This is a genomic window from Pseudomonas nicosulfuronedens (assembly GCF_005877905.1).
GTDB lineage: Bacteria > Pseudomonadota > Gammaproteobacteria > Pseudomonadales > Pseudomonadaceae > Pseudomonas > Pseudomonas nicosulfuronedens.
Genome location: NZ_SWDV01000018.1, coordinates 114666 through 165070, shown reverse-complemented (window position 1 = coordinate 165070; position 50405 = coordinate 114666). Strand labels below are relative to the sequence as shown.

Annotated in this window: 48 protein-coding genes (1 of these 48 only partly in view); 26 read left to right on the top strand and 22 right to left on the bottom strand. The window is 64.7% G+C overall.

The window, feature by feature from the left end:
* Both FAS41_RS16210 and hpaC read right to left on the bottom strand, forming a co-directional pair.
* A partial coding sequence (locus tag FAS41_RS16210) for a dioxygenase (RefSeq protein ID WP_281286812.1) occupies positions 1 to 335 on the bottom strand: 335 nt, incomplete at its 3' end.
* Between the two features lie 37 nt (positions 336 to 372).
* Positions 373 to 894, bottom strand: a complete 522-nt coding sequence (gene hpaC, locus FAS41_RS16205) for a 4-hydroxyphenylacetate 3-monooxygenase, reductase component (RefSeq protein WP_138523986.1) — start codon at positions 892 to 894, stop codon at positions 373 to 375.
* Positions 895 to 1161: 267 nt separating this feature from the next.
* On the opposite strand from hpaC, the gene FAS41_RS16200 reads away from it, so the two are divergent.
* Positions 1162 to 1788, top strand: coding sequence for a response regulator transcription factor (locus FAS41_RS16200; RefSeq protein WP_138523984.1), 627 nt, complete (start codon positions 1162 to 1164; stop codon positions 1786 to 1788).
* Between the two features lie 15 nt (positions 1789 to 1803).
* Here FAS41_RS16200 and FAS41_RS16195 read toward each other — a convergent pair whose 3' ends face one another.
* A complete protein-coding gene (locus FAS41_RS16195; RefSeq protein WP_138523982.1) occupies positions 1804 to 2799 on the bottom strand; it encodes an asparaginase in 996 nt (331 codons plus the stop codon).
* Positions 2800 to 2885: 86 nt separating this feature from the next.
* A complete protein-coding gene (locus FAS41_RS16190) occupies positions 2886 to 4328 on the bottom strand; it encodes an alanine/glycine:cation symporter family protein (RefSeq protein WP_138523980.1) in 1443 nt (480 codons plus the stop codon).
* 168 nt (positions 4329 to 4496) lie between these two features.
* On the opposite strand from FAS41_RS16190, the gene FAS41_RS16185 reads away from it, so the two are divergent.
* A complete protein-coding gene (locus FAS41_RS16185) occupies positions 4497 to 5315 on the top strand; it encodes a helix-turn-helix domain-containing protein (protein WP_138523978.1) in 819 nt (272 codons plus the stop codon).
* Positions 5316 to 5436: 121 nt separating this feature from the next.
* Here FAS41_RS16185 and FAS41_RS16180 read toward each other — a convergent pair whose 3' ends face one another.
* A complete protein-coding gene (locus FAS41_RS16180; RefSeq protein WP_138523976.1) occupies positions 5437 to 6321 on the bottom strand; it encodes a DMT family transporter in 885 nt (294 codons plus the stop codon).
* Positions 6322 to 6865: 544 nt separating this feature from the next.
* Between FAS41_RS16180 and FAS41_RS16175 the strand changes: the two genes are divergently transcribed.
* On the top strand, positions 6866 to 8116 hold the full coding sequence (locus tag FAS41_RS16175; RefSeq protein ID WP_138523974.1) for an OprD family porin: 1251 nt from the start codon (positions 6866 to 6868) through the stop codon (positions 8114 to 8116).
* Between the two features lie 64 nt (positions 8117 to 8180).
* Here the strand turns inward: FAS41_RS16175 and FAS41_RS16170 are convergent, their stop codons facing one another.
* A complete protein-coding gene (locus tag FAS41_RS16170) occupies positions 8181 to 9416 on the bottom strand; it encodes a PilT/PilU family type 4a pilus ATPase (RefSeq protein ID WP_171049495.1) in 1236 nt (411 codons plus the stop codon).
* Positions 9417 to 9602: 186 nt separating this feature from the next.
* Between FAS41_RS16170 and FAS41_RS16165 the strand changes: the two genes are divergently transcribed.
* From FAS41_RS16165 to FAS41_RS16145, 5 genes are all read left to right on the top strand, one after another.
* A complete protein-coding gene (locus FAS41_RS16165; protein WP_138523972.1) occupies positions 9603 to 9881 on the top strand; it encodes a peptidylprolyl isomerase in 279 nt (92 codons plus the stop codon).
* Positions 9882 to 9895: 14 nt separating this feature from the next.
* Positions 9896 to 10258, top strand: a complete 363-nt coding sequence (locus FAS41_RS16160; RefSeq protein ID WP_138523970.1) for an MmcQ/YjbR family DNA-binding protein — start codon at positions 9896 to 9898, stop codon at positions 10256 to 10258.
* Positions 10258 to 10812, top strand: coding sequence for a putative glycolipid-binding domain-containing protein (locus tag FAS41_RS16155; protein WP_138523968.1), 555 nt, complete (start codon positions 10258 to 10260; stop codon positions 10810 to 10812). Before FAS41_RS16160 ends, FAS41_RS16155 begins: the two co-directional genes overlap by 1 nt.
* A gap of 185 nt (positions 10813 to 10997) precedes the next feature.
* Positions 10998 to 12179: an MFS transporter gene (locus FAS41_RS16150; protein WP_138523966.1), complete on the top strand. Its 1182-nt coding sequence runs from the start codon at positions 10998 to 11000 to the stop codon at positions 12177 to 12179.
* Between the two features lie 281 nt (positions 12180 to 12460).
* Positions 12461 to 13738 (top strand): OprD family porin, encoded by a 1278-nt coding sequence (locus FAS41_RS16145; protein ID WP_138523964.1) that lies wholly within the window; start codon positions 12461 to 12463, stop codon positions 13736 to 13738.
* An 87-nt stretch (positions 13739 to 13825) separates the two neighbouring features.
* On the opposite strand, the gene FAS41_RS16140 is transcribed toward FAS41_RS16145, so the two are convergent.
* Both FAS41_RS16140 and FAS41_RS16135 read right to left on the bottom strand, forming a co-directional pair.
* Positions 13826 to 14107 carry a hypothetical protein gene (locus FAS41_RS16140; RefSeq protein ID WP_138523962.1) on the bottom strand — a complete coding sequence of 94 codons (282 nt, stop codon included), beginning with the start codon at positions 14105 to 14107 and terminating at the stop codon, positions 13826 to 13828.
* A 157-nt stretch (positions 14108 to 14264) separates the two neighbouring features.
* Positions 14265 to 15215, bottom strand: coding sequence for a phospholipase D family protein (locus FAS41_RS16135; protein ID WP_138523960.1), 951 nt, complete (start codon positions 15213 to 15215; stop codon positions 14265 to 14267).
* 247 nt (positions 15216 to 15462) lie between these two features.
* Between FAS41_RS16135 and FAS41_RS16130 the strand changes: the two genes are divergently transcribed.
* Positions 15463 to 17052, top strand: a complete 1590-nt coding sequence (locus tag FAS41_RS16130; RefSeq protein WP_138523958.1) for an ABC-F family ATPase — start codon at positions 15463 to 15465, stop codon at positions 17050 to 17052.
* 171 nt (positions 17053 to 17223) lie between these two features.
* Here FAS41_RS16130 and FAS41_RS16125 read toward each other — a convergent pair whose 3' ends face one another.
* Both FAS41_RS16125 and FAS41_RS16120 read right to left on the bottom strand, forming a co-directional pair.
* Positions 17224 to 18237: an alpha/beta hydrolase family protein gene (locus tag FAS41_RS16125; protein WP_138523956.1), complete on the bottom strand. Its 1014-nt coding sequence runs from the start codon at positions 18235 to 18237 to the stop codon at positions 17224 to 17226.
* Between the two features lie 199 nt (positions 18238 to 18436).
* Positions 18437 to 19045 (bottom strand): FMN-dependent NADH-azoreductase, encoded by a 609-nt coding sequence (locus tag FAS41_RS16120; protein ID WP_138523954.1) that lies wholly within the window; start codon positions 19043 to 19045, stop codon positions 18437 to 18439.
* 132 nt (positions 19046 to 19177) lie between these two features.
* Here FAS41_RS16120 and FAS41_RS16115 point away from each other — a divergent pair, with 132 nt between their 5' ends.
* The gene (locus tag FAS41_RS16115) at positions 19178 to 20083 is read left to right on the top strand and encodes a LysR substrate-binding domain-containing protein (protein ID WP_138523952.1); all 906 of its coding nucleotides are present in this window, start codon (positions 19178 to 19180) and stop codon (positions 20081 to 20083) included.
* A 9-nt stretch (positions 20084 to 20092) separates the two neighbouring features.
* Here the strand turns inward: FAS41_RS16115 and FAS41_RS16110 are convergent, their stop codons facing one another.
* Both FAS41_RS16110 and FAS41_RS16105 read right to left on the bottom strand, forming a co-directional pair.
* Positions 20093 to 20803 carry a DUF1294 domain-containing protein gene (locus tag FAS41_RS16110; protein WP_171049494.1) on the bottom strand — a complete coding sequence of 237 codons (711 nt, stop codon included), beginning with the start codon at positions 20801 to 20803 and terminating at the stop codon, positions 20093 to 20095.
* Between the two features lie 17 nt (positions 20804 to 20820).
* On the bottom strand, positions 20821 to 21651 hold the full coding sequence (locus tag FAS41_RS16105; protein WP_138523948.1) for an undecaprenyl-diphosphate phosphatase: 831 nt from the start codon (positions 21649 to 21651) through the stop codon (positions 20821 to 20823).
* A 628-nt stretch (positions 21652 to 22279) separates the two neighbouring features.
* On the opposite strand from FAS41_RS16105, the gene FAS41_RS16100 reads away from it, so the two are divergent.
* The 7 genes from FAS41_RS16100 to FAS41_RS16070 all read left to right on the top strand — a co-directional run bounded on the left by FAS41_RS16100 (position 22280) and on the right by FAS41_RS16070 (position 28372).
* Positions 22280 to 22732 carry a hypothetical protein gene (locus tag FAS41_RS16100; protein WP_138523946.1) on the top strand — a complete coding sequence of 151 codons (453 nt, stop codon included), beginning with the start codon at positions 22280 to 22282 and terminating at the stop codon, positions 22730 to 22732.
* A gap of 1 nt (position 22733) precedes the next feature.
* Entirely contained in the window at positions 22734 to 23312 is a 579-nt protein-coding gene (locus FAS41_RS16095; protein WP_138523944.1) for an adhesin, read from the top strand.
* A 55-nt stretch (positions 23313 to 23367) separates the two neighbouring features.
* Positions 23368 to 24375, top strand: coding sequence for a heme utilization protein (locus FAS41_RS16090; protein ID WP_138523942.1), 1008 nt, complete (start codon positions 23368 to 23370; stop codon positions 24373 to 24375).
* 74 nt (positions 24376 to 24449) lie between these two features.
* Entirely contained in the window at positions 24450 to 25130 is a 681-nt protein-coding gene (locus FAS41_RS16085; protein WP_138523940.1) for a C39 family peptidase, read from the top strand.
* A gap of 46 nt (positions 25131 to 25176) precedes the next feature.
* Positions 25177 to 25923, top strand: a complete 747-nt coding sequence (locus tag FAS41_RS16080) for a hypothetical protein (protein WP_138523938.1) — start codon at positions 25177 to 25179, stop codon at positions 25921 to 25923.
* A gap of 52 nt (positions 25924 to 25975) precedes the next feature.
* On the top strand, positions 25976 to 27250 hold the full coding sequence (locus FAS41_RS16075; RefSeq protein ID WP_138523936.1) for a transporter: 1275 nt from the start codon (positions 25976 to 25978) through the stop codon (positions 27248 to 27250).
* Positions 27251 to 27895: 645 nt separating this feature from the next.
* Positions 27896 to 28372 (top strand): BRO-N domain-containing protein, encoded by a 477-nt coding sequence (locus tag FAS41_RS16070; RefSeq protein ID WP_138523934.1) that lies wholly within the window; start codon positions 27896 to 27898, stop codon positions 28370 to 28372.
* A gap of 343 nt (positions 28373 to 28715) precedes the next feature.
* Here FAS41_RS16070 and FAS41_RS16065 read toward each other — a convergent pair whose 3' ends face one another.
* Together FAS41_RS16065 and FAS41_RS16060 are read right to left on the bottom strand one after the other, a co-directional pair.
* Entirely contained in the window at positions 28716 to 30050 is a 1335-nt protein-coding gene (locus tag FAS41_RS16065; RefSeq protein ID WP_138523932.1) for a sigma-54 dependent transcriptional regulator, read from the bottom strand.
* 131 nt (positions 30051 to 30181) lie between these two features.
* A complete protein-coding gene (locus FAS41_RS16060) occupies positions 30182 to 31672 on the bottom strand; it encodes a RimK family protein (RefSeq protein WP_138523930.1) in 1491 nt (496 codons plus the stop codon).
* 141 nt (positions 31673 to 31813) lie between these two features.
* On the opposite strand from FAS41_RS16060, the gene FAS41_RS16055 reads away from it, so the two are divergent.
* Positions 31814 to 32908: a GNAT family N-acetyltransferase/peptidase C39 family protein gene (locus FAS41_RS16055; RefSeq protein ID WP_138523928.1), complete on the top strand. Its 1095-nt coding sequence runs from the start codon at positions 31814 to 31816 to the stop codon at positions 32906 to 32908.
* Positions 32909 to 32910: 2 nt separating this feature from the next.
* Here the strand turns inward: FAS41_RS16055 and FAS41_RS16050 are convergent, their stop codons facing one another.
* Genes FAS41_RS16050 through FAS41_RS30845 form a run of 3 tightly spaced genes read right to left on the bottom strand, consistent with a single transcriptional unit; the run spans position 32911 to position 34991 of the window.
* On the bottom strand, positions 32911 to 33567 hold the full coding sequence (locus FAS41_RS16050; protein ID WP_138523926.1) for a response regulator: 657 nt from the start codon (positions 33565 to 33567) through the stop codon (positions 32911 to 32913).
* Complete coding sequence (locus tag FAS41_RS16045; RefSeq protein WP_138523924.1) at positions 33564 to 34832, bottom strand: ATP-binding protein; 1269 nt, start codon at positions 34830 to 34832, stop codon at positions 33564 to 33566. Before FAS41_RS16045 ends, FAS41_RS16050 begins: the two co-directional genes overlap by 4 nt.
* Positions 34833 to 34991, bottom strand: a complete 159-nt coding sequence (locus tag FAS41_RS30845; protein ID WP_171049493.1) for a hypothetical protein — start codon at positions 34989 to 34991, stop codon at positions 34833 to 34835. It abuts the gene before it with no gap.
* A gap of 170 nt (positions 34992 to 35161) precedes the next feature.
* Between FAS41_RS30845 and FAS41_RS16040 the strand changes: the two genes are divergently transcribed.
* From FAS41_RS16040 to FAS41_RS16010, 7 genes are all read left to right on the top strand, one after another.
* Complete coding sequence (locus FAS41_RS16040) at positions 35162 to 36364, top strand: ABC transporter substrate-binding protein (RefSeq protein ID WP_138523922.1); 1203 nt, start codon at positions 35162 to 35164, stop codon at positions 36362 to 36364.
* A 25-nt stretch (positions 36365 to 36389) separates the two neighbouring features.
* Entirely contained in the window at positions 36390 to 37358 is a 969-nt protein-coding gene (locus tag FAS41_RS16035; RefSeq protein WP_138523920.1) for a YVTN family beta-propeller repeat protein, read from the top strand.
* Between the two features lie 26 nt (positions 37359 to 37384).
* The gene (locus FAS41_RS16030; RefSeq protein WP_138523988.1) at positions 37385 to 38116 is read left to right on the top strand and encodes an ABC transporter ATP-binding protein; all 732 of its coding nucleotides are present in this window, start codon (positions 37385 to 37387) and stop codon (positions 38114 to 38116) included.
* Positions 38113 to 38931 (top strand): ABC transporter permease, encoded by an 819-nt coding sequence (locus FAS41_RS16025; protein WP_138523918.1) that lies wholly within the window; start codon positions 38113 to 38115, stop codon positions 38929 to 38931. The genes FAS41_RS16030 and FAS41_RS16025 overlap by 4 nt, the downstream gene beginning before the upstream one ends.
* 105 nt (positions 38932 to 39036) lie before the next feature.
* Positions 39037 to 39612: a PQQ-dependent catabolism-associated CXXCW motif protein gene (locus tag FAS41_RS16020; RefSeq protein WP_138523916.1), complete on the top strand. Its 576-nt coding sequence runs from the start codon at positions 39037 to 39039 to the stop codon at positions 39610 to 39612.
* A gap of 80 nt (positions 39613 to 39692) precedes the next feature.
* Positions 39693 to 40358, top strand: a complete 666-nt coding sequence (gene agmR / locus FAS41_RS16015) for a response regulator AgmR (RefSeq protein WP_045217517.1) — start codon at positions 39693 to 39695, stop codon at positions 40356 to 40358.
* A 55-nt stretch (positions 40359 to 40413) separates the two neighbouring features.
* Positions 40414 to 41274: a DMT family transporter gene (locus FAS41_RS16010; RefSeq protein ID WP_138523914.1), complete on the top strand. Its 861-nt coding sequence runs from the start codon at positions 40414 to 40416 to the stop codon at positions 41272 to 41274.
* A gap of 199 nt (positions 41275 to 41473) precedes the next feature.
* Here FAS41_RS16010 and nahK read toward each other — a convergent pair whose 3' ends face one another.
* The 5 genes from nahK to pqqF all read right to left on the bottom strand — a co-directional run bounded on the left by nahK (position 41474) and on the right by pqqF (position 49722).
* The gene (gene nahK, locus FAS41_RS16005; RefSeq protein ID WP_138523912.1) at positions 41474 to 44101 is read right to left on the bottom strand and encodes a hybrid sensor histidine kinase/response regulator NahK/ErcS'; all 2628 of its coding nucleotides are present in this window, start codon (positions 44099 to 44101) and stop codon (positions 41474 to 41476) included.
* Complete coding sequence (gene nosP, locus FAS41_RS16000; protein ID WP_138523910.1) at positions 44031 to 45188, bottom strand: nitric oxide-sensing protein NosP; 1158 nt, start codon at positions 45186 to 45188, stop codon at positions 44031 to 44033. The genes nahK and nosP overlap by 71 nt, the downstream gene beginning before the upstream one ends.
* 274 nt (positions 45189 to 45462) lie before the next feature.
* Positions 45463 to 45855: a hypothetical protein gene (locus FAS41_RS15995; protein WP_138523908.1), complete on the bottom strand. Its 393-nt coding sequence runs from the start codon at positions 45853 to 45855 to the stop codon at positions 45463 to 45465.
* An 82-nt stretch (positions 45856 to 45937) separates the two neighbouring features.
* Positions 45938 to 47140: a porin family protein gene (locus tag FAS41_RS15990; protein ID WP_138523906.1), complete on the bottom strand. Its 1203-nt coding sequence runs from the start codon at positions 47138 to 47140 to the stop codon at positions 45938 to 45940.
* Positions 47141 to 47430: 290 nt separating this feature from the next.
* The gene (pqqF, locus tag FAS41_RS30840) at positions 47431 to 49722 is read right to left on the bottom strand and encodes a pyrroloquinoline quinone biosynthesis protein PqqF (RefSeq protein WP_171049492.1); all 2292 of its coding nucleotides are present in this window, start codon (positions 49720 to 49722) and stop codon (positions 47431 to 47433) included.
* Positions 49723 to 49887: 165 nt separating this feature from the next.
* Here pqqF and FAS41_RS15980 point away from each other — a divergent pair, with 165 nt between their 5' ends.
* On the top strand, positions 49888 to 50405 hold the 5' portion of the coding sequence (locus FAS41_RS15980; protein WP_138523904.1) for a cysteine hydrolase family protein. The gene runs 10 nt beyond the window's last position; the window shows 518 of its 528 coding nt (coding positions 1–518); it begins with the start codon at positions 49888 to 49890; the stop codon falls past the right edge of the window.

Here is a 50405-nt window from a genome sequence, read left to right as displayed (position 1 = left end):
GCCACATACAGCGGACCTTCGATGGTGCGCGGAGTGCCACCTTCGATGCCGACCGCCGCGTCCTGGGCGTCCAGCAGCAGGTCGAGGTAGTGCTCGATGCCCAGGCCGGCGACGACCAGGCCGGCTTCCTGGCGCGCGCCGAGACGATTGAGGTAGTCCACCGCCTTCCAGAACTCATCAGGGGTGACGTTCATGTCTTCGATGAGCCTGGCGGTGTCCTGCAGGATGCGCAGGATGAGGTTCTTCACCCGCGGATTGCCCTGGTCGTTCAGGGCGCCGCTGGCCTCTTCGAAGAACTTCTGGATGTCGGCAGTCTGGGAAATCTTCACGGTCACGGCGATTACCTCGTTCTTGTTGTCTGGGAGTCAGCCATCAGCTCGCGCGCAGCACGGCTTCGCGCTCGACGCGGTGGAACACGCGATTGAAGTACACCAGGCTGTCCTGGCGCTCGCGCACAGCGACCTTTTCCAGCTCGACGAACATCACCGTGTGCGAACCGACTTCCTTGCAGTCGCTGATGCGCCCTTCCAGGCTCACCAGCGCCTGGCGCAGCACCGGCAGGCCGGCGTAGCCGTCGTCCCAGAGGTCCCAGGTGAAGCGCTCTTCCATGGAGACCTTGGTCATCCCGGCAAAGTGCTTGGCCAGCTCTTCCTGCTCGCCGCACAGCACGTTGACGCACAGGTGGCCGTTGCTGCGGAACACATCGTGTGTCGCGCTGCCGCGGTTGACGCAGACCAGTACCGTGGGCGGCGAATCGGTGACCGAGCACACCGCGCTGGCGGTAATGCCACAGCGGCCTTCCGGGCCGTTGGTGGTGATGATGTTCACCGCCGCCGGCAGCTGGGCCATGGCGTTGCGGAAGTCGATCTGGGTCTGGCTGAGGGTGTTGGCCATTTCTTCGCCCCTTGTGCTGGAGTGGCCGGCACGCCCGGCCTTTCTTGTAGGGGGCCAGCGTAGGGCAGCGCCGCGGGACGAAACATTCAGACGATTACCACACCAGAAGGTAGTGGCCGCTAGTCATGTAGGTGGTTTCTTTATCGTCAGCCTCGGCGACTATGGGTATGCTCCGAGCCATGCCATTGCGACGACCGGGGCCTACACCCGGCGGACGCGGCCTACGTGCAGCTCTACAACGATAAAAAAAGAAAGTGGCAACGCCTGATGGAAGCTAGAAAACCCGTGGTCTACATCGTCGACGACGACAAGGACCTGCGCACCTCCCTCGCCTGGCTGCTCGAGTCGGTCAGCATCGAGTCGCTGTGTTTCGGCGGTGCCGAAGAGTTCCTGCGCGAATATGACCCCCGACTCCCCGCCTGCCTGGTGCTCGACGTGCGCATGCCCGAGACCAGCGGCTTCCAGTTGCAGGAAATGCTCAACGACAAGGGCATCAACCTGCCGACCATCTTCGTGACCGCCCACGGCGATATCCCGATGTCGGTGAAGGCGATGAAGAACGGCGCGCTGGATTTCGTCGAAAAGCCCTACAACCCACAGCAGATGCTGGACCGCATCCAGGCGGCGCTAAAAAGCGCGGTGCAGGTACACGCAGGTCAGGAACAGAAGCAGGTCCTGCAACACAAGCTCGACCTGCTCACCGGTCGGGAGCGGGAAATCCTGATGATGGTGGTGGATGGCAAGGCCAGCAAAGTCATCGCCCGCGAGCTGAACATCAGCGTCAAGACGGTCGATGTGCACCGTACCAAGATCAAGGAAAAGATGGGCGTGAGCAGCATCGCCATGCTGGTGCGCGAAGTGCTCAACGTGCCGCTGGAAGAGTCGCGCCCCTGAGCGGGGCACTTTCCTTTACCGGGCGTCGACGCGCTCGCCGCACAGGTCGAGCGCGAACAGCCGCTCGACCTCGGAAGGCGGCAGGCCACTGCCGATCAGGCTGAACAACTTGCCCAGCGCTGCTTCACGAGTCATCCCACCGCCAGACACCAATCCGGCATCGCGCAGACGACTGCCGGCCGCGTAGACATCGAAGGCCACATGGCCCTGCGGGCACTGGCTGATCGCCGCCAACACCACGCCGCGAGCGTGGGCTTCGCGCAGAGCGGCCAGCAGGTCTTCGTTGTCCGACGGGCCGGTGCCGCTACCGAAACACTCCAGCAGCAACGCCTGCACGCCTGTGCCCAACAAAGCGCGCAGGTGCTCGGCGCGCAAACCGGGGAACAGCGGCAACACCACAAGGTTCACCGGTTGACGCGGCTGGCGGTAGCTCAACTCGGCAGGCAGCGACTCGGCACGCTCCCCCTGGCGCTCGCGGGGCAGTACGGCGAAAGCATCGAAGGCGTCGCTGCGCAGCTTGGTGACACGGGCGCCGTGCATCAGCTCGCCGTTGAAGAACAACCAGACGCCCGGCTCGACGCCGCGCTCCAGCGCCGTCAGCGAACCCAGCAGGTTGGACGGGGCATCGCTACCCGGCGCGCCCATGGGCTGCATGGAGCCGGTCAGCAGCACCGGCACCTTCAGGCCCAGCAGCAGGAACGACAGCGCGGCGGCGCTGTAGGCCAGGGTGTCGGTGCCGTGCAGCACCAGCACGCCGTCATGACCGCCCAGCTCCACCGCATGGACAATGGCGTCGCGCATGGCCAGCCAGTTGGCCTGGGTCATGTTGGCGCTGTCGAGCAGCGGTTGCAGTTCGGCAAAGGTCCAGTTGAGGCGAGTCTCGCCCTGGCCTTGCAGTTGTTCGCGCATGCGAGCTTCGAAACCGCCAGCCGGGGCGAGGCCTTCGGCGGTTTGCAGCATGCCGATAGTGCCGCCGGTATAGAGGACGAAGAGATTCTTCACTCGACGCATGCCAGTGCTCTTGTAGGAAAGTTCACAGGATAAACCGCGAGGCCGGGAGAAGTCCCGGCCTCGCGTATCAGACCAAAGTCAGCGGATCAGCCCTGGGCGGGCAGGCTGCCGTGGGCCGGAGCAGTCGAATTGATCTTGTGCGCATCGCGCCAGGCATCGTGGTCGATGTCCAGGTCGGCGAACTTGCTGGCGTCGAACACCGGGCGCTCGATGCCGGCGCGGCGTTGTTCGTCGTAGTCACGCATCACGCGCAGCCCGGTCTTGATCAGCATCGCCAGGGCCACCAGGTTGACGAAGGCCAGGCAGGTCATGGTGATGTCGGCGAAGGCGAACACGGTGCCCAGGTTCTGCATCGAGCCCCAGAGGATCAGGCCCAGCACCAGCACGCGGAAGGCGATCAGCGCGGAGCGGCTGCGACCGACGATGAACTGCAGGGCGTTCTCACCGAGGTAGTAGTTGTAGGTGATGCAGGTGAACACGAACAGCGACAGTGCGACGCTGACGAAGATGCGACCCCAGTCACCGACCACGGCGGCCAGCGAGTTCTGCGTCAGGGTGATGCCGTCGCCTTCGAAGCCGGGGGTGTAGAAGCCCGAGAGCAGGATCAGCAGCGCGGTGCAGGTGCAGATGACGAAGGTGTCGAGGAACACGCTGAACGCCTGGACCACGCCTTGGGAGGCCGGGTGACGCACAGCGGCGACAGCGGCGACGTTCGGCGCACTGCCCAGGCCCGCTTCGTTGGCGAACACGCCGCGCTTCACGCCCATCACGATGGCGCTACCCAGCAGGCCGGCGAAGGCCGGTTCCAGGCCGAAGGCGCTCTTCACGATGGTGGTCAGCATGCCCGGCACCAGTTCGATCTGGGTGACGATCACGTAGAGGGTCACGGCGATGTAGGCCAGGGTCTTGACCGGCACCAGCAGGTCGGAGACCGCCGCAATGCGCTGGATGCCGCCGAAGAACACGATCGCCAGCAGCACGGCCAGGGCGATGCCCGAGTACAGCACCGGGATGTCGAAGGCGTTCTGCAGCGAGTGGGTCACAGTGAAGGCTTGCAGGCCGTTGAAGGCAAAGCCATAGGTGACCAGCAGCAGGACCGCGAAGGTCAGCGCCATCCAGCGCAGCTTCAGGCCGTGCTGGATGTAGTAGGCCGGGCCGCCGCGATACAGGCCGTCGCCGTCGCTGCGCTTGTAGACCTGGGCCAGGGTGCATTCGAAGAAGCTGCTGGACATGCCCACCAGCGCGGTGACCCACATCCAGAACACGGCGCCGGGGCCACCCAGGGTCACAGCGATGCCGACGCCGGCGATGTTACCGGCGCCCACGCGGCCGGCGAGGCTCAGCATCAGGGCCTGGAACGAGCTCAGCTGGCCGGACTGGCCGCGGATCGACTCCTTGAACACACCGAACATGTGGCCGAAGTGGCGGAACTGGACGAAACGGGAACGGATGGTGAAGTACGCACCGAGTCCTACGATGAGGACGATGAGGACTTTCCCGGAGAGGAAATCGTTGATCGCGTCGAGCATGTGCTGGGGCCTCGATTGTTATTGTGGGAGCACGGACCTGGGGCTGGCCCGCTCACTGGGGGCGCATGGTTGCGCCCGAAGCCTTGCGAAACAATTTCGCGGCTTGCTACGAATTGACGCCACTTGGCGCTATTATTGCGCCAGTCGCATCACCTGGACCTGGCACGAATGTCCGAAAACCTCGGCCCCAATCTCAAGCTGCTGTGCGCCCACTACCGCTCTATTTCGGAGGTTTGCCGGAAGCTTGCGATCAACCGCGCGCAGTTCAACAAGTACCTGGGTGGGCAGAGCCAACCCACGGCCTACAACCTCAAACGGATTGGAGATTTCTTCGGCGTCGAGGATTACGAGCTGCAATTGCCCCCTGAACAGTTCGCCCGACTGATTGGCGCACGGGGTGCCTCGCCGGCGAATAGTCAGCGTCATGATCCGCTGCTCGAAATGCTCCGCCCCTTGCGCGAGCACGCGGGCAACCTGTCGCGCTATTGCGGCTACTACTTCGAGTATTCCAACTGCATGTCAGTGCCGGGCTCGATCCTCTTGTCGCTGGTGCACCTGTATGAAGAGGACGGCAACTTCCTCTTCGAGCGCCAGGAGCGCCAGGAGCGATCGAGCAGTACCGATGTGCAGGCCGAGGACTGGGTGCGCTGCCGCTACCTGGGTGCAGCCTTCCAGCTGCAGGACCGGGTGTTCCTGATGGATTACGAGTCGCTCACCGTCAACGAGATGAGCCAGACCATTCTCATCCCCAGTTTCAAGAGTCGCATCACCCGCCTGAACGGCCTGAAGACCGGCGTTTCCAGCGGCGACCGGCGCACCCCGGCATGCACCCGCGTGGTCTGGGAATACCTGGGCCCGGAGATCAACCGCATCAGCGCCTATCGCCAGGTGAAGCTGTACCAGCCGGACGATCCACGCATCGACGACGACGTGCGTCAGCGACTGCAGGTCGGGCCGATCCGCCATGGCCTGTTCGAGATCGAATGACGGGCAGAACATTGTAGGAGCGAGCTTGCTCGCGAACCCGCCCAGCTCCCGAGCCGCCGGCAAATCCGTTCGCGAGCAAGGACTGAGCGTCCCCCTCGCTCCTACAGGAAGAGCAACGTGTCTACCGCTTGCGGCTCTGCAACCACGCCGCTGCCAGCCCGCTGCCGCAGATCACCGCGATACCCAGCAGCGCCGACGGTTCCGGCGTATGGCCGAAGATGACGAAGCCCAGCAGCCCGGCGAAGACGATCTGGCAATAGCTGAACGGTGCCAGCAGCGCTGGCGCCGCATGCTTGAAAGCCTGGGTCAGGAACAGGTGTGCGGTCATCCCGCAGGTACCCAGGGCCAACATCATCAGGCCATGCACCAACCCCGGCCATTGCCAGAAGAACGGCACCAGTGCGCTGACGATCAGGGTGTTGCACAGCCCGGCGAAGAAGTTGCTGGTGGTCGGGCTGTCCACCTGGCTGAGCTTGCGCGTCAGCAACTGGTAAAAGCTGAAGCACAGCGCCGAGCCAAACGGCAACAGCACCGCCGGGGTGAACAGGTCGCCACCGGGGTGGACGATGATCAGCACACCAGCAAATCCCACCAGCACCGCCGCCCACTGCCCGGCACTGACCCGCTCGCCCAGCAACGGTACCGACAGCGCCGTCACCAACAGCGGTGCGAGGAAGTTCACCGAGGTCGCCTCGGCCAGCGGGATGTACTGCAGGCCGGTGGTGAATAGAAAGCTGGTGCCCAGCAGGCACAGCGCACGGATCGTCTGCAGGAAGGGATGACGGGTGCGCAGCACGGCAAGGCCGGCGCGCGGCAGGAAGATGCCCGCCATCAACAGCGTGTGCACCACATAGCGCGCCCACACCACCATGACGATGGGATAGATGCTCGCCAGGTACTTGGACAGCGCGTCGTGGCTGGAGAACAGGAAGGTCGCCAGGACGATGAGCAGGATGCCCTTGAAGGGTTGGTGGACGCCGGACAACGGCGATTGACTGGTACTCATCGACTCACGGATTCACTAGGCAGATGCGGCGGGCGCGAGGCCAACAGGAAGAGCAGGACAGCCTAGCAGGGCGCGCCGGAGAAAGAATCCGTCACGCCAAGCCGGGAGCACCTCGCGGGTCCGCTGAAAGGCCGCACGATACAAGTCCCGCGCAGCATTGTGTCGGCCATCCTACGCGTAGTGCCGGCGGATGAATGTTCCATTTGGTTAATTGCCGTTCGAACAGCGAACGCTTACGCCTCGGGCGAATTGCGAAGGCGCTTCACGGAGCACCACTATGGCCCCAGTCGCCGCCTCGATGCGGCGCCAACAACTACTAATAAGAAAGGCCCGTTCACATGCTCACGCTCTCCCTGGCACGCCCGCGCGCGTGCATCGCCCCCGCCGTCTGTCTTCGCACGCTTGCTTGCACGCCCCTCGCGCCCGGCTGATCGCCTGATCCGCGCTCGCTGACCGTTTTCAACCTCCATCCGCCGCTCCTGACAGAGCCGCGCGGAGGGCCTCGTTCGCCCCGAACAACGACAAGAATGCCGAGGGAACCCCCATGCTCCGCCACCTGCCCCACCTCACCATCAGCGCCTGCCTGCTACCCGCCCTGCCCGTCCTGGCCAGCGCCGAGGAAGCCGGTTTCCTTGAGGGCGCCAAGGCCAGCGTGCTGCTGCGCAACTTCTACATGAACCGCAACTATGTCGGCGAAGCCCGCCAGGGCAAGGCGGAAGAATGGACACAGAGCTTCATCCTCGACGCCCGCTCCGGCTACACCCAGGGCACCATCGGGCTAGGCCTGGACGTGCTCGGGCTGTACAGCCTGAAGCTAGACGGCGGCAAGGGCACGGCCGGCACCCAGTTGTTGCCGACCCACGACGACGGCCGCCCCGCCGACGACTTCGGCCGCCTGGCGGTGGCCGGCAAGGCCAAGGTGTCGAAAACCGAATTCAAGGCCGGTGAATGGATGGTGGTACTGCCGATCCTGCGCTCGGATGACGGCCGCTCGCTGCCGCAGACCTTCCAGGGCGCACAGGTCACCTCGAAGGAAATCGACGGCCTGACCCTCTACGGCGGCCAGTTCCGCCAGAACAGCCCGCGCAATGACGCCAGCATGCAAGACATGTCGCTGTTCAATCGCCCGGCCTACACCTCCGACCGCTTCAACTTCGCCGGCGGCGAGTACCGCTTCAACGGCGACCGTACCCTGGTCGGCCTGTGGAATGCGCAGCTGAAGGACATCTACCAGCAGCAGTACCTGCAACTGCAGCACAGCCAACCGCTGGGCAACTGGGTGCTCGGTGCGAATATCGGCTACTTCTGGGGTAAGGAGGACGGCAGCGCCCGTGCCGGTGACCTGGACAACCGCACCTTCTCTGGACTTTTCTCGGCAAAGTACGGCGCGAGCACCTTCTATCTCGGCCTGCAGAAGGTCATGGGTGAGGACGAGTGGTTCCGCGTCAATGGCACCAGCGGCGGTACCCTGGCCAACGACAGCTACAACGCCAGTTACGAGAGTGCCAAGGAGCGCTCCTGGCAGTTGCGTCATGACTACGATTTCGCCGCTTTCGGCGTGCCCGGCCTGACCCTGATGAATCGCTACATCCAGGGCCGCAACGTGCACAACACCAGCACCGACGACGGCCGCGAATGGGGCCGCGAAAGCGAACTGGCGTACACGGTGCAAAGCGGCACCTTCAGGACGCTGAACCTCAAGTGGCGTAACTCCAGCATGCGGCGCGACTGGGGCAGCACCAACAGCTTCGACGAGAACCGGCTGATCATCAGCTATCCCCTCTCGCTGCTTTGATGCAGCTCCTGCAATCCATGAAAAAGCCCCGGCATGCCGGGGCTTTTTGTGTGCAGCGGGCGGCTTACTGGCCGACCGGCTTCTCCGCGTCTTCCGCCTCGATCTCTTCCAGCGCGAGTTCCAGCCCCCAGCTGGAAGCTTCCACCGGCTGGGCGGCGGCCGGGGGAGCGACGGGCGCCGGAGCCGGCGCGGCAGGCTTGGCCGCTGCGGGCGTGGCAGCGCTGCCGACGCTGCCCGGGTTGTCCTTGTACAGCTTGAGCTTCAGACGCAGGTTGTTCGCCGAGTCGGCGTTCTTCACCGCTTCTTCCTCGGTGATTGCGCCCTCCACTGCCAGGTCGAACAGCGCTTGGTCGAAGGTCTGCATGCCGAGGGCGCGGGACTTGTCCATGATTTCCTTGATCGAGCTGAAGTCGCCGCGCTTGATGATATCGCTGATGGTCGCGGTGCCCAGCAGAACTTCTACCGCTGCGCGGCGCTTGCCGTCCTGGGTACGCACCAGGCGCTGGGAGACGAAGGCCTTGAGGTTGTTGCCCAGGTCGTTGAGCAACTGCGGCCGGCGCTCCTCGGGGAAGAAGTTGATGATGCGGTCCAGCGCCTGGTTGGCGTTGTTCGCGTGAAGCGTGGAGATCGCCAGGTGGCCGGTGTCGGCGAAGGCCAGGGCGTGCTCCATGGTCTCGCGGTCGCGGATCTCGCCAATCAGGATCACGTCCGGCGCCTGGCGCAGGGTGTTCTTCAGCGCGGCATGGAAACTGCGGGTGTCCACCCCGACTTCGCGCTGGTTGATGATCGACTTGCGGTGCCGGTGCACGTATTCGATGGGGTCTTCGATGGTGATGATGTGGCCGCCGCTGTTGCGATTGCGGTGGTCGATCAGCGCCGCCAGGGAGGTGGACTTGCCCGAGCCGGTGCCGCCGACAAAGAGCACCAGGCCACGCTTCTCCATCACCACCTTGAGCAGCACTTCGGGCAGATTCAGGTCGGCGAACAGCGGGATATCCAGCTTGATGTTCCGCGCCACGATGGACACTTCGTTACGCTGCTTGAACAGGTTGATACGGAAGCGGCCGACGCCCGCGACGGAAATCGCCAGGTTCATTTCCAGTTCACGGTCAAACTCCGCGCGCTGCTCCTCATCCATGAGCCCGTAGCCAATGCGGGCGACGTCGCCGGCCTTCATCGGTTCGTTGGTCAGGGGTTTGAGTACCCCGTTGAACTTGGCACAAGGCGGAGCACCGGTGGAGAGGTAAAGATCCGAACCATCCTGGGTGGCCAGGATCTTGAGCATCGCTTGGATATCCATTGAACTGCATCCGTACGCAAGGTGGCGGCAGACGCTGTCTATCAGCAGCGTCCTAAGAATAAGAATTGGCTGATTGACTCTATGGAGCACTCCAGTGCCAGACAATGCAACCCATCGCGAAATGCGACCTGCATCACTGCTGCCGTACAATGCCCCGCAAACGCTTTCATTCAAGGACACAAACCAATGCCCGTCGCCATGGCCCGCCACATCCTGGTCAAGACCGCCGCCGAAGCCGAGCAGATCAAGCAGCGCCTGGCCAAGGGTGAGGACTTTGCCGCCCTGGCGCGCAAGCATTCCACCTGCGCTTCCGGCAAGCGCGGTGGCGACCTGGGCGAGGTGCGCCCGGGCCAGATGGTCCGTAGCATCGACCAGGTGATCTTCAAGAAACCGGTCGGCGTGGTTCACGGGCCGGTTAAAAGCCAGTTCGGCTACCATCTGGTCGAGGTCTATTTCCGGGACTGAGGGAACAGCAACCCATGACACCGCAACAGATCGCCCGCTTCTGCCTGGAGCTCCCTGGCGCCCGTGAAGACATCAAGTGGGGCAGTAACCGGGTGTTCTCGGTGGCCGGCAACAAGATGTTCGCCATCCTCGACTTTCTCGACAGCGGCAACGGCGGCCTGGCCTTCAAGGTCGGCCCGGAGCTGTTCCTGGGCTACGTCGACCGCCCCGGCATCCGCCCCGCGCCCTATCTGGCACGGGCCTTCTGGATTGCCATGCAGCGCCCCTACCCCATGGGCGACGCCGAATTGCGCGAAGCGCTGACCCGCTCGCATCAATTGGTGGTCGCCCGCTTGCCGAAGCGCCAACGCCTGGGCCTGGTGCTGGAGACGCCCTGATGCGTACGCTGGACTGGGAAGGCATCTGGCACGCACCGACGGCCAGCTGGGAGTCGCTGCAGCTGGACGAGCGGCGCGCCGAGAGCCAGCTCCGCGCCATCGATGAAGCAGGCGGGCCCTCGTACCAGCTCGACTACCAGTTGGAATGGGATGATCAATGGCGTCTGCGGGAAGCGCATTTCAGTGTGGAAAGCGCCCGCGGTACGCATCAGCTGCACCTGCTGACCGATGGCGATGGCCACTGGCAGAACGCCGAAGGCGACTCGCTGGAGGACCTGGGCGGCTGCCTGGACATCGACATCTGGCCGTCGCCTTTCACCAACACCTTCCCCATTCGCCGCCTGCACCTGGCCGATGGTGAGCGCCGGGAGCTGGCCGTCGTCTATCTGGAAGCGCCGGCCCTCAAGCCCGTGCGGATGCGCCAGGGCTACACGCGGATCGACGCCCACCACTATCGCTACGAGAACCTCGAAGGCACGCAATTCCAGGCGGTGCTGAGCGTGGATGACGACGGCCTGGTCATCGATTACCCCACCCTCTTTCGCCGCGCCTGAGCCGCTTTTCGTAGGAGCGAGCTTGCTCGCGAACGATTCGTCCGGCCGGCTCCGTGTCAAACGGTTCGCGAGCAAGCTCGCTCCTGCAACTCGGCACTGACTTGCAGGTAGTTCGTTAGCTAGCTTTCCTACACGCCAGACGCGGTCCATCATGTAGGACCACTCGCCGTACCGAACCGCAGCACATGTCCGCCGATTCCCGCTCGTCCTCATCCACCACCCTGCAAGTGGTGTCCGTCGTCCTTTTCACCTTCATCGCCTACCTGACCATTGGCATCCCGCTGGCCGTGCTGCCCGGCTACGTGCACAGCGACCTGGGCTTCGGCTCGGTAATGGCTGGCCTGGTCATCAGCATCCAGTACCTGGCCACTCTGCTGACCCGCCCCTACGCCGGCAAAGTGATCGACACCCTCGGGCCCAAGCGCGCCGTGCTCTACGGCATGGTCGGCTGCGCCGCTAGCGGTGCACTGATGCTCGGTTCCTGGGCGATGCAAGGCCTGCCGTGGATCAGCCTCGGCCTGCTGATGGTCGCGCGCCTGGTGCTGGGCACTTCGGAAAGCCTGGTCGGTAGTGCGTCCATTGCCTGGGGCATTGACCGTGTCGGCGCGGCGAACACCGCAAAAGTCATCTCCTGGAACGGCATCGCCAGCTATGGCGCTCTGGCCATCGGCGCGCCGCTGGGCGTCCTGATGGTCGGACAGCTTGGGCTGTCCAGTCTGGGCGGCAGCGTGGTCCTGCTAGCCATGCTGGGTTTCGCCCTGGCCTGGCCCAAACGCGCGGCAGCCCTGGTGCATGGCGAGCGGATGCCCTTCCACCACGTGCTCGGGCGGGTATTCCCCCATGGCATGGGCCTGGCGCTGGGTGGCATCGGCTTCGGCACCATCGCGACCTTCATCACGCTCTATTACGCCAGCCTTGGCTGGAAGGACGCGGTCTACTGCCTGACCGCCTTTGGCGGCTGCTTCATCGGTGCACGCCTGCTGTTCGCCAATGCGATCAACCGCCACGGAGGCTTCCGCGTCGCGATTGCCTGCCTGTCGGTAGAAAGCCTCGGCCTCCTCCTGCTGTGGAGTGCCCCGACGCCCTGGATTGCCCTGGCTGGCGCGGCGCTGACCGGCTTCGGCTTCTCCCTGGTTTTCCCTGCACTGGGCGTGGAAGCAGTGGGCCTGGTGCCTGCTTCCAATCGTGGCGCCGCCCTGGGCGCCTATTCGCTGTTCATCGATGTGTCCCTCGGCATCACCGGGCCGCTGATGGGCGCCGTCGCCAACGGCTTCGGCTTCGGCTCGATCTTCCTCTGCGCCGCACTTGCGGCATTCAGCGGGCTGATTCTCAGCCTCTGGCTGTTCCAGCACTCGTTCTCCCGCTGACCGTGGCGTCGCGGCAACCTGCCGCGACTTCGCCCATCCCCCGCGAGCCGGCGTGATCCGGTAGCCAAAACCGCTGATCAGGTAATCATGACGGGCGCGTGACAGAGGCTGGACGAAAAAGTTCGAACCTCTGCTATTATCCCGCGGCGCCGGGGCGACCACGCCCCGAATACAACCAAAAGAATATGCCAGCACAGGACTCCACCTACCCCGATCACGCACTTCGGGGCGGAGAGCTTTTTCTTTCTGTTCGCTGGCGCTGCACCATTAAGGAAATCAAGATGCTGAACCACCGGATCAGTCTGCTCGCACTGGGGATCCTCGCGTCGACCGCTGCAATGGCCGATGACCAGTCCACCGCCAAAGGCTTCACCGAAGACAGCCACCTGGACCTGTTCTTCCGCAACGCCTACATGAACCGTGACTACAAGCACGGCCGCGACGACAAGGCAGAGTGGGGCCAGGCCGCCACCGCCACCTTCACCTCCGGTTTCACCCAGGGCACCGTGGGCTTCGGCGTTGACGCGTTCGGCATGTACGCCCTGCGCCTGGACGGTGGCCAGGGCAAGAGCGGCGCCGCCGGCATCGACTTCTTCAAGCAGGGCGACAGCGGCGAAGCCGCCAATGACCTGGCCCGCGCCGGTGGCGCAGTGAAGGCTCGCTTCTCCAACACCGTGATCAAGTACGGTGACCAGATGCCGGCCCTGCCGATCCTCAGCTACGACAACTCCCGCCTGCTGCCGGAAAGCTTCACCGGCACCCTGATCACCTCCAAGGAGATCGAAGGCCTGGAGCTGAACGTCGGCCGCTTCACTTCGGAAACCCGCAAAAGCGCCGAAGGGCGTGACAGCGGCGGCCTGAAGCGCATCGATGTGTTCGGTGGCAGCTACAAGTTCACCGACAACTTCAGTGGCTCGCTGTACGGCTACGAGAGCGAAGACGTCGCCCGCAAGCAGTACATGAACCTGAACTACGTCATCCCGGTGGCCGACAAGCAGTCCCTGACCCTGGACTTCAACGGCTACCGCACCCGCGTGAACGAAGACTTCGCTTCCGACAACGGCATCGACGGCACCAAGAACACCATCTGGAGCCTGTCGGCCGCCTACAACATCGGCGTCCATACCTTCATGATCGCGCACCAGCGCAACAACGGTGATTCCGGCTACAACTACGGCTGGTACCAGAACCAGGGCGGCCTGGGCGACGGCGGCACCACCATCTGGCTGGCTAACTCCTACTGGTCGGACTTCAACGGTGAAGACGAGCGTTCCTGGCAGGGCAGCTACAGCCTGGACTTCTCCGAGTACGGCGTGCCGGGCCTGAGCTACACCGTGGCCTACGTCTATGGCGACAACATCAAGACCGCCGAGACCAGCAACGGCAAAGAGCGCGAAATCTTCAACCAGCTGAAGTACGTCGTACCGAGCGGCCCGGCCAAGGACCTGTCGGTCAAGCTGCGTGGTTCCTGGCTGCGCGTGTCCAACGACGCCCGCTCCTACAACGACGACGGCAACGAAGTGCGTGTCTTCGTCGAGTACCCGGTCAACATCTTCTGATGACCTGATCAGGCTCGAAGGAAAACGCCCCGTGGCAGCGATGCCACGGGGCGTTTTTCGTTCTGACTTGCTTCTGCTCCAGGCCGCCTACTCCAGGCTGCGTCGCCTGGGCAACCAGGGCATCGGCGGCAGCGCCATGCGCAGGATGTGGAAGCACAGCAGCAGGATGAGCGCGCCGGCCAAGAAGGAGCCGAGGCGCTGGGCCGGTTCGAGCGTGTCATTGAGCACATTGAGGAACAGCATCGCGCTGCCGCCCAGCATGCAGGCCAGCAGGAACACCGAGAGAATGTAGATCTTCAGCGTCAACAACCGCCAATGCCAGCGCATGCGGCGGCGGACGGGGACTTCATCGGGGGGAAGTTGCGGCATGATCCATTGCCTCCTGACAGGTTTCTGACGGGCTCACGCAACTGCGGCATGCGACGTCGAGATATTGGCAGGATGCTAGCCATCATCGTGCAGAATGCCAAGTCGCACAGCGCGCAACCGTCGGGTCGCAGGCTGTGCGCCGATGAATGGCTGCTGCTCAGCGCACCACGCTATTGATGTCGTGGCGATTGAGCGAAGTACGCATTTCTTCGTACCACTCCGGGATCACGTCCTTCAGGCGCTCCTTGGCATCTTCCAGCTTGAACGGCTGGGTGTAGCGCTTCTTGCGGTAGGAGTAGATGAAGTAGGTGCCGTTACGGTAGAGGATTCGGTCGAAGGTGTAGAAGCCGATGTGCGTGCCGTTGCAGCGCGCCGTCAGCACCATGTCGCCTTCTTCGTAGGGCAGCACGCCCTCCGCGCACTCGTAGGTGAAGAACTCGCGCACGTCTTCCCAGTCCACGCCGTCGCTGCTGGCGTGGAGGAAGGCTTCAGCTTGCTCCTCGGACTCATCGGAATGGTCGCTGTACCAGATGAACAGCGGGATGCTCTGGTTGGTCTCGTCACCCAGCCAGCTCTCTCCGTCCAGGTACTGCGCGCTGCGTGCCAGGCTGGCCTGAACGCGGCGATGGCTCTGGCGGTACTCCTCCAGCTGCTCGTCGAAGGCCCGCGAGTCCTGGCCCAGCACCACGCCTTCCATGCCCTTGATCTCGCTCACGCGCGCCAGGTACTCGGCATACAGCGCTGCGTCCTGGATCACGGTGCAGGTGTCACGAGTGAGGCTCAGGCCGATTTCGGTGAAGTTGGCGCTGCCCAGCACGACCACATCCGGCTCGATCAGGATCAGCTTCCAATGCACGCTGTTCTGCGCGCGGAAGTCGACGTGGAGGGTGACGTTAGCGCCGGCATCGCGGACGCAGAAATCGATGAAGTCCGGCGAGCTGAACGAGTTGATGGTGCCCACCAGCAGGTCCAGGCGATTGCCCTTTTCCACCAGGGTTTCGATCAGTGACTCGGTTTCACTGGCGGAGGCCGAGACCACGGTGATCAGCTTGTCGCTGACCTGCTCCAGGTAGTGCCTGAGCGAATGTTGAGCGTTTAGGATTTTCATACAGCCCCCACCGGAATTCTGAACACCGAATTCTGATGCAGGACTATGGGGGGTTTCAACTGTCTGATACTGCCACACGCCCGCAGAACGGGAGCTGTAGCGGCAAAGCATGCAGTGCAGGCCTGGCTGTGGCATAATGAGCGGCTTTGCCAGGCGCCTGTCGGCCTCGTTCGACAGCGCATGCCTTCCCTGCCCGCCCGCGCCGTCCGCGCCCGGCGCGCACCATGTCCAGCCAAGGGTCAGTCAGTTGATTTCCACCGCCAATATCACCATGCAGTTTGGCGCCAAGCCGCTGTTCGAAAACGTTTCCGTCAAGTTCGGCAACGGCAACCGCTACGGCCTGATCGGCGCCAACGGTTGCGGCAAATCCACCTTCATGAAGATCCTCGGTGGTGAGCTGGAGCCTTCCGGCGGCCAGGTGATGCTGGAAAACGGCGTGCGCCTGGGCAAACTGCGCCAGGACCAGTTCGCCTACGAAGACTTCAGCGTGATCGACACCGTGATCATGGGCCACGAGGAATTGTGGAAGGTCAAGGCCGAGCGCGACCGCATCTACTCCCTGCCGGAGATGAGCGAGGAAGACGGCATGGCCGTGGCCGAGCTGGAGGTCCAGTTCGCCGAGTTCGACGGCTATACCGCCGAATCCCGCGCCGGTGAACTGCTGCTGGGCCTGGGCATTCCACTGGACCAGCACTTCGGCCCGATGAGCGCCGTCGCTCCGGGCTGGAAGCTGCGCGTGCTGCTGGCCCAGGCGCTGTTCTCCGACCCGGACCTGCTGCTGCTCGATGAACCGACCAACCACCTGGACATCAACACCATCCGCTGGCTGGAAAACGTCATCACGGCGCGTAACAGCACCATGATCATCATTTCCCACGATCGTCACTTCCTGAACAGCGTCTGCACCCACATGGCGGACCTGGACTACGGCGAGCTGCGCCTGTTCCCGGGCAACTACGACGAGTACATGACCGCAGCCGAACAGGCCCGCGAGCGCCTGCTGTCGGACAACGCCAAGAAGAAAGCCCAGATCGCCGAGCTGCAGACCTTCGTCAGCCGCTTCTCGGCCAACGCCTCCAAGGCCAAGCAGGCCACCAGCCGTGCACGCCAGATCGACAAGATCCAGCTGGAAGAGGTCAAGCCGTCCAGCCGCGTCAGCCCGTTCATCCGCTTCGAGCAGCACAAGAAGCTGCACCGCCAGGCAGTGACCCTGGAGAAGGTCAGCCAGGGCTTCGACGGCACCTCGCTGTTCAAGAACCTGAGCATGCAGGTGGAAGCCGGCGAGCGCATCGCGATCATCGGTCCGAACGGCATCGGCAAGACCACCCTGCTGCGCACCCTGGTGGGCGACATGTCGCCCACCGCCGGCGAAGTGAAGTGGACCGACAGCGCGGACGTGGGCTACTTCGCCCAGGACCACGCCGAGGACTTCGAGGACGACTACAACCTGTTCGACTGGATGGCCCAGTGGACCCAGGGCGGCGAGCAACTGGTGCGCGGCACCCTCGGCCGCATGCTGTTCTCCAACGACGACATCAAGAAGTCGGTGAAGGTGATCTCCGGTGGTGAACAGGGCCGCATGCTGTTCGGCAAGCTGATCCTCAAGCGCCCCAACGTGCTGGTGATGGACGAGCCGACCAACCACCTGGACATGGAATCCATCGAGTCGCTCAACCTCGCGCTGGAGAACTATCCGGGCACCCTGATCTTCGTCAGCCATGACCGCGAGTTCGTGTCCTCCCTGGCCACCCGCATCATCGAACTGTCGGAAAACGGCGTGACCGACTTCAGCGGCAGCTACGATGACTACCTGCGCAGCCAGGGCGTGATCGTCTGATCAACGCCAAGCTGCAATGAAAAAGCCCCGCCCAGTGCGGGGCTTTTTCTTGCTCCTTGATCTTCGTAGGAGCGAGCTTGCTCGCGAACCTGTCTGACACCAGTGCAGCCGGGAAACCTATTCGCTAGCAAGCTCGCTCCTACAAGGGGCACCTTTTTGCTCAGCCCCGGATCAACGCCCCGACGTCTGCATCGTCGCGCTACCGAGACTGACATCGAAGAATTCCGCCGCCGAGGCCGCCAGGTCACGGTGGATGGCCTGCCGGTCCAATCCCTGGGTGTCAGTGCAGAGATCCGGCGTAGCTTCCTTCTCCTCCTCCGAACAGGGCGACATGAAGACAAAGTGCCCTGCCCCATCCAGCACTCGCAGGTCCGCCTGCTGCGGCAGCTTGCGCGCCAGCGCGCCGGCATTTTTCTTCCAGTCGAGAATCTTGTCATCGTTGCCGGTATAGAGCAGCACCGGTACCTGCACGTCTTCCAGCTCATGGACGCCATACATCAGGCTCAGCGGCGCCAGCAACAGCAACGCGCCGATGCGCGGATCGGCCATCGGCACCAGGTCGTTGCGATCAGCGCGCACCTGGCCCTTCTCGCTGCAGGCATCGCGGTCGTCCGGGCGCTCCTGGCAATATTTGATCAACCGTTCCAGGCGTGGCTGGGCGCCGGCCAGGATCAGCGCAGTCTCACCACCGGCGGAATAGCCGATCACCCCGACCTTGCGCGGATCGGCAATGGCCGCAACCTTGGGATCGAGCAAGGCGGCGCTGATGGTTTCCGACACCTGCAGCGGCCGCCCGTAAAGGTTGCTCATCGCGCCCAGGCGGCTGTGGTCATGCAGGTTATCGCCGGGATGCAGCAGGGTCACCACCACGAAGCCTTTGCGCACCAGCGCCTCGATCAGGTCACGATGGGCCAGCGGTGTGCCGTAGTTGCCATGGGACATCACCAGCAGCGGGAAGCGACCGTTGGCAGTCTGCCCTTCATAGGCGACATCGAGGATGAAATTACCCAGGTGCAGGGGCTGTTCGGATGCGCGCGTCGGATAGAAGGCGATGGCCTTCATCGGTTGCTGGTCCAGCGGGTCGCTCACCTGCAGGCGGTGAAAACCCACATTCCAGCCCTGCACCGCCCAACTCGCGGTACTGAAGGTAACGAGCAACAGGAACCAGAACAGGCGCCTCGCCATGGTGCAGTTCGCTCCGATTTGTCTCCAGATCAGGCGCCACGAGGCTTGTTGGTGAATGCAGAGACCGCCGGGCGCCGCCTGGAGAGAACCTCTGCATAGTACGCGCCAGCGGGACTGGCTCCGTGCCCGCAGACAGACGGCAGTGCCCAGGCGCAAAAAAGCCCCGCATGGGCGGGGCTTTTTCTGCTCACGGCAGCGATCAGGCAGCGGCGAACTGGCTGGCGATGCTCGCCTGGGCGCCGGCGATGGCGTTGCGGCGCGGCTCGTCACCGTAGGCAAGGCCTTCGGCACGCACGACCTCGATATCGGTGATGCCGAGGAAGTTAAGCACCAGCTCCAGGTAGTTCTCGTGGGCGACACCGCTGGGCTGGCCGGCATGGATACCACCGGCGGTGGACACAATGATCACTTTCTTGCCGCCGGCCAGGCCTTCCGGACCGCTCTCGGTGTAGCGGAAGGTCTTGCCGGCGACGGCGATGCGGTCGATCCAGGCCTTCAACTGACTGGGGATCGAGAAGTTGTACATCGGCGCGCCAATGACGATGGCGTCGGCGCCGAGGAACTCCTCAATGCTCTTCTCGCCCAGATCGGCTTCGTGCTTCTGCGCCGCATCGCGCAGCTCGGCCGGGGTGCCGGCGGCAACCAGGCTGGCGGAGGACAGGTGGCTGATGGCGTCGGCGGCCAGGTCACGGTAGGTCACTTCGACGCCCGGCTCGGCGGCGGCCCAGGCAGCGACCAGTTCGGCGCTCAGCTGGCGGGAAGTGGAGTTGTCGCCAAGGATGCTCGAATCGATGTGCAGCAGTTTCATGAGTCTTCTCCAGTCGATGACGCCAAGTGAGTTGGCGGAGGAATTCGTCGTTGGAGGCAAGACTACGCATGTAGCCAATCTTCGATAAGTCGGCAAAAATGCAATGATTCGTCTCACCAGCAGGACAATCCCATGCAGGACCTCAATGACCTCTTCTATTTCGCCAAGGTGGTGGAAGCTGGAGGCTTCGCCGCCGCCGGACGCCTGCTGGGCCTGCCGAAGTCTCGCCTGTCGCGGCGCGTAGCGGAACTGGAAGCGCGCCTGAATGTGCGCCTGCTGCAGCGCACCACCCGCAAACTGGCGCTCACGGACCTGGGAGAGCGCTATTACCGACATTGCCAGGCAATGCTCGTGGAAGCCGAGATGGCGGACGAAGTCGCCGCGCAACTGAGCGCCGAACCGCGCGGACGGGTGCGCTTGTCGTGTCCGGTGGCGCTGGCGGAAACCTCGTTGAACGAGATGCTGCCCGGATTCCTCGCGGCCTATCCGCAGGTGAACCTGGAGCTGATGCTGACCAACCGCCGCGTCGACCTGCTCAACGAAAGTATCGATGTCGCCCTGCGCGTGCGCTCGCCGGGGGATGAGGACCTGTCGCTGATCTCGCGGCGCCTGCGCCGGGCGAAGACCGCCCTGGTGGCCGCGCCCTCGCTGCTCAAGGGCGTCAAGTTGCGCACGCCGGAAGACCTGGCCACCCTGCCCGTCCTCGGTGCCATCGACAATGATCGCCGCGTGCACATGAAGCTGACCGGCCCGCAAGGTGAGGTGAAGGAAGTGGCGCTGGAGGCGCGACTGGCGGTGGAGGACTTCAACCTGCGCAAGAACGTGGCACTGGCGGGACTGGGCGTGACCATTCTGCCGCTGCATTACTGCACAGGGGAGCTGGAGGACGGTCGCCTGGTGCGTGTACTGCCCGCCTGGAGCGAGCCTGAGGCCTACCTGCAGGCAGTCTACCCGCACCGGCGCGGCATCCTGCCGGCGGTGCGGGCGTTGCTCGACTACCTGGAGGAAGGCTTCTCGAAGGACGACTGGCCCGTCTGACCGGATCGATCAGGTCGGGGCGGCGCCCAGCCCAAGCAGTGCGCCAATCCAGCCCAGCAACCGGCCACCGCTGAGCCAGTCGATCCAGAACAGCTGGTGCAGCACGACGATGGCCCAGAACACCAGCTGGAAGGACAGCTTGCGGGTCTTGTGACGGAACACCTGCTGCGCGAGGAAAGCGCCCGGCCAACCGCCGAGCAACTCCAGCAGATGCAGGCTCTGTTCCGGAGTACGCCAGTCGTTGCGCTCGGCACTGCGCTTGTCACGCCAGTAAGCGAAGAAAGCCAGGATGCTGAAGACCGGATAGAGCAGCAGGAACCAGACGAAGTAAGCCTCCTTCAGCCAGAGCACCGAGCCGATGACGGGCAGCGCCAGCAGCGCTGCGAGGGCGACCAAGGCGCGCCCGAGCGAGCGTTTCGGTGCACTGGGGAAGGCTACTTCGCGGCCACTGCGAACGCGCTCGCGGGTGGCTGTCGCGGCGGGTCTGCGGCGAATGGCCGGAGTATCGATGGCCAGTCCCGCCAGACGGGCATGATCGGCGCGGGGGCGGCCGTCCTTGCCGGCGCCTTCGACGTAACAGACCTGGTCGCCCGCTGCCGGGCGGCGGTCGCCACGAAAGTCGGAGATATGCAGGAAGACTTCCTTGCCGCCGGCCTGGGGACGGATGAAGCCGAAGCCCTTGTCATCGTCCCAGCGGCTGATGGTGCCGTTCTTTTCCACGTTCACTCGCAATCGGATCAGGGTTTGGCGCTGCTCCAGTCGATCAAGGCGAACTGCCAGGTCGCCAGGATCAGCAGGCCGAACACGATACGGTACCAGGCAAAGGCCGCATAGCTGTGGTTGGCGATGAACTTGAGCAGGCCGCGTACGGCAATCATCGCGAAGATGAAAGAGGTGACGAAGCCGACGGCAAACACCGGCAAGTCCGCAGGCTGAAAGACATCGCGATACTTGTAGCCGGAGTAGACCGCAGCACCGACCATGGTGGGCATCGCCAGGAAGAAGGAGAACTCGGTGGCTGCCTTGCGCGACAGGCCGAACAGCAGGCCGCCGATGATGGTCGCACCGGAGCGCGAGGTGCCCGGGATCAGGGCCAGGCACTGGCAACAGCCGACCTTCAGGGCTTCCTTCCAGGTCATGTCGTCCACGGTTTCGGCGTGGATCACGTGCTGGCGCTTCTCCGCCCAGAGCATGATCACGCCGCCCACGACCAGGGCAACGGCCACGGTGATCGGGTTGAACAGGTAGTGGTGGATGTAGTCGGCGAACGCCACGCCCAGCACCACCGCCGGGAAGAAGGCGATCAGCAGGTTGACGGTGAAGCGCTGTGCCTTAGGCTGGGTGGGCAGGCCAAAGACGATGTCGAGAATCTTGCGGCGAAACTCCCAGACTACCGCCAGGATGGCGGCCAGCTGGATGATGATGTTGAAGGCTTCGGCCCGCTCGCCGCCAAAGCCGATGAGGTCCGCCACGATGATCTGGTGGCCGGTGCTGGAGATCGGCAGGAACTCGGTAAGCCCCTCGACCACGCCCAGGATGAAGGCCTGAAAGGCGCTCCACAAATCCATACTACTGTCCCCCGCGAGGCACGCTGGCTCGCTCATTTCTAATGGTTATTCCCCGCTGTCTGCTCCTGGCGCCCAAGCGCCACAGCGGCGTCGGCATGCTAATGCATTGCCTGCAGATCGCTACGAAATTCACAAAAATTTCTCCTGCGCAGCGCAAGCAGAGCATGCGTTGGCACTTCAGCAAAATTGACTCTGCCTCCGTCGCCAGGAAGATGCAGACAACCGCGATACGGGCGGGTTCGCGCCATCATGCAAAATGCCTAATTCATTGAAAAGACTGCAGTACTCAAGTACCAAAAAACCTACAAATTCTTCGTTTCTGTTAGCACTACGAAACACTCGAATCCCCGCAAAGGCCTGCGGATCGGGCCTCGCCCTTCCCCACCCAAAGTTGTGTATCACCGACGAAACAGAATCCGCTTCACCCGTGATAAAGGCCCCGTTCTAGGGCCTGCGAAGCGCTTTGGCACGGCAGTTCTGTATCAGCGTGGAAACACTCGCCCCCCAATGGCTCACATGGCCTCGCGCCATGTCATTGATTCTCAATGACAGTTTAAAAGCGGCACAGCAACTGCTCCTCCTTGGTACCGCTGGTTAGGGCTCAGCGCACCAAGAAGGAACCGCCATCATGGGGAACATCGACTCACGGATAGTCGGCATTCTCGTCACGCTCGCTTGCGGCGCGGCCAGCGTCCCGCTGTGCCCGGTTGCACAAGCCGGCGACGGCACCATCGTCCTGCAACGCCAGGTGCAGCCACGCGTCGCCACCCGGCCGACCGACATTCCCGACCCAAACCCGATCACCGTCAACCCGAACATTTCCGAGCAGATCGTGCGCCAGACCGGAAACGCGGAGCTGAGCGACAGCGACTTCGCCGGTGTCACCAGTGGCTCCAGCCTGCAACGGCACATCCTGCCCGGAGGCCAACTGGTCGGCATGGACAACGGCGCCAACCAGACCCTCAACGGCAACAGCATGGGCGCGGGTGCGGCCGGTGGCGGCGCCGGCATCTCCAACTCGGTGAACCGCACCGTCCAGCAAGGGCTTTCGCCCCTGCGCATGCTGACGGGGGACCGCTGAGATGAACACCCGCCTGCTCGCTCTCCCTCTCCTGCTCTGCAGCGTCACGGCCCTGGCTGCTGATCCTTCGACGGTCAACAACGCCAGCATCGACAGCGCCGTACGCAATTACCGCGGCGTCGCCAGCGTGAACCAGGCCGCCGGGGATGCACAGCAACAGGCTAACGGCCGAGCCATTGCCATCGGCAGCAACGCCCAGGCCACCACCCAGTTCCGGCAAACGGTCAACGCCTTCGTTGACCCCAGCCAGGCCGCGTCCGCCAGCATCACCGGCAACGCTTTCACCAACGGCAACGGAGCCCTGGGCGTGAACCAGGCAGCCGGGGCCGCCAACCAGCAAGTGAACGCCATGCGGATCAGCGTCAGCGCGATTCCGCAGAGCGTCGATGACAGCGTGCTTTCCCAGCAGAACGTCGCGCTGCCAGTGAACTCAGGCTCGATGGACGCCACCACGGGTAGCCGGCAGGTCGTTACCAGCGACCAGGCCTTTGCCGGCAGCCGGGGTGTCGTGCAGATGAGCCAGAGCGCCGGGGTCGGCAATCGCATTGCCAACACCCTGAGCATCCGGGTCGCGGATTGACCCAAGCCAACTCCAATAACACTAAACACGCCAAACAAAGCAAAGGAGATACACCATGAAACCAAGAATGGCTCTGAAGCCTCTGGTTTTCGCTGTTGCAGCGGTCATGGCTGTAGCAGTGCACGCGGATAACCGTAACAACAACGGGCATGGTCACGGCCACGACAATGGCCACGGTCATGAACAACATCAACCCAAGACCCCGTACGATCCCTACAAGGACCCACGGATCGAGGCAGGCGCCAGTGCAACGGTGGAAGACACCCAGGAAAGCAGCGACAACACCGTGGTGAACATGGGCACCAAGAACACCGCGACAGTCGACGGATCGTTGGGGAACGCATCCGGGAACGTGGGCGTCAACGTCGCCGCCGGCGATATGAACCAACAGGCCAACGCCGCCGCCCTGGCGACTGCCGATGAGAAGTTCATCTTCGGTACCGCCTATGCGTCGACTGAAGTGACCCAGAACAACACGGACAACCAGGCCTGGAACTTCTCCACCACCAACAAGGCTTCGCTGAACAACTCCGGCAGCAACTCCTCCGGGAACATCGGCATCAACATCGCGTCGGGCAACTACAACCAGCAGAAAAACGACATGGCAGCCGCCGTGTCCGGTGGTCGTAGTGCTGACTCCTACAGTGGCGCCACCCAGACCTCCAGTGGCAACACCGTGGGCAACGTAGCCTTCCTGACTTACGAGAAGGAAACCTTGCGGTCCACCTTCAGCGCCCATGGCACCTACAAGGGAGCAGGTGCAGGCTACGTGGTCGACGAGTCGGGCCGTGGCGGTCATGACGATAGCCGCAACAGCGGTGGCAGCAAAACCGACAAGGATCCGCTGTTCTTCGTCGAAGCTGGCACTGTTGATCTCAGAGGCCAGGCCACCTATCAGGTGCTGATCCCCACCGGCTGGAAAGACCCGGTGCGCAACGATGCCTCCATCAACAACTCGCTCAACAATGTGTCGGGCAACCTCGGCGCGAACGTTGCGGCTGGTGTAGGCAACCAGCAGAGCAACTCGCTGTCCATCGCCGCAGGCTGCAAATCCTGCCTGTAAGCGAAACGGCGTAGCACCTGGAGGCTCCGGCAACGGAGCCTCCTTCTCCTGAGCCACCCCAAGGCGTCACGATCATGCGTACGTCCGCCCTGCTTTTGCTCGCCCTTCTCTCGCTCACGGCACAGGCCGCGCAGCTCCCCTTCGCCGTTCTTCCCGGTGGGGCGGTGGCCTACAAGCCAGTCGAGAGCATCCGTGAGCGCAAGTTCAGCAATCTGGTCCAGCAGAAGACCGATTTCAGCTGCGGCGCCGCCGCGCTGGCAACGATCCTCCGCCAGGCCTACGCGCTGGACGTGGACGAGGAATTCGTGATCAAGGGGATGCTGGTCCGGGCCGACCCGGACCTGGTGCGCACGCAGGGCTTTTCGATGCTCGACATGAAGACGTACCTCGAAGGCATCGGCATGCGCGCACGCGGGTACCGAATCCCGCCGGCGTCTCTGGAGAAGCTGACGATCCCGGTGATAGTGCTGATGGATATCCGTGGCTACAAACACTTCGTCGTGATGCAGCGTGCCTACAAGGGCTACGTCTATATCGGCGACCCGGTGCTGGGCCACAAGCGCTTTACCCAGGAAGATTTTCTCAAAGGCTGGAACGGCATCATCTTCGCCGTCATCGGTCCGGGCTACGAACAGGCCAATGCCCTGATGAACCCGCCCGATCCACTGACGGCCAGGGACCGAATCAATGCGTTCAGCCCGGTCAAGGATGCGGAGCTCATGGAATTCGGTTTTATCCAGAGCGACTTCCTCTAAGACCGCACAAGAACGGAAGGCAGGAATCCTTCCGGGGAGAACCCCAATGAAAGTGATCCCATTGCTTGCCGCCACCTGCATAGTGGCCTGCCTGCCGGTCCAGGCAGAAAGCGTCTTCAAGCCGATCGAGCTGAAGGATCAGGAGCTGGCCCAACTTCGCGGCAAGTACGTGATGCCTGGCCGGGTCATCAGCTTCGGCATTGTCATGAGCAGCACCTGGAAGAACGCCGTGGGCGACAACATCGGCGCCAGGGTCAGCATGCAGGTCCAGGAGTCGACCATCAAACCGCAGTTCTACGTGACCACTATCGATGAACCGGCCACCGGCAACCCGGCTCCGCCCGCGGCGGGTACCGGCACGGTCACCGGCGGAGCGGGCCTCAGCCAGTCCCAGGGTGTCACTCAGAGCGTTCGCGCAGCAGGCGACTACAACACGGCCGCCAACACCGTCAGCATCGACGTGAAGGAGGCCGACCAGCCGCCGCCCGCCGTGGCCCAGCAGGGCACACCGCTGAACAGCACTCCGATTACCGCCAGCAACGGCGCCGGTGACGTCAGCGTCACGCCGGGCAATGGCAGCATCCAGCTAGCCATCAATGCCAACGGCCAGGGTGCCGCCATGCAGCAACTGGCTGCCGGCGGGCTGCTCCAGGCCGCGCAGATGGTGGGTGGGAATAATGCCGTCAATAACCTGGCACAGCTCAGCGTGGTGCTGAAAAACAACCTTCCGTCGTCTGGAGCGCTCGACTGCAATCTCGACCAACTCAAAGGGCTTCGCACTATGGGTATGTGATCTACGCTCCAGTGCGACTGTGAGGTCCAACCTATAAGAAGGACAGCGCGCCATGCACCGATCGCTATCGCTAGGAACTGCAATCTGTGTATCCGCATTACTCCCCTCGACCTTCGCCGCTGCGGCGACGGAAGCCGAGGTGGAGACGTTGAAACAGGAGCTGCTTGAGCTCAAGCAGCGCTACGAGGCCCAGCAGAAGGCCCTGATGGTGCTCGAGCAACGGGTCAGGCAGGTCGAGGAAGCTCCGGCCACGCCCGCCCAGCCCAAGCGCCTGGTCACCTCCACCGGCAAGCCGACACCGCCCGGAACCGGCAACACCGTTGCCTCCAGCGGCAGCTCCTACGGCGAGTCGCTCAAGGATGACGCCAGCCCACCCAAGAGCGTGGAGAACCTCTACGACGAGGCCAGCGGCTTCTTCGGCAATGGCGCGTTCAGTTTCGAGACGGGCATTACCTACACCCACTACGACACCAAGCAGCTGATCCTCAATGGCTTCCTGGCGTTGGACACGATCTTCCTGGGCAACATCGGCGTGGACAACATCAACGCCGACAACTGGACCCTGGACCTCACCGGCCGCTACAACTGGAACAACCGCTGGCAGTTCGACATAAACGCCCCCGTGGTCTACCGCGAAAGCACCTTCGAATCGGCCGGCGCCGGCAACTCCACGGCGCAGTCCACCGACGAGAAGGTCACCCGCGACCCGACACTGGGCGATGTCAACGTCGGCATCGCCTACAAGTTCATGGACGAAACCGAGTCGCGCCCCGACGCGGTGGTCAGCCTGCGGGTCAAGGCGCCCACCGGCAAGGAACCCTACGGCATCAAGCTCAAGCGCGCCTCGGACAACGACAACCTCAACGTGCCCGAGTCCCTGCCTACCGGCAACGGCGTATGGTCGGTCACCCCCGGCATCTCGCTGGTCAAGACCGTCGACCCGGCTGTGCTGTTCGGCAGCCTCTCCTACACCTACAACTTCGAGGAATCCTTCGACGACATCAGCCCCACCCAGGGCGTGAAGCAGAAAGGCAAGGTCGATCTCGGCGACTGGTTCCAGATCGGTGCGGGCGTGGCCTTCGCCCTCAACGAGAAGACCAGCATGTCGTTCTCCTTCTCCGACCTGATCGCCAAGAAGAGCAAGATCAAGGCCGACGGCGGCGACTGGACCACCGTCACCGGCAGCGACGCCAACGCGGCGTACTTCAACTGGGGTCTGACCTACGCGTGGAGCCCCAACCTGACCATCGTGCCGAACCTGTCCATCGGCATCTCGCCGGATGCGCCGGATTTCAGCTTCAGCGTGAAATTCCCGTATTACTTCTGACGGCTCGGCAGTCCAAACGCAAAGGCCCCTTTTCGGGGCCTTTGGCATTCTCCAGCGCCGCGTCTCTGCCGGCTCGGGTCATGACCGAGGATCGCGTGTGGCGTGCACCTGCAGGTCCAGCCCGGTGTCAGCTCGTGGGGCGGATTAGCCGGATCGCCGTAGGATGGGTGGAGCACGGCGATACCCATGCTGCCTGTGCAGGAGAGCGATGGGTATCGCTGCGCTCCACACCATCCTACAGCCGGACACCGGCGCAAGGGTTTTCGCGCGGAATCTCCCGACAAGCTCTCAGTTCCCGCAAGCCACCGCGCCAGGTACGCGCTTCGGCTGCTGCACGCTTGGGAACGCCCCTACACTGCGCCGGCGTTGCGGTCCTACGAGCCTCCTGCTTAGCGTTTCGCCCTGCCACAGCGTCATCGTGGCCAGGTGTGGAAACCTGTATTGACCTAACCAATGCAATAGCGGGAGCAATCCGGCATCACCTCGATGCCGGGTCGCTTTGCTGCCTATGGCGGACCGTGTGAGGCGGACTTCGGTCCGGCCGGGTTTGGTTAGGTTCAACCGGTTTTCCACCCTTGCACGGTCCGCCTCCCACTTTTCGCCAGTTTCGGGCGGCGGCTTCTTGAACGTACAAGGAGCTCCAGCATGAACCTTTCGATCGCCCCGGCCGACGACGGCCTGATCCCGACCCCTTTCATTCGTTACAACCGCCCATTGCGCGCCCTGCTGATCGAGCAGCAGGCGTGGTTTGTCGCCAGCGATTTGGGCAAGCTGCTCAGCTACAAGATCGGCGCGCCCTTCCTGACCCGCCTGGACAGCGACCAGCTTCGTCACGAGCGACTCGCCGGCAAGCCTGAGCCCGAGCTGCTGGTCAGCGAAAGCGGTCTGTACGCCCTGCTGCTGGTCTACTGCTACCACCCGGAAAACCGCAGCCTGCGCCAGTGGCTGAGCAACGAAGTGGTGCCCGCCCTGCGCGACCGCTGCAACCTCGACACGCGCCTGCCACGCCGGCGCATGCAACAGCTGCTGGGCGAATCACTTCCGGTCATGGATTGGCAAGGCAACCTGTGGCTGCGCTGGCGCGACGCCGTAGGGTTGTTGGAAAACCACCTTCACGCCTGAGCCGCTTTCGTAGGATGGGTGGAGCGCAGCGATACCCATCGATTCCTTGCCGCGACAACATGGGTATCGCCTAGGCTCCACCCATCCTACGACTCGCCCCGGCGCGGCATCCGTAGGGCGCATAACGCGCCAGCGTTATCCGCCGCAGGGGGCTGGCGGATAACCCGTTCCGGGTTATTCGCCCTACAACCCGGCAGCGGATTGCACCCGCAGGAGCGCACCCGACGCACGATTGCGGGCACCGCCTGGTGGCAGGGTGAAACCACGTGATCGCCTGCGGTTGCACCGCATCGCGGCGGGTAACGGCTCCACGTCCGTTCCCGCCCCGACCGGTTTCCCCGCCCTAGCGCAACTGATGCTTGTGCAACAAGCGATAGAAGGTCGGCCGCGAGATACCCAGCATCCGCGCCGCCACACTGAGGTTATCGCCGTGCCGGGCCAGCGCATCGCACATGGCCTGGCGCTCGGCACCGAGCTTGTATTCTTCCAGGGTCACCAGCGGCAGGTGCGCCGAGCGGCCCTTCTCCCGCTCCAGACCCAGGTCGCGGGACTCGATCTGCCGTCCCTCGGCCAACACCAGGCCACGCCGCACCCGGTTGGCCAGTTCGCGCACGTTGCCCGGCCAGCTGTGCTCGGCCATGGCCGCCAAGGCATCGTCCGAGAAGCGCCGCGGGCGGCGGCCGGTCTCGACGCTATAAAGGTGCGCGAAGTGATTGGCCAGCAGCGCCAGGTCGCCATTGCGCTCACGCAACGGCGAAGTGGATACCTGCAGGACGTTGAGCCGGTAGTAAAGGTCCTCACGGAACAGCCCCGCGCGCATTGCCTGCTCCAGGTCGACGTGGGTCGCCGCCAGCACCCGCACATCGACATCGATCGGCTGGCTGCCGCCGACGCGTTCGATCTGCTTCTCCTGCAAGACGCGCAGCAGGTTAGCCTGCAACTCCAACGGCAGGTCACCCACCTCGTCGAGGAACAGCGTGCCGCCGTTGGCCTGTTCGAAGCGGCCGATCTTGCGCTGGTGCGCCCCGGTGAACGCGCCCTTCTCGTGGCCGAACAGCTCGGACTGGATGAGCGCCTCGGGCATTGCCCCACAGTTGATCGCCACGAAGGGCCGGACCGCCCGCCGCGACTGGCGGTGCAGGGTACGCGCCACCAGTTCCTTGCCGGTGCCGCTCTCGCCGCGGATCAGCACGGGCGACTCGGTCGGCGCGAACTTCGCCAGCAACTTGCGTAGTTCACGCACATCGCGGCTCTCGCCGAGCAACTCATGCTGATGATCGTCACTGTGCACGCTGCCACGCCCGCGCAGACGCGCCATGCCGAACGCCCGACCGAGGGTGACCTGCACCCGCGCTACATCGAAGGGCAAGGTATGGAAATCGAAGAACCACTCGCTGACGAAATCGCCCACCTCATTGAGAGGCAATACGTCCGGGCTGAGCACGGCTATCCACTCCGTGCCGCTGCGGCTGATGAGTTCCTTGACGGACTCCCGGCGTTCGAGATGCCGGGGTTGCAAGCGCAGCAGGCCGACGTCACAGCCGCGATTGCTGGCACCGTCCAGCTCGCAACTGTCTACCTCCCACCCTGCTGCCCGTAATCCGGGTAATAACCTGCGGCAGTCGTCGCACGGATCGACAACCAGCAGGCGACGAGTATTCGCGGCTGCCTCGAGCATGCTCCCTTCCTTGGCGCCATTATTTTGAAAAACTTTAAAAAACAGTTGGTTGGCGCTCCAATTTGTAACGCTAGCAATATCTTGACGCCGCACATCGACCGTTTTCCTATAAGGTCAATACCGAATCGATCTCACCACCCGCGACCGCGCCGCTTGACTTCCAGACGCCGAACGAACTCCTCGAGCACCAGCTTGTAAAGGTCGTCTCCCAGGTAGACGTCCTCCACCCCGCAATCGATGTTCGGGTTGTCGTTCACCTCGATGACCACCACCCGGTCCCCCGCCTGCTTCAGATCCACGCCGTAGAGCCCGTCGCCGATCAGGTTGGCGGTTTTCACCGCCAGTTCCACGACCTTGCGCGGCGCCTCGTGGACGGCCATCGTGCGGAAATCGCCGCTCACTTCCTGGGCGTCCGGGCTGTGGTCGTAGATCTGCCAGTGCCCCTTGGACATGAAGTACTGGCAAGCGAATATGGGTTTCTGGTTCAAGACGCCGATCCGCCAGTCGTATTCGGTATAGAAGAACTCCTGGGCGAGCAGCAGCACCGAGCGCTCGAACAGCTCCGCGCTGGCCTTGAGCAACTCCTCCTGGTTGCCCACCTTGATCACCCCGCGGGAGAAACTGCCGTCGGGAATCTTCAGCACCAGCGGGAAACCCAGGCGCTCGCCGACCTTCTCCAGCTCCGCCGGGTTGTCCTTGTAGAGGATCTCGGTGGCCGGCATGCCCAGCTTGTGGCTGCGCAGCAGGTCGGCGAGGTAGACCTTGTTGGTGCAGCGCAGGATCGACACCGGGTCGTCCATCACCACCATGCCCTCGCTCTCGGCCTTCTTGGCGAAGCGGTAGGTGTGGTCACTGACGCTGGTGGTCTCGCGGATCAGCAGTGCGTCGTACTCGGCCAGGCGCGAGTAGTCCTTCTTTTCGATCAGCTCGACGTCTATGCCGAGGCTGCGGCCGATGCGGATGAAGTTCTTCAGCGCCTTGCGGTCAGACGGCGGGAAGGCTTCTTCCGGGTCGTGCAGGATCGCCAGGTCATAGCGGTACTGCTTGCGTGAACGCGGCTTGCGCCAGATCTGCCGGCTGAATCCCTCCAGCGCGGCGGCGAACTGGTCCTCCTGGTCCTCGCGCAGCTTGTGGATGTTGCCCGGTTTCACCCCTTCGATGTGCCAGCCCCGGTTCTTGCGGAACTCCACCAGCAGCATCGGGCACGGCAAGGCTTCGAACAGCTGGCGCGCCAGGTCCTGCAACGGTTCGATATCGGTGCGGCCGAAGTACAGCGTCAGGGTGAAACCATCGGTGCTGCCATAGGGATGATCGGCCAGCGCCTTGTCGAGGGTCTTCTCCAGGTCCTCCAGCGCCAGGCTGTAGAGCGACTTCTTCGCCAACTCGCTGATGCTGCGCACCGACGGGATCACCTTGTGCCCGCGCGCTTCGGCCAGCAGCGAGCAGTAATAGCCGTGGCCCAGGTACTTGTAGTTGCGGCACAGGTTGATCACCTGCACGCGCTTGCCATTGTCGTCGTCGATGGGCATCTCCAGGTACTCCTGGGCGGTGACCACGTCTTCGCTGGGGTAGTACGAAGCCCAGTCTTCCTTGCGTTCCACGATGATGAACAGCTTGCTCACGACACCTCCGAAGCTGGCTGGCGCGCTTGCCGCGCCCTGCCCCTGGGACAATACTGGTTGAGCTTCGACCGCAAGACGCAATGCCCGTTCGCAGCCAGCACCGGACAAGGTGCGCCCCGCAGATTAACGAATGCTTACTCTATGAAACTCCAGTTCCGCGCTGCCACCGCCGACGACCTGCAAGCCCTGGTCGACATGGAAAACCGCTGTTTCGAACATGACCGCCTGTCCCGCCGCAACTTCCAGTGGATGATCACCCGCGCCCACGCCAGCCTGACTGTCGCCGAATCCGACGGTCAGTTGCTGGGCTACGCGTTGGTGCTGTTCCACCAGGGAACATCGCTGGCACGCCTGTACTCCATCGCCGTGGACGAACGCGCCCGCGGCATCGGCCTGGGCCAGAAGCTGCTGGATCAGGCCGAGGCCGAAGCGCTGCAGAACGACTGCGCCTACCTGCGCCTGGAAGTGCGCCCGGACAATCGCGGAGCTATCGCCCTCTACGAACGTAATGGCTACCGCCCGTTCGCCACGGTGCGCGACTACTACGAAGACCATAGCGAGGCCCTGCGCTTCGAGAAGCGAATCCGTCACATCAACGAGCGCACCCACCGCCATGTGCCCTACTACCGGCAGACCACCGAGTTCACCTGCGGCCCCTCGGCGCTACTGATGGCCATGGGCGCACTGGAGCCCGAGCGCCACCTGGAGCGTCGCGAGGAACTGCGCCTGTGGCGCGAGGCGACCACCATCTACATGACCGCCGGCCACGGAGGGTGCAGCCCCCAGGGGCTGGCGCTGGCGGCACACCGCCGGGGATTCCGCGTGCAATTGCAGTTGTCGGAGGATGGCCCGTTGTTCCTCGATGGCGTGCGCAGCGAGGAAAAGCGCGAAGTCATGCGCCTGGTCCACGAGGACTTCGCCGCCGAACTGGCTCGCAGCGACGTCGAACAACTGCTGCTCAGCCAGTTGGACATTGACAGCGCACTGGAGGCTGGCGGTCAGCCAATGGTGCTGATCAGCAGCTACCGCCTGACCCGCTCCAAGGCGCCGCACTGGGTGACCGTCACCGATTGCGACGAGGACTTCGTCTACCTGCACGATCCCGATGTCGACCACAGCCAGCACCGCGAGCCGCTGGACTGCCAGCACATCCCGGTGAGCCATGGGGAGTTCGAGCAGATGAGCCGCTTCGGCCGCAGCAAGCTGCGCGCGGCGGTGATCCTCTACAAGCGCTGACGCTAGCCGGCCAGCGCCTCGCCACCGAGCCTCAGCACGCCAGTGTCGATGGCCAGGTGCACCAGCTCGGCGTGGGACACCACCTGCAGCTTCTGCTTGAGCAGAGTGACGTGGTTCGACACGGTCTTTGCGCTGATGCACAGGTGCTCCGCCACCTGGCGCACCGGCAGGCCACGGGCGAGCATCACGAATATCTCGAATTCGCGCTGGGTCATGCCCTGCAGCCGTGGGTCCTGGCCATCGGCACCCTGGGGCTGCCGCGCCAGCTGAGTGGCCAGCGGCTGCTCGATGTAGGCATGGCCGGCCAGGATGCGCCTGACCGCCTCCACCAGCACCGCCGGTGACGCCCCCTTGGTGATGTAGCCCGACGCACCGGCGTCCAGCGCCTGGCGTACCAGGGGCAGTTCGTCGTGCATGCTGAAGAACAACACCCGCAGTTGCGGCAAGCGCTGGCGCAGCCGGCGGGTGACTTCCAGGCCACTGATACCGGGCAGGCCGATATCCAGGATCACCAGACTGGGGACGCTGCGCTGCACTGCCTCCAGTGCGGCTTCGCCATCGGCGGCCTCGATCACCTCGACCTCGGGGAACAGGCCACGCAACAGCGTGGCAATGCCATCGCGGACGACGAAATGGTCGTCCACCAGCAGAATCTTCACATCCTCTCTCCTTCCATCACGCTTTCCGTCAGCGGCATCCACAAGCGCAACGCCAGACCGCCGCCCGGACGGCGGCGCAGGTGCAGCTCGCCTCCCAAGCAACGTGCGCGTTCGCGCATGGAGCGCATGCCGATTCCCGCGCGCGGCAGCCCCTGACAGCCCCGGCCGTCGTCACGCACCCAGAGGAACAACCGCCCCTCGCGTCGCCGCAGAACCACACGCACATGGCGAGCGCCCGCGTGACGGGCCACGTTGGTCAGTGCCTCCTGCAACAGGCGATACAGGTGGGCCTTGGCAATGGCAGGCAGGGCGGGCAGCTCGTCCAGACGAAGCCGGCAGGCCACGCCCTGGCTGGCTTGCCATTGTTCGATGTGCAGGCGCAGCGCCTCTTCCAGGCTGACCCGCTCCAGCACCACCGGGTAGAGATCGCGCACCAGCGCGCGGAAGCTTTCGTTGAGTCCCTGGCAATGCTGCTCCAGGCGGTCGAGCGTGACGACGCCGATACCGTCCTGGCGCTCCAGGCTACGCAGCAGGAACACCTGCGCACGAATTCCGGCAAGGTATTGACCGATGTCGTCGTGCAGCGCCTGGGCGAGTTGCAGGCGTTCGCGCTCCTGCACCGCGAGCAGCGCACGGGTCAGCTCGGCGTTCTCCACGCAGGCATGCTCCAGCGCCGCCGCCATACCGTTGAAACCGCTGGCCAGGCGTTGCGCCTCGGGTAGCGAGTGATCCGGCAGACGCACCTGGAACTGACCGCGGGAGACATTCCCCAGCGCGCCATGCAGTTGCTCCACTACCCGCAAGCCACCGCGCACCGCCCAGCGGATCGCCAGCAGGCTGGCCAGCAGCGCAACGCCGAACAGCACCAACAGCTGCACCAGCGAATCGCGCACCTCGTCGATTTCATCGCGCGGATCGAGGCTCAACTGCACGCGCCGGCCATCCGCCAGGGTCAGCAGGGTTGGCGCCGGCAGGTCCGGGTACAGGCGCGTCACCAGCCAATCGTCCAGCCCCGAGTGCGGCGCGGGCGCAGCAGTGTCCAGCCAGTGCACGCGTACATGGCGCAGTCCGGAGGTGAGGTCCGGATCGAGGCTGGCGGGGTCGCGTTGCGCCGCTTCGCGCAGGTAGTCGAGCACGCCCCGGGCGGCGTCCATCTCGCGGCGTACGTCGTCGTTGCCCTGGTGCAGCAGAACGACCAGGCACACGGCAGCTAGCAGGCCGAAGAACACCCCGACCAGCAGGTTGATTCGCCACAGCGCCGACATCTACGGAACGCTGCGACAGGTCGAGATACACCCGACCGGCGCCACGGGTGCCCGCAGTTCCGCTGCCGGCAGATAGCCGTTACGGGTATAGAGGAAATCGAAGCCGAACAGGCTGAGCATCAGCAGGATCGGCAGGACGAGAGTGACGGCGATACGCATGGCGACGCTCCTCTTCTGGTTCTTGTAGCGCCATCCTAGGCCGTGGGGGCGGCGCGCAACCTACTACCTTGGTACTGCCCCAACCGGTACTTTCTGCATATTTGCCGCACCCCTGGCGCTTCCTATGCTGGCCGCACAAGAACTTGTCGACCCGGAAAAGGAGTCGCTCCATGCGCCAGTTCGTCCTGCACGGCGTGGCCTATCTGCTCGCGGTTGCCTGCGCCGCTGTCTTCAGCATCGACGCGCGTGCGGAGGATGCCCCCGCGCTGGATATCCGCATCGGCTACCTGGGCTACACGCCCGATCCCGGCCCGCTGCTGTCCAACGTCATCCCCGAGCCCACCGACGCCGGCCTGCGCGGCGCAGAGCTGGCGATCACCGACAGCAACAGTACCGGGCGCTTCCTAAAGCACCACTACAGCCTGGAGGTCGCCAGCACCGACCCCCCTGAAAAGCTGCTGGCCGAAGCCAGGCGCCTGCACGATGCCGGCCTGCGCCTGTTCGTGGTCAACGCCCCGGCCGATTCCCTGCGCCAACTGGCTGCCGCCCTGCCGGACAGCCTGCTGTTCAACGCCGGCGCCGCCGATGACGAGCTGCGCGCCAGCCAGTGCCCGGTAAACGTGCTGCACACCCTGCCCAGCCGACTCATGCTCACCGACGCCCTCACCCAGTTCCTGGTGCTGCGCAAGTGGACGCGCTGGCTGCTGATCGTTGGCCAGCGTCCCGAGGACGCCGCCTACGCTGCCGCCTTGCGGCGCTCGGCCAAGCGCTTCGGCGCGAAGATAGTCGAAGAAAAACCCTTCACCTTCGACAACGACCAGCGCCGCAGCGCCCAGGCCGACATGGCACTGTTCACCCAATCCAGCGAGGACTACGACGCCGTGCTGGTGGCCGACGAACACGGCGATTTCGGCGAGTACGTGCCCTACAACACCTGGCTGCCACGCCCCGTGGCCGGCACCCAGGGGCTGGTTGCCACCGGTTGGCACAAGACCGTGGAAACCTACGGCGCCGCGCAATTGCAGAAGCGCTTCGAAGAACACGCCGGACGCTGGATGAACGACCGCGACTTCGCCGCCTGGATCGCCGTGCGCAGCATCGCCAGCGCCGTCACCCGCTTGCGCAACACCGACCCCATGACGATCCGCACGCTGTCGCTGTCCCCCGACCTGCCGCTGGACGGATTCAAGGGCTACAAGCTCGGCTTCCGCCCCTGGGACGGCCAGCTGCGCCAGCCGATCCCCCTGGTACAGCCGCGCGCTCTGGTCAGCACCTCGCCGCAGGAAGGTTTCCTGCACCCCACCAGCGAACTCGACAGCCTCGGCCTCGACGCACCGGAAAGCCAGTGCCACCTCGCCGACGCAAAGCCATAACAAGAATCACCTTGAGGAATCCGCCATGCCCCGCCTGCTTGCCCTCTCCTGCCTGAGCCTCGCGCTCGGCCTCGTACCCACGGCCTTCGCGGCCACCGCTTACGTCTCCAACGAGAAGGACAACAACCTCAGCGTCATCGACCTGGACACGCTGACCGTCACCGGCAGCATCGACACCGGCAAGCGCCCGCGCGGCCTGGCGCTGTCCCACGACAACAAGCTGCTGTACGTCTGCGCCAGTGACTCGGACACCGTGCAGGTGATCGACCTCGCCACCCGCAAGATCGTCAAGCAACTGCCTTCGGGCGCCGACCCCGAGCAGTTCGCCCTGCACCCCAATGACCGCTGGCTTTACGTCTCCAACGAGGACGATGCGCTGGTCACCGTGGTCGACACCCACACCGCCCAGGTGCTCGGGCAGATCGACGTCGGCGTCGAACCCGAGGGCATGGCGGTGAGCCCGGACGGCAAATGGGCGGTGAACACCAGCGAGACCACCAACATGCTGCACTGGATCGACACTTCGACCCAGAAACTGGTGGACAGCACCCTGGTGGACCAGCGCCCGCGCCATGCCGAGTTCACCCATGACGGCTCGCAGGTCTGGGTCTCGGCGGAGATCGGCGGCACCGTCAGCGTGGTCGATACCGCCAGCCGCAAGATTCTCAAGACCCTGCGTTTCGCCATCCAGGGCGTACACCCGGACAAGGTGCAGCCGGTTGGCGTGCAGCTGACCGCCGACGGCAAGCTGGCCTTCGTCGCCCTCGGCCCGGCCAACCATGTCGCGGTGGTGGATGCGAAGACGTTCGAGGTGCTCGACTACCTGCTGGTGGGCCGCCGCGTCTGGCACCTGGCCTTTACCCCGGACGAGAAGACCCTGCTGGCCACCAACGGTGTCAGTGGCGACGTCTCGGTGATCGACGTCGACTCGCGAAAGGTCACCAAGTCGATCAAGGTGGGCCGTTATCCGTGGGGTGTGGTGGTGACGCCATGAACGCGCCCACCATGAACGCACTCAGCATGAATGCGCTGGCGGTCCGCGACCTCGGTTTCTCCTACGGCCCGCGCCGTGCCCTCGACGGCCTCGCGTTCGAGCTGCCTGTCGGGCGCTTCACCGCCTTGCTGGGGCCCAACGGCGCCGGCAAGTCAACCCTGGTCGCCCTGCTCACCCGCCTCTACGACCTGCAGCAGGGCGAGATCGACGTGCTCGGCTGCAGCCTGCGCCGCCAGCCGCGCCTGGCACTGCGCGAACTGGGCGTGGTGTTCCAGCAGAGCACCCTGGACCTGGACCTGAGCGTGGAGCAGAACCTGCGCTACCACGCAGCCCTGCACGGCCTGCCGCGCAGCGTGGCGAACGAACGGATTGATGCCGAGCTGGCCCGCCAGCAGTTACTGGAACGCCGCCACGACAAGGTCCGCGCGCTCAACGGTGGTCACCGACGCCGGGTGGAGATCGCCCGTGCGCTGCTGCATCGCCCTCGCCTCCTGCTGCTCGACGAAGCCAGCGTCGGCCTCGACCCGGCGGCGCGCCAGGCGCTCAACGAACACGCACGCCGGCTGTGCCGCGAGGACGGCCTGGCGGTGCTCTGGACTACCCATCTGCTGGACGAGGTGCGCAGCGAAGACGCGCTGCTGGTGCTGGATCGAGGCCGCCTGGTCGCCCGAGGCGAAGCGTGGGACATCTGCGCACCCGATGCCGGCAACCTGGAGCGCACCTTCGAGCGTCTGACCCGTCTGGAGGCCTGCGCATGAGTGCCGTGGAAAGCCTCCGCTTCGGCCCTGCCGCCTATTGGCAATGCCTGCGCGGCATCGTCGTGCGCGAATGGTTGCGCTTCGTTCTGCAACGCTCGCGCTTCCTCAGCGCGCTGGTGCGTCCTCTGCTCTGGCTGCTGGTGTTCGCTGCCGGTTTCCGCGCCGCGCTGGGCATCTCGATCATCGAGCCGTACGACACCTACGTCACCTACGAGACCTACATCGTGCCGGGGCTGTGCTGCATGATCCTGCTGTTCAACGGCATGCAGGGTTCGCTGTCGATGGTCTACGACCGCGAGATGGGCAGCATGCGCGTGCTGCTGACCAGCCCGCTGCCACGCGCCTTCCTGCTGGCCAGCAAGCTGCTGGCGACTGCGCTGGTGTCGCTGCTGCAGGTCTACGCCTTCCTGCTGATTGCCTGGCTGTATGGGGTGCAACCACCGGCTATGGGGCTGGTGGCGGCGCTGCCGGCGTTGCTGCTGGCCGCCCTGTTGCTGGGGGCGCTAGGGCTGCTGCTATCCAACGGTATTCGCCAGCTGGAGAACTTCGCCGGGGTGATGAATTTCGTCATCTTCCCGCTGTTCTTCCTCTCCTCCGCGCTCTACCCGTTGTGGAAGATGCGCGAAGCCAGCCAGTGGCTCTACTGGCTGTGCGCGCTGAACCCGTTCAGCCATGCGGTGGAGCTGGTGCGCTTTGCGCTGTACGAGCGCTTCAACCTGCTCGCCACGGGCGTCTGCCTGGGCCTGACGCTGCTCTTCGCCGGCCTCGCCGTGCTGACCTTCAACCCGCAGCACGCCGCCCTGCGCAAGGGGTGAAACCTACTACTTTGGTACCGGTTCGCCCCTCCTGACGTCGAATTTCCAAAGCCTCACAAGCGGCATCTAATGGCCACTACAAGAAGAACGACCAGAGATACCGCCATGCCTCGCCTTGCTCCTGCCCCCTACGGCCATGTGAGCGGCTGCCTCGCCGCGTGCCTGCTCAGCCTTGCCCTCGCGCTGCCGACCGCGCAGGCCGAGGAAGCACCACTGTTTTCCGCCGACGGCTACCGCCAGGCCCAGTACCGCAGCCCCACGCCGCCTTCCACCGACCACGCCACCACCCTCGACACCCGCGCCCTGCAGGTGCTGCTCAAGCGCGAGCCGCAGACTCGGCTGGTAGACGTCTACCGTCGCACCTTTCTCAACGGCCAATTCGTCGAGGACGAAAAGCACCGCAACCTGCCCGGCAGCCTGTGGCTGGCCAACGTCGGCACCGGCACCCTGGAGCCGCAGTGGCAGGCCTACCTGGAGCAGAATCTCTCCCGCCTCACGGAGGGCGATGCCAAACGCCCGCTGGTGTTCTACTGCCGTTCCGACTGCTGGATGAGCTGGAATGCCATCCGCCGCGCGCATGCGCTGGGCTATGCCAGCCTCTACTGGTACCGTGATGGTATCGATGCTTGGGAACAGGCAGGACTGCCCCTGCAGGACGCCCAACCGCAACCGTTTCCGTGACACTTGCTTCCGTGACACCTGTAGTAGCCTGCGACCGCAAGCCGCTCGCCACCCATAACGACAACAACGAGGTGTAGGCCATGTACAAGATCCTGATCGCCGACGATCACCCGCTGTTCCGCGAGGCCATCCACAACGTCATCGCCGACGGCTTCCCCGGCAGCGAAGTGATGGAGACCGCCGACCTCGACAGCGCCCTGGACCTGACCCAGGAACACGACGATCTCGACCTCATCCTGCTCGACCTGAACATGCCCGGCATGCATGGCCTGAACGGCCTGATGAGTCTGCGCAACGAGGCACCGACCATACCGGTGGTGATCGTCTCCGCCGAGCAGGACAAGCAGGTGGTGCTGCAAGCTATCACCTACGGCGCGGTGGGCTTTATCACCAAGTCGTCGCCGCGCGTGCAGATGACCGAGGCCATCGAGCAGATCCTCAACGGCAACGTCTACCTGCCGTCGGACATCATCCGCACGCAGAAATCCTCGCCACGCCGCAGTGGCCAGGAGGATCACAGCATCCCGCCGGAACTGCTGCAGGCGCTGACCCGCAAGCAGTTGCTGGTGCTGGAGCGGATGACCAAGGGCGAGTCGAACAAGCAGATCGCCTACAACCTGGAGATCGCAGAAACTACCGTGAAGGCCCACGTCTCCGCGATCCTGCGCAAGCTGAAGGTGCATAACCGCGTGCAGGCCATCCTCTGCGCGGGCGATATCGACTTCGCCGCCTACCTTCGTCGTTGAAGCGAGGCCCGCCGATTCATAAAGTGCCGTTGCGACCGCTACCGGGAACCACTCGATGCCCTCCACCCGCACCCTGAGCCTCACCGGCCTGGCGATGATCGCCTTCGCCGGCAACTCCATCCTCTGCCGCCTGGCCCTGAAGGCCACCAGCATCGACGCGGTGAGCTTCACCGGCATCCGTATCTTCTCGGGCGCCCTGGTGCTCGCCCTGCTGCTGCAACTGCGCCACCGGGTCGCCAGCGAAGGCGGTAACTGGCGCGCGGCGGCGGCGCTGTTCGTCTACGCCGCAGCCTTCTCTTACGCCTACGTACAACTGGATGCCGGTACCGGCGCCCTGCTGCTGTTCGGCGCGGTGCAGGTGACCATGATCCTGGTCGGGCTGCTGCGCGGAGAAAGCCTGCGCGGGCAGGCGCTGGTGGGCTTCCTGCTGGCCCTGGGTGGGCTGCTGGTCCAGCTGCTGCCCAGCGCCAGCGCTCCACCGCTCGCGGGTGCGCTGCTGATGCTGCTGTCCGGCGTGGCCTGGGGGCTGTACTCGCTGCTCGGGCGCAAGGGCAGCGATCCGCTGGCGATCACGACGGGCAATTTCGTGCGCGCCATTGCCTTTGCGGCGTTGCTGGCGGTGTTCTTCCACGCCGACCTGCGCATCGACACGCTGGGCATCGTCTATGCCGTGCTCTCCGGCGCAGTCGCCTCGGGGATCGGCTATGCGATCTGGTACAGCGCGCTACCGGGCCTGTCGGCCATCCAGGGCGCCTCGGTGCAACTGAGCGTCCCGGTCCTGGCGGCCCTTTCCGGCGCCGCGCTGCTGGGCGAAGCGATCAGCCTGCGCCTGGCGCTGGTGTCACTGGCAGTGCTGGGTGGAATCGCGCTGATCCTGCTGGCCAAGGTGCGTGCGCCCGCCGCCCAGCGTGCCTGAACGAGAGCTTTTCGTAGGAGCGAGCTTGCTCGCGAACCGCCCAACGCGGAAACATCGTTCGCGAGCAAGCTCGCTCCTACAGGTCCATCTGGCGACGGAGTATCCCTGTAGGAGCGCGCCACGCGCGCGATCGCGGGCATGGCGCGCTCCTGCAGGAGAGACGCTGCAGTCTGCCTCGATTAACCCGGGGCCGGAGCCGCTAGCGAGCGTTATCGATCAGATGGCACAGCGCCGTCTTCAGCTTCATCGGCCGCACCGGCTTGTGCATCAGGGTGTGCCCCAGCTCGCGAACCTGTTGCTTGAGCTCGTTGCTGTAGTTGGCGGTGATCATCAACGCTGGTAGCGGCGTGCCACGGCGCGCGTTGATCGAGGCCACCGCATCGACGCCGTTCAACCCGTCGTCGAGGTGGTAGTCGACGATCAGCAGGTCTGACTCGGCGTGGAAATTGTCCACCTGGCGCGCCAGGTCCTCTTCCGACAACGCCGTCACCACCTGGCAGCCCCAGGCTTCCAGCAGCGTGCGCATGCCGGCGCAGATCGAGGCGTCGTTGTCCAACACCCACACGCGGGAGCCACGCAGGCGCTCCAGCAGGCCGTCGGTGGTCCGCTCCGGTTCCGGTGCAGTGCGCGCCACGCGGCGCGCCAGCGGGACTTCGATGGCGAAGCACGAGCCCTTGCCCGGTACCGACTCCACCTGGATGCGATGGCCGAGCATGCGCGCGATCTTCTCGACGATGGCCAGGCCCAGGCCCAGGCCGCGATCCTGGTGGAAACGCTGCACATCGCCGCGCTTGAACTCCTGGAATATCTCGCCCAGCTTGTCGGCGGCAATGCCCACGCCAGTATCCCAGACCTCGACCCACAGGCTGTGCCGACGTCGCCGGCAACCCAGCAGCACACGGCCGGAAGGCGTATAGCGAATGGCATTGGTCAGCAGGTTGCGCAGGATCCGCGCCAGCAGCTGGATATCGCTGCGCACCTGTGCGCCGCAAGGCACGAAGTCCAGCGCCAGTCCCTCGCTGGCCGCTACCTGGCGGTACTCGGCGGCGAGGTTGCCGAGCAGCTCGCTGACATCGAACGAGGCAATGTCCGGCTTGATCACCCCGGCATCCAGCTTGGAGATGTCCACCAGGGTGCCGAGCAGGGTCTCCACGTCCTCCAGCGACTGGCTGATGTTGCGTACCAGCGCCTCGTCACTGCGCTCCTGGAGCGCGCTGGTAAACAGGCGCGCGGCGTTCAGCGGCTGCAGCAGGTCGTGGCTGACGGCGGCGAGGAACTTGGTCTTCGACAGGTTGGCCTGCTCGGCCTCGCGCTTGGCTTCGCGCAGGCGGCCCTCGACCTGGCTGCGCTCGTCGATCTCGCGCTTGAGCTGGTCGTTCAGGCTGGTCAGCTCGGCGGTGCGCTCACGCACCCGCTGCTCGAGGTTCTGGTAGGCCTGGTGCAGCGCCTCGGCGGTGCGGCGGCGTTCGGTGATATCGCGGATCAGCACGAACAGCCCGCTCACGGTGCCGTCGGCCTGGCGGTTGGGCACGTAGGAGCGCTGCATGTAGCGCTCCTGCCCGGCCAGGTTGGTCTCGGCGATCTCGAAGGTCACACTCTCGCCCGACAGCGCGCGTTCGAAGTACGGTTCCAGGCGCTGGCAGTGTTCGGCGCTGTGCACCTCGCGCAGGTTGCGTCCGAGCATCGAACCACTGGGCCAGCGGTACCACTCCTCGTAGACCTTGTTGGTGAAGTCGTAGTCGAGGTCGGCAGTCAGGTAGGCGATCAGTGCCGGCACCTGGTCGGTGATCAGGCGAATCCAGCGCTCGCTCTCGCGCAGCGCCTCGGCATGGCGATAGCGCTCGGTGATATCGGTGAAGGTGTTGACGAAGCCGCCGGTGGGCAGCGCGTGGGTGCGGATTTCCAGCATGCGCCCGTCGAACAGCCGTTGCTCGATCACGCCCTCCGCCTCCCCCTTGCGCGGGCGGCTACGCGGGGTCAGCAGCGGCAGTTCGCTGTCGGCCATGACCTCGGCGAAGGGCCGGTGCGCGCCAATAGGCGCCAGCCCGCAAAGTTCCAGGAAGCGCCGGTTCCACAGCTCCAGCGCGCCATCGGCGCCGACCATGGCGACGCCCTGGGACAGGTTGTCCACGGCGCGCTGCAGCAAGTGCGACTTCTGCGCCACCGCCTGTTCGCGGCGGGCCATTTCATTCTGCTTGATCTCGGTGATGTCGCTGTAGAGCACGACCAGGCCACCGTCGCGGGTTGGCCGCTCGGTGACGCGCACCCAGCGGTCGTTGCGCAAGCGATAGAGGGTGTGTTCGTCGTCGCTGCTGCGCTGCTCCTCGACGATCAGCCCGCTGCTCTGTGCCAGCCGGCGCACTTCGGCGAGCCGCGTTCCTGCACCGACACGGGCGCGGGTCTGCGCCCAGAACGCACGGAAGCGCTCGTTGTACAGGACGATGCGCTGCTGCGGGTCGAACAGCACGAAGGCATCGGAGATGCTCTCGATGGCGTCCAGCAGGTGCTGGTGCGCGGTCTCGGCGCGCAGGCGGGCATCGCTGAGCAGCTGGTTGCTGGATTTCAGCTCGACCATTGCCTCGCTCAGCGCATCGGTGCGTTCGCGCACCTGCTCGGCCAGCACCACCGAATGCTGGAAGGCACCGTAGGCGTTGTCGCCCCGCGAGGTAGCCGACTCGACCCGCTCGATCAGCGCCGCATTGATTCGCTGCAGCTTGCGGTTGTCGCGCTCCAGCTCATCGATGCGCGCGCGCAGCTCAGCATCCGGCGTTGCCCCGAGGACGGCCAATGGCGACACCGGTGAAGGTCTGGTTGATATGCATGCCATTGAATTGTTCCCCGTAGGTGTTGAAGCCGATCACCTGCTGGCTGCGGAGAAACTCGGCGGTGGGCTCGGTATCGCCGGCCACCTCCAGCTCCAGACGCCGCAGGAAGCAGTCGCAGCCGATGGTCAGCAATGGCGGGCCGAGGCGTTCGTGCAGGCGCTGGAACTGCGCCTGGAGCCCCGGCAACAGCGGGCCGGTGCTCATGGCGGTGAGGACGATGCCGTTCTCCACCGCGCAGTAGAAGGTCAGGCTGAGGTCGTCGTTGATCTGCTGGATCGAGCGTACGTAGTACTGGTCGCGCACCCGAACAGCCAGCGGATGTGCCGGGAACAGCGAGAAGTCCAGCTGTTCCAGCGGCACCCCGACCAGCCGGGCGAACTCCAGCGCGGCCGGCTCGGCGTTGAGCTCCAGCACGCGGCGGCTGTCGCTGTCGGCGCGGGTGACCACCAGCTTCTCCTCGCTGGGCAACACGTGGTGGGTGGTGAACACCTCGAAGTCCAGCCAGGTGTTGAACAGCACCACTACCGCCGCGCCCGTGTGGAACTGCCCCTGGTAGTAGACGTGGGTGTGGGTCAGGTGGTTGTCGTCACCGGCCGAGCCGCCGAAATGCGGAATGGCGCCCAGCGCGGCGCTGAGCGCGGCGAGCACCACCTCCTCGCGGCTGGAAAGTCCGTCGAGCAGGGTCAGGGCGAAACTGTGGTCCTTGATCGGCGCCAGGCCGGCGCTGCGGCAGTCCGCCACCAGCGACTCGACCATCTGCTGCGCGTCGATCAGGCTGAAGCGCTCCATCTCGTCCACCAGCGCGCAGGAGATGGCGAAGTTGCGCAGGTCGAAGCCCACGGCGGTGACGCAGCCACGGCCGTAGCCCTGCGGGGTGATCTCCCCGGCGGTGGTGCAGCCGGCCAGGTCGATGCCGCCGAAGTACTGCTCCAGCGCGGCGGCCAGTGCCGGCAGGTCGTACTCGGCCGAACAGAAGAACAGCACAAAGCCGAGGTTGGGGTGGATCAGCTGGCGCGCCAGGTCCTGGGCGACCGCCTCGACGTCGCGGGCGTTGGACATGCCGCGAACGACTCCTTGTGTTTCGTGCATGGCGTACGCCCAGTCAGGATATCGACGTGGGCATTCTACGAAGCAGCCAGGGCGCGCCCCATGCTACTTGGGTCGCGGCGGGTCTATCCGAAAGTAGCGGGATACCTTGTAGGAGCGGAGCTTCTCCGCGATCCGTCGGCAAGCGGGTTCGCGAGCAAGCTCGCTCCAACAGGCTGGCCACACACCGGAATCAACCTGTCCGCGCAGCTTCCGCCGCGATGGGTTTCGCGGACAAGGTCCGCTCCTACGGCGCTGATACGCCATCAGGTCCGCATCAGACAACCGGCCAGAACAGCAGCGTCAGCACCAGCATCCCTGCGTAGAACCCGGTCTCCAGCGTCTCCGTCCACGGCTGGATGCGCCGCAGCGCGCCGTAGATGTGCACCACCACCATGAACCCCGCCACCGCCGCCAGTACTTCGAAAGTGGTCACCAGCGCCTCGCCGGTCAGCGCCGCGCACAGCATGAGTGCTTCGACGATGAGTATGAACGCCCCCAGGCAGCGCCCGAAATACACCGCCAGATCGGTGTGCTCCGGCAGCGTCCACTGCATGACCCGCGCCCACAGCAGCGGCACCAGGAAGATGGGCAAGGCGAACACCAGGGTGGTGGCGAGGGACAGAACCAGCAGGTAACTCTGCGCGTGCGCGCTCCACAATCCGATCATGACAAACCTTCCATGAGATGAAGAAAAAGGCGGGCGACACGCAGTGCCGACCCGCCGAAATGGAGCCAAAGGAGTTGGGGACTTACCAGTTGAGGACGGCACCTACCGCGAAGGTGTCGGTGTCCTCGCTGACCGTGGAGCCTTTGCGGCCGTCGATCTCGTAGACGTTGTACTCGGCCACCAGCTTCAGGTTGTCGTTGATGGTGCGGAAATAGGCGATGCCCTGGGTGGAATAGTCCGCCGCGCTGCCCAGGCCGTTGCCGTCGTCGCGGGTCTCGCCAGTGGACAGCGCCACGCGGTTCTTGCCCCAGCTGTAAGAGCCCTGCAGCAGTACGCCACGGCTGTCTACTTCACGCAGCGCGGCTTCGCCGGCGTTGTTGGTGAAGAACGGGTTGATGCCCTTGGCGGTGAAGCCGGAACCGGTCAGCGAGAAGCCGCCCATCTTCGCCTGGATGCCGTACCCGAGGCCCTTGGAGGTCACGCTGTCGACTTCGTCGTTGGTGTTCTTCGAGGTCTGGTAGGCGCCGTTGACCCAGCTGTAGATCTGCGCGCCGCCGAGGTCGAACTGGTAGCTGATCTCGCTCTCGTAGCGGGGGTTGTCCTGGTAGGCCTTGTCGTCGAGGCCGTCGCTGGCGTCCTTGTCGATCTGGTTGGTGTCGATCGGATCCATGATGCCGACGGCGACGCGCAGGCCGTCCACCAGGTTGTTGTTGCGGTAGGTGATCTGCGAGGTCGGGAACGGGTACGGGTAGCCGGTGCCGATGTTGCCGAAGGACACGCCCTTGCCGTCCACCAGGCCGAGGGTATCGCTGGCGTTGCCGAAGCCGGCGAGCAGTTCGTCGAGGAAGATGTTCGAACGCGAGAACAGCCCGAAGTCCTTGCCGATCAGCACCTCGCCCCAGTCGCCAGCGACGTTGCCGTAGAACTGGCGGACGTCGATGGCGGTGTCGGTGCCGTCCTGCTCGCTGTCGTTGATGGTCACCCAGAACGAGGAGCGTCCGGTGAGGGTCAGGTCGTCGATCTTCTTGCCGAAGTTGAAGCCGATGTAGTTGGGCAGGAAGCCCATTTTCACCCGCGACTGGCGGCGGTCGTAGGTGTCGCCGTTACGGTCGACGTCGCTGTTCACATAGAAGGCGTTGAAGTAGCCGTCGGTGGAAAAGGTGGTGTCGTCCTTGTCGTACAGCATGATGTCGGCGCGAGCCCCGCTCGACACTGAAGACAGGGCCAGGGTGGCCAGTGCCAGCGGCAGCAGCTGGCGGCGGACGGCGATCTTGTTCTTGTTCATGGCGCTCTCCGGGTGGATGGATCGACTGCGAGTCAGTCGTGTCGGAGGCGATTATCGAAACGCCGCAAGCCACGCCATACGCTGCTTTGGCGCTGGATGCACAGGTCTTGAGAGCGTCTTGCGGGAGCACGGCGCAAGGCTCTGCGACTACCGCTACCTGGGGTGCGCGGCGATGGTCGCGGGTACTCGCGACCGCCGGCCAGCTACCTTGGGCCAAGCCGCCAGGCGTAAGGCAAAAGTCGCCCTGGGCACCGCCTTGCGGACAGTACCCTCAGCCGGAAGGAGGAGAGTCAGGAGCGGCTGAGCAGCAGCCAGTGACCGCCCTGGGCGGAGCTCAGCGCCGAATGTGCGGCGCGCAGCTCGGTGGCGCAGAGATTGCCGAGCGCCTGGACCATGGCCTCGCGGTGCAACGGCCCGACACCGACCACCTGGTCGCTCCAGGCCTGCTGCAGGCGCTCGGCGAAATCGCTCGGCGCACGTGCCAGTTCGGTGGCCAGCGGAGCACGCAGGCTGTCGACACGTTGCGGGTCGATGCGCAGCAGGGCTTCACCCTGGCGATAGAGGAAGCTGTCGACCTCGGCCAGCAGCTCTACGGCCGACAGCAAGGGCGACTGCACGGCGAAGAGGATGCCGCGGCGCATACCCACCTGACGGAAACCGCAGTACAGCGCATAGGCCAGCTGCCGCTCGCCGCGCAGCCAGTGGAAGAAGGCCGGTTCCAGCACGCGGGCCAGCAAGCGCCAGGCGGCTTCGTCCGCCGCCGAGCGGGACCCCAGCGGGCAGAACAGCAACAGCGCCGCCTCGCCCGGCAGCTCCAGCACCTGGCGATGCCGGCCGGCTGGGCCATCTCGCGGCGGCAACGCGCTGGTGGTCGTGTAGCCGGCCAGGGTGTCCGGCAGCTCGAGGCCCATGACCAGGTCGTCCCAATGGGCGGCGGACCAGTCCGGTGAAGCGTCACCGTCTCCGGCCAGCACCTGGGGCAGCAGATCGAGCAACTGGCGGATCGGCATTTCCCCTTCGCGGCGGCGGCGTTCGGCAGCGAACAGACGCTCCCCCTGCCCCAGCACCGCGGCAGCGGGATGCTGAAGAGCCTGAATCGCACCCTCGGCCAGCTCGGCAAGGTGGTTCTTCGCCCCCGACAGCATCAGCGTCCAGTCACTTTCCATGGCCTCCAGGCGCAGGCTAGCGCCCTCGTGACGCGCCGCGCCAGCCAAGGGGCGCAGCGCCTGGCGGGCGCAAAGGAATGCGATCCGGCCCGGTGCCTGCGCAAAACGCCAGCGCAGGTAAAGGGCCGCGGGCTCTGCTTGCGTGACTGCTTGCGTCGGTGTGAAGGTCCACGGCTCGCCACGCAGCGGCTCGATACTGCGCTGCGGGCTACGCGTGACATCGAGGGCGAAACCGGCCGAGGTCAGCGACTCGCCGATGACCGACTCACAGGCAAGCAGGCGGATCAGCCGCGACGTCACCAGTTGGTCGAGCCATACCACTGGAGTAGCACTTCCCGCGCGGCGCTGCAGCTGCTCCAGAACGCCGGTTGGCTTATCGACAGGTGCGGCGGCGAGAACATCCGCCGGCAACTTGCGCAGCGCCTCCAGCCAGGAGCGGAAGGCCGACTCCACCAGATCGGCGGTGGAGGCTTCGGCCAGTTCGAAATCGAAACGCAGCATGGCCTGGCCGTTGGCGAAGCGACTCAGGCGCACACGAGCAGTGTCGGCCAGTCCGTTCTGTCCCAGGCAGGCCAGCAACGATCCGGGCGCCTCGTCGGCCAACCAGCCCTGTAACTGCTCCAGCAACGCGCGCCCCTCGCCCACCACACCCTCCAGTGCGAAGGCCAGGACCAGTCGCGGCGCGCCGGTCAGGCGCAGCTTCAGTTCGTGACCGGCCAACGGCAGGAGGGACTCGTCGCTGGCGGAGTCGGCCAACGCGCCAGACGAGAACACCGCGGCTTCGCGCTCGGCCAATGCCGCCAGTTCTTCCAGCGACTGCGGCCCCTGCAGCCAGATCTCCAGCGCCCCGCCAACCTGGCAGGAGCGGATGAAGTCACGCAGCGCCTTCTGGAACTCGGCGCTTTCCACCTTGAGGCTGTCGCGGCGGCCGGCCACGAAGCGCCCCAGCGGGTGCCCCGGCGCCACCGCCAGCGCCAGGGCGGCATCGATCAGGGTGTCAGGGTCGCGGCCGCGGGCGAGGAACTCGGCCTCCAGCACTTCACGTTCGGCGACCTGTACGGCCTCGTCCAGCACCGGCCGCGCCAGCATGTCCACCAACCGTGCCAGCCCGTCACTCAGGGCGTCGGCCGGCACCTCGAAGAAGTAATCGGTCTGTCGCGCGCGGGTGCTGGCATTCACCCGTCCGCCTCGTGCCTGCACCCAGGGCATGAGGCGTTCACCTTCGACGAAGCGCTCGCCGCAAAGGAACAGCAGGTGCTCGATGAAGTGGGCAAGGCCGGGGAAGGCTTCCGGCTCATCGTGGCTGCCACGGGCGATCCGCAATAGCGCGGCGGCGCGGCTGGCACCGGGGGCGTGGATGACGGTGGCGCGCAGGCCGTTGGCGAAGGTCAGGGACTTGGCGGGAAGGCTGTTCATCGGCATCCGGTCCGGTTCAAGGCTGTCACCATCGCCGAAGGCGCGGCAAAGGGAAATACGGCTTTGGCAGCAAGCGCAGCCCGGCATTGGCCTATGGCGGCATGCCCGCTACCATTTCCGCCTCCACTCCACCCACGGTTTTCCCTTGAAAGGAGCACGCTGGTCATGAGCACCGCCCTGCTGATCATCGACGTCCAGTCCGACCTGTGTACCGGCGACTACGCCTGTTTCGACATCGACAACGTGCTGCAGCGCATCAACGGCATGAGTCGCGCGGCGCGAGAGGCCGGCGTGCCGGTGGTGCTGGTGCAGCACGAGGACGACGACCTGCAGTATGGCAGCGCCGGCTGGCAGCTGGAACCGCGCCTGCTCACCGACAGCACGGACCTCAAGGTGCGCAAGACCACCCCGGATTCCTTCCTGCGCACCGAGCTTACCGACCTGCTGCAATCGCGCGGCATCGATCACCTGGTGATCTGCGGCCTGCAGAGCGATTATTGCGTCGACACCACCACCCGCCGCGCCCTGGCCCAGGGTTACGGCGTGACACTGGTGGGCGATGCCCACTCCACCGTCGATAACGTCGTGCTCAGCGCCGCGCAGATCAGCGCGCACCACAACGCCGTGCTGGGCAGCATCAGCAGCTTCGGTCCGCGCGCCAAGGTTGTCGCGGCTGCCGACGT

What these genes read in the sequence shown, in the direction of transcription:
- FAS41_RS16145 (WP_138523964.1), top strand. Translation starts at nt 12,461, where the DNA reads ATGCTGAACCACCGGATCAGTCTGCTCGCACTGGGGATCCTCGCGTCG.
- FAS41_RS16175 (WP_138523974.1), top strand. Translation starts at nt 6,866, where the DNA reads ATGCTCCGCCACCTGCCCCACCTCACCATCAGCGCCTGCCTGCTACCC.
- FAS41_RS16025 (WP_138523918.1), top strand. Translation starts at nt 38,113, where the DNA reads ATGAGTGCCGTGGAAAGCCTCCGCTTCGGCCCTGCCGCCTATTGGCAA.
- FAS41_RS16100 (WP_138523946.1), top strand. Translation starts at nt 22,280, where the DNA reads ATGGGGAACATCGACTCACGGATAGTCGGCATTCTCGTCACGCTCGCT.
- FAS41_RS15995 (WP_138523908.1), bottom strand. Translation starts at nt 45,855, where the DNA reads ATGATCGGATTGTGGAGCGCGCACGCGCAGAGTTACCTGCTGGTTCTG.
- hpaC (WP_138523986.1), bottom strand. Translation starts at nt 894, where the DNA reads ATGGCCAACACCCTCAGCCAGACCCAGATCGACTTCCGCAACGCCATG.
- FAS41_RS16085 (WP_138523940.1), top strand. Translation starts at nt 24,450, where the DNA reads ATGCGTACGTCCGCCCTGCTTTTGCTCGCCCTTCTCTCGCTCACGGCA.
- agmR (WP_045217517.1), top strand. Translation starts at nt 39,693, where the DNA reads ATGTACAAGATCCTGATCGCCGACGATCACCCGCTGTTCCGCGAGGCC.
- FAS41_RS16155 (WP_138523968.1), top strand. Translation starts at nt 10,258, where the DNA reads ATGCGTACGCTGGACTGGGAAGGCATCTGGCACGCACCGACGGCCAGC.
- FAS41_RS16040 (WP_138523922.1), top strand. Translation starts at nt 35,162, where the DNA reads ATGCGCCAGTTCGTCCTGCACGGCGTGGCCTATCTGCTCGCGGTTGCC.
- FAS41_RS16065 (WP_138523932.1), bottom strand. Translation starts at nt 30,050, where the DNA reads ATGCTCGAGGCAGCCGCGAATACTCGTCGCCTGCTGGTTGTCGATCCG.
- FAS41_RS16190 (WP_138523980.1), bottom strand. Translation starts at nt 4,328, where the DNA reads ATGCTCGACGCGATCAACGATTTCCTCTCCGGGAAAGTCCTCATCGTC.
- FAS41_RS16055 (WP_138523928.1), top strand. Translation starts at nt 31,814, where the DNA reads ATGAAACTCCAGTTCCGCGCTGCCACCGCCGACGACCTGCAAGCCCTG.
- FAS41_RS16035 (WP_138523920.1), top strand. Translation starts at nt 36,390, where the DNA reads ATGCCCCGCCTGCTTGCCCTCTCCTGCCTGAGCCTCGCGCTCGGCCTC.
- FAS41_RS16120 (WP_138523954.1), bottom strand. Translation starts at nt 19,045, where the DNA reads ATGAAACTGCTGCACATCGATTCGAGCATCCTTGGCGACAACTCCACT.
- FAS41_RS16180 (WP_138523976.1), bottom strand. Translation starts at nt 6,321, where the DNA reads ATGAGTACCAGTCAATCGCCGTTGTCCGGCGTCCACCAACCCTTCAAG.
- FAS41_RS16200 (WP_138523984.1), top strand. Translation starts at nt 1,162, where the DNA reads ATGGAAGCTAGAAAACCCGTGGTCTACATCGTCGACGACGACAAGGAC.
- pqqF (WP_171049492.1), bottom strand. Translation starts at nt 49,722, where the DNA reads ATGAACAGCCTTCCCGCCAAGTCCCTGACCTTCGCCAACGGCCTGCGC.
- FAS41_RS16125 (WP_138523956.1), bottom strand. Translation starts at nt 18,237, where the DNA reads ATGGCGAGGCGCCTGTTCTGGTTCCTGTTGCTCGTTACCTTCAGTACC.
- FAS41_RS16140 (WP_138523962.1), bottom strand. Translation starts at nt 14,107, where the DNA reads ATGCCGCAACTTCCCCCCGATGAAGTCCCCGTCCGCCGCCGCATGCGC.
- FAS41_RS16030 (WP_138523988.1), top strand. Translation starts at nt 37,385, where the DNA reads ATGAATGCGCTGGCGGTCCGCGACCTCGGTTTCTCCTACGGCCCGCGC.
- FAS41_RS16080 (WP_138523938.1), top strand. Translation starts at nt 25,177, where the DNA reads ATGAAAGTGATCCCATTGCTTGCCGCCACCTGCATAGTGGCCTGCCTG.
- FAS41_RS16095 (WP_138523944.1), top strand. Translation starts at nt 22,734, where the DNA reads ATGAACACCCGCCTGCTCGCTCTCCCTCTCCTGCTCTGCAGCGTCACG.
- FAS41_RS16135 (WP_138523960.1), bottom strand. Translation starts at nt 15,215, where the DNA reads ATGAAAATCCTAAACGCTCAACATTCGCTCAGGCACTACCTGGAGCAG.
- FAS41_RS16185 (WP_138523978.1), top strand. Translation starts at nt 4,497, where the DNA reads ATGTCCGAAAACCTCGGCCCCAATCTCAAGCTGCTGTGCGCCCACTAC.
- FAS41_RS16010 (WP_138523914.1), top strand. Translation starts at nt 40,414, where the DNA reads ATGCCCTCCACCCGCACCCTGAGCCTCACCGGCCTGGCGATGATCGCC.
- FAS41_RS16115 (WP_138523952.1), top strand. Translation starts at nt 19,178, where the DNA reads ATGCAGGACCTCAATGACCTCTTCTATTTCGCCAAGGTGGTGGAAGCT.
- FAS41_RS16150 (WP_138523966.1), top strand. Translation starts at nt 10,998, where the DNA reads ATGTCCGCCGATTCCCGCTCGTCCTCATCCACCACCCTGCAAGTGGTG.
- FAS41_RS16195 (WP_138523982.1), bottom strand. Translation starts at nt 2,799, where the DNA reads ATGCGTCGAGTGAAGAATCTCTTCGTCCTCTATACCGGCGGCACTATC.
- FAS41_RS16170 (WP_171049495.1), bottom strand. Translation starts at nt 9,416, where the DNA reads ATGGATATCCAAGCGATGCTCAAGATCCTGGCCACCCAGGATGGTTCG.
- FAS41_RS16075 (WP_138523936.1), top strand. Translation starts at nt 25,976, where the DNA reads ATGCACCGATCGCTATCGCTAGGAACTGCAATCTGTGTATCCGCATTA.
- FAS41_RS16105 (WP_138523948.1), bottom strand. Translation starts at nt 21,651, where the DNA reads ATGGATTTGTGGAGCGCCTTTCAGGCCTTCATCCTGGGCGTGGTCGAG.
- FAS41_RS16090 (WP_138523942.1), top strand. Translation starts at nt 23,368, where the DNA reads ATGAAACCAAGAATGGCTCTGAAGCCTCTGGTTTTCGCTGTTGCAGCG.
- nosP (WP_138523910.1), bottom strand. Translation starts at nt 45,188, where the DNA reads ATGCACGAAACACAAGGAGTCGTTCGCGGCATGTCCAACGCCCGCGAC.
- FAS41_RS15990 (WP_138523906.1), bottom strand. Translation starts at nt 47,140, where the DNA reads ATGAACAAGAACAAGATCGCCGTCCGCCGCCAGCTGCTGCCGCTGGCA.
- FAS41_RS16020 (WP_138523916.1), top strand. Translation starts at nt 39,037, where the DNA reads ATGCCTCGCCTTGCTCCTGCCCCCTACGGCCATGTGAGCGGCTGCCTC.
- FAS41_RS16160 (WP_138523970.1), top strand. Translation starts at nt 9,896, where the DNA reads ATGACACCGCAACAGATCGCCCGCTTCTGCCTGGAGCTCCCTGGCGCC.
- FAS41_RS16070 (WP_138523934.1), top strand. Translation starts at nt 27,896, where the DNA reads ATGAACCTTTCGATCGCCCCGGCCGACGACGGCCTGATCCCGACCCCT.
- FAS41_RS30845 (WP_171049493.1), bottom strand. Translation starts at nt 34,991, where the DNA reads ATGCGTATCGCCGTCACTCTCGTCCTGCCGATCCTGCTGATGCTCAGC.
- FAS41_RS16165 (WP_138523972.1), top strand. Translation starts at nt 9,603, where the DNA reads ATGCCCGTCGCCATGGCCCGCCACATCCTGGTCAAGACCGCCGCCGAA.
- nahK (WP_138523912.1), bottom strand. Translation starts at nt 44,101, where the DNA reads ATGGCATGCATATCAACCAGACCTTCACCGGTGTCGCCATTGGCCGTC.
- FAS41_RS16045 (WP_138523924.1), bottom strand. Translation starts at nt 34,832, where the DNA reads ATGTCGGCGCTGTGGCGAATCAACCTGCTGGTCGGGGTGTTCTTCGGC.